This is a genomic window from Myceligenerans indicum (assembly GCF_016742955.1).
Lineage (GTDB): Bacteria > Actinomycetota > Actinomycetes > Actinomycetales > Cellulomonadaceae > Myceligenerans > Myceligenerans indicum.
In genome coordinates this window covers 1-57,671 of sequence record NZ_JABBYC010000017.1, presented here as the reverse complement: position 1 = coordinate 57,671, position 57,671 = coordinate 1, and the positions used below count along the sequence as shown (strand labels likewise).

Genomic DNA, 57,671 nt, shown 5'->3' with positions numbered 1-57,671 from the left:
GCCTCCATGGCCGCCTGTGCCAGCGGAAGATGCGTGTGGATCGGTGTGGACAGGATGACGACGTCGGGCAGTGCGCCCTGCGACAGCAGGTCGCCCAGGCTCGCGAACCACCGGGCCCGCGACTCCCCGAGCATCGCCGCCTCGGGCTCGCGCGGGTCGACGACGGCCGTCAGCTCCGCCCTGCCCCGCGCCTCCAGCTCGCTCACGCGCCGCACGTGCGACGCCCCGTGCCCGTGCACGCCGACGACGGCGATCCGCGTGACGCCTGGCGTGCCGTCCGCCTCGGCCGGGCCTACGGTCCGGGTCCCGGCGCCCACGTTCGCCGCGTCGGGCCGCGTCATGCGATCTCCTCCGCCACCGCGGCCGCCTCGGTCGGGCCGAGCTCGCTGTCGAACAGTGCCGCGACCAGGCCGACCTGCACCGATCCGCCGTCGGGCACGAGCAGCGGGGCGTCCCAGGCCAGCGCTGGGCAGGCGCCCGGGTACTCGGCGGAACGCACGAACCAGGGCCGCACCGGCCCGGGCTGAGCCAGCACCAGGGTGGTGGGGCGGTCGCCGTGCCGCTGCACGAACGCCAGCCAGGGCGAGCTGCTGCCGTGTGCGAGGGTTTCCCCCTCGCCGCCGACCGACAGCACACGCGTCTCGTCCGCGATCGGCAGCCGCCAGAACAGCCCGCCGTATCCGGCGCCGGGGCGGCCGTTGGTGGCGGGCGACCGGATCTCCAGCGGGCCGTCCGTGGCGTGCAGGACGGAACGCCAGTCGAGCACCCAGCCGGGATGCGCCGGGCTGCCCGAGACGGCGTCTCCACCGCCCGCAGGGGTGCCTCCGCTCGCGGGGCCGCCCGCGTCCAGCAGCCGTGCCGTGACGCGACGGTCCTCGACGAGCTGCTGTCCGCCGTGCTCGTCGAGCCAGGCCACCGTCTCGGTGAGGGTGGCGCCGTCCGGCCGCACGTCCCGCGCGACCTGGCGCCCGTGGTTCTGCAGCAGGGTCGGACCCACGTGCTCGATGAAGGTCCGGCCGCCCCAGTGGCTCGTACCGTTGACGTCCGCGACGGCCATCCCCACGCCGTAGTGGTGGCGGTGGTCCACCGGGCCGGAGTCGGTCAGTGGTGTCCCCCCGAGCGTGTGCACGGGGTGCAGGTAGGGCCGTGGAGCGTGGACGGGCGGAATCCGCTCGCCCGTCTCGCGGCGCGCCAGCGGCGTACCGGCGGGCCCGTGCAGGACCACCGCATCCTGTTCGTCCTCCCAGGTCAGGGAGCTCTCCGCAGGCGGCGGGGCGCCGCCCGGAGCCGCCGCGGCGGCGTCCGGGGAGCCCTCACCGGGGGCGGGGACGGCGCGATCGGTCGCGTGCACGCGCTCGGGCCCGACCGGCGCGGGGCCGGTGCTGGCGCGTACCTCGAGGTGGGTCGTGAAGCGGGCGGACCGGGCAGGCTGGGCATCGTCGTCCATCACTGCGGCGAGCTCCTTCCAGGCGTGACGGCCGAGCTCCGACTGCGGTACGGCGACAGTCGTGAGCGCGGGCGTCGCGTAGCGGGCGAGGTCGATGTCGTCGAAACCCGCCACCGAGACGTCGGCGGGCACGGCGACCCCTGCCTCGTTCAGCCCGGCGAGCAGGCCGAACGCGACCAGGTCGTTGAAGGCGACGGCGGCCGTCGCGCGGCCTGCGAGTACGGCGCCCGTTGCCGCGTGACCCGCTGCGATGTCGGGACCCGCGGGGATCTCCTGCACGTCGAGCCCCGGGTGGTGCTCGCGCGCACGCAGGATCCCGGCGCGGCGCTGGGCGTCCGACGCGGAGGCCCGGGGGCCTGCCAGGTAGGCCAGCCGCTGGTGGCCGAGGCCCACGAGGTGCTCGATCACCTGGGTCGCCGCGTCCTCGTAGTCCACGACGAGGCTCGGCGCGGCGGTGCCGAGCGCGGGATCGCCGCCCTGTGCCGGCAGCCGGGGCACCTGACGGTTCAGCACGACGACGGGTTCGACGTCGGGCACGAGCCGCGCGAGGTCGTCGTCGGACATGCGCGGGGAGACGAGGACGAGGGCGTCGCAGCGCAGCCGTGCCTCGAGTGCGATCGCGGCCTCCTGGCTCTCGTCCTCCGCCGTGTCCGCGACGAGGACGCGGTAGCCGTCCTGGCCGGCGGCGGCCATGACACCGTGCAGGATCTGCTGGAAGACGGGGTTGCCGACGTCTGGCATGACGAGGGCGACGGTTCGCGTGCGGCCGAGGGCGAGGTTGCGGGCGGCGGTGCTGGGCCGGTAGCTCAGCGACTCGGCGGCCGCGCGTACCCGCTCGGCGATGTCCGGGGCGACGGTGCTGCGGCCGTTCATCACCCGCGACACGGTGGCGCGCGAGACACCCGCCGCTGCGGCCACGTCGCCGATCGTCACTGCTGGGCGCCTGATGTTCACGTGGCGAAGGTACACCATGGGAAACCGGTTCCTCATGTGGTACGTTCTGGCACGGCAACCGGTTTCCCGGTGCGTGGTCGCGAATGAGCCCCTCATCGCGCCCGCTGCGGGAGGCAAGAGGTCGACGATGACCGGAGGGCGGAATGTCCAGCGTGATCCAAGAGGTCGCGAGCACGCGGAGGGCCGCGGGTGAGCGACGCAAGGGCGACGGCCGCATGGCCGCGCTCTTCCTCGCCCCGTGGTTCGCGGGGCTGTTCCTCATCACGGCCGGTCCCATGGCCGCGTCGCTGTACCTGTCCTTCACGGACTACGACCTGCTGTCGTCGCCCACCTGGGTGGGCCTCGACAACTACGTGCGGATGTTCGAGGACCCGCGGCTGATCCAGTCGCTCAAGGTCACGTTCACCTACGTCTTCGTGTCGGTACCGCTCCAGCTCGCCGCGGCGCTCGCGCTGGCGCTCGTGCTCGACAAGGGCATGCGCGGCCTGGCGGTCTACCGCTCCGTCTACTACCTGCCCTCGCTGCTCGGCGGCAGTGTCGCGATCGCCATCCTGTGGCGCCAGATCTTCGGCGCCGACGGCCTGGTCAACCAGGTGCTGGCGTTCTTCGGGATCGAGGGCACGGGCTGGGTGTCGCACCCCGACTACGCACTGAACACCCTGATCATCCTCAACGTCTGGACGTTCGGCGCGCCGATGGTGATCTTCCTGGCCGGGCTGCGCCAGATACCCCGGATGTACTACGAGGCCGCCTCCATCGACGGGGCGGGACGGCTGCGGCAGTTCTGGTCGATCACCGTCCCGATGCTCACGCCGATCGTGTTCTTCAACCTGGTGCTCCAGCTGATCAACGCCTTCCAGAACTTCACCCAGGCGTTCGTCGTGAGCGGCGGGAACGGCGGTCCCGCCGACTCGACCCTGCTCTACACGCTCTACCTGTACCGGAAAGGCTTCGCGGACCTCGACATGGGGTACGCGTCGGCCATGGCCTGGTTCCTGCTCCTGATCATCGGCGGGATGACGCTCGTCAACTTCCTCGCCTCGAAGTATTGGGTTCACTACGATGACTGATCTCGCCACGCCCTCGAAGGTCACCTTCGCCGAGCCGGCGTCGTCCCCGGAAGGTCGCGCCTCGCGCGCCGGCCGCACCGTCCGTCGTGTCCGGTCCACCGTGGCGAGCGGCCTGAAGCACGCCGGTCTCGTCGCCTTCGGTTTCGTGATGCTGTACCCGCTGCTGTGGATGCTGGCGAGCTCGGTCAAGCCGAACGCGCTCATCTTCCGTGAGCCCGGGCTGATCCCCACCGACGTGGACCTGTCCAACTACACCGACGGGTGGAGCGCCCTGCTGCATCCGTTCAGCCGGTACCTGCTCAACTCGGCGATCGTGGTGCTCGGCTGCGTGCTGGGCAACCTCGTGTCGTGCTCGCTGGCCGCCTACGCGTTCGCCCGCCTGAAGTTCCGGGGCCGCAACTTCTGGTTCGCCATCATGCTCATGACGATCATGCTGCCCATCCACGTGATCATCGTGCCGCAGTACGTGATGTTCTCCACGCTGGAATGGATCAACACGTTCCTGCCGCTGATCGTGCCGAAACTGCTGGCCACCGACGCGTTCTTCATCTTCCTCATGGTCCAGTTCTTCCGGGGGATCCCGCGCGAGCTGGACGAGGCCGCGCGGATCGACGGCGCCGGGCACCTGCGCATCTACTGGCAGATCATGATGCCGCTCGCGGTCCCGGCCCTGGCCACCACGGCGATCTTCACCTTCATCTGGGCCTGGAACGACTTCTTCAGCCAGCTGATCTTCCTCACCAAGCCCGACATGTACACGGTGCCGATCGCACTGCGGACCTTCGTCGACTCGACGGGTGAGAGCTCGTGGGGCGCGCTGTTCGCGATGTCGATCGTCTCCCTGATCCCGGTGTTCCTCGTGTTCCTCTTCGGCCAGAAGTATCTGGTCAAGGGAATCGCCACGACGGGCATCAAATAGGCCCTCCGCGCCCCCGGGCGCATGGGCCTGACCCTGTGTACCTCCTACCCCCCCCGAACCTCCGAACGACCGAAACGACGACGTCTCGTCATCGAGAAGGAGAGAAATGCGCACCTCAATCAACCAGCGTGGCCGGCGTGGAGCCGCGGTGGCGGCGGGTGCCGCCGCCACCGCCCTGATCCTGTCCGCGTGCGGCGGTGATTCCGGCGCCGGCGGTGGCGGCGACGTCGAGGCCCAGGACTGCCCGTGCGAGATCCGTTTCGCATGGTGGGGGTCCGACGAGCGGCACGCGGCGACCCAGGAGATCATCGACGCGTTCGAGGCGGAGAACCCGGACATCACCGTGGTCCCGGACTTCACCGACTGGGACGGGTACTGGAACAAGCTCTCGACCGCCGTGGCCGCCGGTGACACGCCGGACGTGATGACGCAGGAGGAGCGCTACGTCTCCGACTACGCGACCCGTGGCGTCCTCGCAGACCTGGGCGGGCTCGACATCGACACCTCGAAGATCGACGGGAGCATCCTCGCCGGGGGCCAGATCGACGGCACCCAGTACGCCCTCCCGACCGGCATCAACGCCTACGCGATGGTCGCCAACCCGGCCGTCTTCGAGGAGGCCGGCGTCGACCTGCCCGACGACACGACGTGGACCTGGGAGGACTACGTCGAGATCGCCGACGAGGTGTCCAAGGGCGCCGGCGACGGTGTCTGGGGCACTCAGGACTACGGCTTCAACGAGGCCGGGCTGAACATCCTCGCCCGCCAGAAGGGCGAGAGCCTCTGGACCCCGGACGGTGAGCTCGGGGTGTCGGAGGAGACGGTCGCCGAGTTCTTCCAGACCTCGCTCGACCTGATGCACGGTGGCGGCCAGCCGGATGCCACGCGCACCATCGAGTACCAGCACGCCGGCCCCGAGGGCTCGCTGGTGGGCACCAACGTGGGCGGCATGTCGTCCTTCTGGTCGAACCAGCTCGGGGCGCTGTCCGAGGCGTCGGGCGAGGACATCCAGCTGCTCCGGTACCCGGGCGAGAGCGAGTTCGAGCGCACCGGCATGTACTACAAGCCGGCCATGTTCTACTCCGTGTCCGCGTCCACCGAGTACCCGGACGCCGCGGCGAAGTTCGTGGACTTCCTGCTCAACTCCGAGGAGGCCGCGAAGATCAATCTCACCGACCGGGGCCTGCCCGCGAACACGGACATGCGTGACGTGATCGCCGACGAACTGACCGACGCCGACCAGCAGGTCGCCGAGTTCATGGCGGATCTCAGCGACGAGATCGTCGACGCGTCCACGGTGCCGCCGAACGGTTCCGCCGAGATGCAGGACATCATGGAGCGTGTGAACACCGAGGTGATCTTCGAACGCATGACTCCGCAGGAAGCGGCGGAGATGTTCGTCAAGGAGGTCGGCGCGGCGATCGCCGGCTGACGTCGCCCGACGGCGGGCTCCCCGCAGGTGCGGCGGCGCCGACCGGACGCCGGGGGCCCCGGAGGATGCCGGGCGCCCTGGGGGACGCCGGGTTGCCGATCGGATGCCGCGTGGCCGGTCGGACGCCGTGTGGCCGGTCCCTCAGGGGCCGGCCACCCGGCATGCGGTCGCACACCCCCGCGCTCGCGTGGTCGACTCACGGGTGCCCGGCCGCCGAGGGGAAGGGGACGCGCTCCCGACGCCGGCGGGCGGGTCCCGCGCCACTGATCAACCGGCACCGCACAACGGGTGCCGGGTACGACCGACCGCTACGCGGTCTCGCGAAAGGGATGGGTAGTGGAGGCAGAGCTCCTGGTTCTGAACGAGGGCGACGACGTCGCGATCGCGCTGCGGGACCTCGCCCCGGGCGAGACGGTCGGCGGTGGTGGTGCCGTCATGACGGTCGGGGAGCGGGCCGTGCCGCGCGGCCACAAGATCGCCGTGTCCGACGTCGGCCCGGGGGCGCCCGTGCGCAAGTACGGGCAGGCGATCGGTCTCGCGACGTCTGCCATCGCACCGGGCGACCACGTCCACGGCCACAACCTCGCGTTCGACGACGAGGCCGCCCTGGCGCTCCGCCACGCGGAGACCGCGCGGCCCGCGCGGCCCGCGGAGACCGTGCGGCACGTCGACACCGGGCGGCCCGCCGAGGCCACCCGGCCTGCCGAGGCCACCCGGCTCGCCGTCGGCGCCGCCCGGCCTGCCGAGGCCACCCGGCCTGCCATCGGCGCCGCCCGGCCCGCCGACGCGCCGAGACCCACGTTCCGCGGGTACCGGCGCGCGGACGGACGGGTCGGCACCCGCAACTACCTCGCGATCCTGACCAGCGTGAACTGCTCGGCGACGACCGCGAGGATGATCGCCGACCAGTTCCGCGGAGCCGCCCTGGAGGAGTTTCCGAACGTCGACGGGGTCATCGCCCTCACCCACACCAGCGGCTGCGGGATGGTGCCCGACTCCGAGGGCGGCCGGATGCTGCTGCGGACCCTGCGCGGACACGCCGCGCACCCGAACGTCTCGGGCCTGCTGGTGCTCGGCCTGGGCTGCGAGATGGTCCCCGGCTCGGCGCTGTCGGCCCGCTCGGGCCGGAGCGTGGACCTCGGCATGCCGGCGGTGGGCGCACCCGGCACGGCGTCCGAGCCGGGTGCGGACCCCGTGACCGGAGTCGATGCCGGACTGCTCGCCTCCATCCCGGCCGACACCGTGGTGCGGTCCCTGACCATCCAGGAGTCGGGCGGCGTGCGGGCGACCGTCCGCGCGGGCGTGGCCGCCGTGCGCGAGATGCTGCCGCGGGTCAACGCGCGGGAGCGCACGGAGTGCGACGTCTCGGACCTGGTGCTGGGGCTGGAGTGCGGAGGGTCGGACGGCTACTCCGGGGTGACGGCGAACCCGGCACTGGGCTGGGCGTCGGACCGGTTGGTGGCCCTCGGCGGCGCCTCCGTGCTCGCGGAGACCCCGGAGGTCTACGGGGCGGAGCACCTGCTGACCGCACGTGCCACGGACCCGGCGGTCGCGCGGCGTCTGCTGGACCGCATCGACTGGTGGCGGGACTATGTCGCGGCAGGAGGCGGGACGCTGGACAACAACCCGTCGCCGGGGAACAAGGCCGGGGGCCTGACGACCATCCTGGAGAAGTCGCTCGGCGCGGTGGCCAAGGGCGGCACCGCACCCCTGTCCGCGGTGTACGAGTACGCGGAGCCGATCGCGCCGAAGGCAGGGTTCACGTTCATGGACACCCCGGGCTACGACCCGGTGTCGGTGACCGGCATGGTCGCGGGCGGCGCGAACGTCGTCGTGTTCACGACGGGCCGCGGGTCGGTGTTCGGCTGCCGCCCGACGCCCTCGGTCAAGGTCGCCACGAACACGCCGATGTACTCGGTGATGGCCGAGGACATGGACGTCAACGCGGGCGTCATCGTGGACGGTACGGCGTCGGTGGAGGACGTCGGGCGGCAGATCTTCGACCGGATCCGCGCGGTCGCGTCGGGTCAACGCACGGTGAGCGAGGACCTGGGGATCGGCGCCGAGGAGTTCATCCCCTGGCACGTCGGCGCGGTGACCTGAGCGGGTCCCCGCACCCGCGTCGCGGGACTAACCTCGCGTCACCGGCTGCTGGAGCTCCGTGACCCAGTCCGACTGGTCCTCGCGCTCCGCCCGGATGTACAGCTCCCGGCAGGGGGCCGACGGCGACCAGCCGCGCTCCGCCATCTCCGCGTGCAGGGCCAGCCACGTGTCCTTGACTCCTCGCATCGGCCCCAGGTGCACCGTGCAGGCGGCGTCGGGCACGGCGGGCAGCTCGACGATGTCGAAGCCGTCGAGCGGGTCGCCGTCGTAGGCGTAGCCGACGACGGCCTTGGTCCCGTCCTCGACCTCCTCGTACATGGCGATCGGCCGCTCGAGGCTCCCCCGGCCGTGCTCCGCGGTCAGGATCTTGCCGATCTCCTCGAAGGCCGGCCCCACGACACCGGGGAGCTCCGTCTGCTGCACGGGCACCGTGATGGTGCGCGCCGCGAGGCGGACCGCCGGCAGGTCCTTGGTGATGATCTCGATGCTGGACATGGTCTTCTCCTTCTCGATGAAGCGGAGCCGCCGTTCCACGTCGGAGAGCCGGATGGTCGCCAGCGCGTGTTCCCGGTCCAGTTCCGTCCGGCGTCGCCGGAGCAGCGTGGCGAGCTGGTCGGTCTCGATGCCGTCGGCGAGGATCGCCGAGATGTCCTCGAGACCGAACCCGAGCTGGCGCAGGGCCACGATCCGGTGGAGGCGGGGGAGCTGGGACGGGTCGTACGACCGGGTTCCGTTGAACTCGTCGATGTGTGCGGGCGTGAGCAGACCGGACTGGTCCCAGTGCCGCAGCATGCGATGGGTCACCTGACCGATCTGCGCGAACGCTCCGATGGACAACACAGTTCAGTTCTCCCGCCTGACATTGTGTGAGGGCCAAGCCATGGTGCCGTCGTTGTGCCGGGCACGCATCACAAGGCAAGTCAGGAGGGTGCGGAACTCAGCGGCGCATCGTCCCGCGCACCGCGGCCCGCAGGACGTGGCCCAGGCCGACCGACCCCTCGTCGAACATCATCGACGTCACCGTCGCCATCGCCGACTGGTCCTGGCCGACCGAGTCGATCGTGAAGCGCGCCCACCTGCTTGACCGCATCAGGCGCTGCCCGAGACCGCACGTGCGGTGGTGGCGGGCGAACCGCCGGGTGAACGCCCGCTCGAAGCCGCGCAGCGTCTCCAGCCCGCCGCGCCCCCGCAGCGCGGCATCGCCTCCGGCCGACCGGGCCGCCGCGAGGTGCTCCGCGAGTTCGATCCCCGCGGCCATCGCGTAGAAGATCCCCTCGCCCGAGAGCGTGTTGATGGTCGCGGCGGCATCACCGATCAGGACGGCCGGGTACGGGCGGGCCGTCATCGCCTGCCGGGCGCCGGCATGCGGCAGCTGATGTGTGGCCGGCGCGCCGACGTCGGAGATGTCGAAGCCGCGACGCCGCAGGTCGGCGACGTAGACGTCGAACAGGTCGCCCAGCTTCCGGTCCCGTTCGGCCAGGAGGTCCACCGGGATGCCGATGCCGACGTTCGCCCGATGGTCCGGCAGCGGGAAGACCCACCCGTAGGCGGGCAGCAGCTCGTCGATGAAGTCGAAGCGCAGCGTGTCGTGCAGCACGAGATCGGGGTGCCTGACGGTGGCGTAGGCGCGCGTGGCGATGATCGTGTGCTTCTTCGCCGGCCGGTCGACGCCGAGCGCTCGCCGCACCGCGGAATAGGCGCCGTCGGCCCCGACCACCAGGTCGTACGGCTCGGCGCTCACGCGGCCGGACTCCTCGAGGCGGACGACGGCGCCGCCGGACATCTCGATGCCCTTGAACGAGACGCCCTCGCGGAACCTCGCGCCCGCCGCGACGGCCGCGTTCTTGAGAGCTTCGTCCAGATCGACGCGCGGAACCACGTAGCCGCGGAAGTCGCCGTGGGCGATCGTGGAGTCCTCGATGGCGGCGCTCGCACCGCCGGGACCCGTGATCGCGACGCCGGTCGGCGTGTTGAAGCGCTCGAACACGTCGCTGAGGCCCAGGCTCTCCAGGATGCGCCGGGCACCCGGCCCCATGCCGTCGCCGCACGTCTTGTCCCGCGGGAACGCCGCCTTGTCGATCAGGGTCACCTCGGCGCCGGGCAGTTCGCGGCGCAGTGCGATCGCCGTGACCGACCCGGCCGGACCGGCGCCGACCACGAGGATCCGGAGGGGCGGAGGCTGCTCGACCATGCTGCTGCTCATCGCCAGTGACCTTAGTTGTTCCCCGTGGCCTCTGGCGATACTCCGGCCCCCCTCGGACCTCCACGGGGACTTCACACGCGTGGCGCGCGATCTGGGAAACCGGCACCGAGCATGGGAACATCGAGGCACTCGACGACCAGGGGGCCCGACGTCGCCGAATCGTTCCGAGGAGTTGCACGTGTACGTTTCCGCCCCGCCCGAGTCCGCGATCGTCGTCGGTGCCGGGATGGTCGGCCTGGCCACCGCGTGGCACCTGCAAGAACGCGGCGTGGACGTGACCGTCGTGGACCGCACCGGCGTCGCCGCCGGATCGTCGTGGGGGAACGCCGGCTGGCTCACCCCCGGAATGGCGATGCCGCTCGCCGACCCGTCCCTCTGGTCGTACGGCCCCCGCGCGTTGCTCGACCCGGACGCCGCGCTCTCCGTGCCGTTCCGCTGGGACGCCGGCCTGTGGGCCTTCCTCGCCCGGTTCATGCGGCACGCCACGCCCGGTGCCTGGCGGCGCGCCATGGAAGCGCTCACGCCGATCGACGAGCTCGCGCTGGACGCCTACGACGAACTCGTCGCCGAGGGCGTGCACGCCGACACCCACCCGGCGCGCTGGGTGGTCGGGTTCGAGGACGAGAAGCAGGTGGCACCGTTCGCGCATGAGCTGGCCGGTGTCGCGGCCGCCGGCCAGGAGGTACCGCTGCGGCAGGTGGCCGACGGCGGCCCCCACCTCTCCCCGGCCGTGACCTCGGTCTGGGAACTCGGCGGGCAGCGGTTCATCGAGCCGGGACCGTTCGTACAGGCGCTCGCCGGCGCGGTGATCGCGCGAGGCGCGAAGATCGTGGCGGACGCGACGGTGACCGGCGTCCGCCCGGCGCAGGCCGGCCGGCGCGACGGGGCCCGCGTGATCGTCGCGGACCACGACGAGATGGCCGCGGACGTCGTCGTCCTCGCGACCGGAGCGTGGCTGCCGGAGCTGGCCCGGCGGTTCGGCGTGCGGACCCGGGTGCAGGCCGGACGCGGGTACTCGTTCACCGTCCCGGTCGAGGGCGAACCGGTCGACCACCCGATCTACTTCCCGGCGCGGCGCGTGGCCTGCACCCCCTACCAGGGGCGGCTGCGGGTGGCAGGCACGATGGAGTTCCGCCGCCCGCAGGAGCCGCCACGCCCCCGGCGGGTCGAGGCGATCGCCAACTCCGTGCGCGGCCTGCTGCGCGGGGTGGACCTGGACGACCGGAAGGACGTCTGGGTCGGTTCCCGCCCCGTCACGCCGGATGGCCTGCCACTGGTCGGAGCGACGGCGGCGTCAGGGGTCTTCGTGGCGGGCGGGCACGGCATGTGGGGGATGGTGCTGGGCCCGGCGACCGGCCGCGCGCTGGCGGCGCAGATCATGACGGGCAGGATCCCGGAGGAGATCAGGGCGTTCGACCCGCTGCGGTGAGCCGCGGCGGCCGCCCGCCCGACAACGACAGGCCGGCACCGGGTCACGGCCGGCGCCGTTCGGCGAGGAGGACGACATGGCGAAGTACGACGTCAAGACGGCGTACAAGACGCTCTACGCACCATCCGCACGGAACTTCACGGAGGTGGACGTTCCCCGCTTCCGCTACGTCGCGGTCGACGGGAAAGGTGATCCGAACACCTCGGAGTCCTACGCCCGCGCGGTCGAGGCGCTGTACGGAGTGTCGTACACGCTGAAGTTCGCCGGCAAGGCGGACGGCCGGGACCACGTGGTCGGACCGTTGGAGGCGTTGTGGCGCGCCGACGACCCGAGCGTGTTCCTCAGCCGGGACAAGGACGCCTGGGAGTGGACCGTGATGATCTGGCAGCCCGACTGGGTCGACGACGCGGCGCTCGGCCGCGCCGCGGGGGACACCGCCCGGAAGAAGCCCAACCCGGCGCTCGCCGCGGTCCGCCTGATCAGGCCGCACGAGGGCCGCTCCGTGCAGATCCTGCACATCGGCTCGTACGACGACGAGACACCGACCCTGGCGCGCCTCCACGACGAGTACATGCCCGCGCACGGCCTCACCTTCAACGGCGACCACCACGAGATCTATCTCGGTGATCCGCGGCGTGTGGCACCCGAGAAGCTCCGCACGGTGCTGCGTCAGCCCGTCAGGCCGCGCTGAACCGGCCCGCCCCGGGCGTGGTCTCGATCGGCGCCGCCTCGGCGAGCGCGGCCTGATGTCCGCGTCGTCGCCTGAGCGCTCCCCGCGTGCTCCTGGCGTGCCGTGAAAGGATCGGCGTCGTGACGACGCGCATTCTTGTCCTGGCCGGTCGAGGGCGATACGAGGACCCATGGCACGACCATGCTGCCACTTCGCACGAGGTCGCGAGGATCCTCGGCGAACCGGAGGCGGTCGGGCGCGACGACGTCGTCGTCCGTGTTCGTTCGACGTGGCGGGACGCCTTGGACGACCTGGACGACGTCGACCTCCTCGTGCTGAACTCCGGCCGCGGCCGCATCGACCCGGACTTCGACGGGGCGGACGGCGACTGGGTGGCGTTCCACGAGCGGCTTGCCGGCTGGGCACGCTCCGGGGGGTCGGTCCTCGCGCTGCACCAGGCGGCGAACACCTTCGCGGACGCGCCCGGCTTCGAGGAGGTCCTCGGTGGGCGCTGGATCCCCGGCGTATCGATGCATCCGCCGATCGGCGATGCGGTGTTCGACGTCGTGGCCGGGCACCCCGTCACCGTGGGTCTCGGCGGCGGTGTGATCGACGCGTACGACGAGCGCTACTGCCATCTCGTGGTGGCCGAGTCGTCGCGAGTCCTCCTGACGACGCGTGGTCCCGCCGAGTCCGGCTTCAGCGCCGAGGCCGACGACGGCGCCCGCGTGCACTCCGTGGCCTGGGCGAACGATGCCCATGGGGGTCGCACGGTCTACTCCGGCCTGGGCCACGACGTCCGCTCCTTCACGTCGGAGCCCCATCGTGCGTTCCTCCGCTCCGCGGCGGCCTGGCTGGTCTCGTAGCGCCCGTGCTCGTCGACGTCACCCCCGGGCGTATGCGCTCACCGTGGGCGGGTCCGGCGCGACTCCGCGGCGGCCGTCAGGCCTGGGCGGCGTCGGCCTCGTGGGCGGCGTCGGCGTCGTCCATGTGCTTCCTGCGGCTCGGCAGCAGGTGCGTGATCCCGACGACGATCCCACCCACCACCAGGCCCAGCACCGCCGAGCAGAGCGTGTTGAACAGCCATGCCAGGATCGCGCCCACGGCCGGGACGGCGTGGTGGATGGCCTCCTCGACGCCGTGCACCCAGCCGTAGAGGGTGTGCCAGCCCAGTTCGTCGATCCCCACGAGCAGGATGTGGCCACCCACCCAGAGCATCGCGACCGTGCCGACCACGGAGAGGGCTCCGAGCAGCTTGGGCATCCCGCCGACCAGGGCGCGGCCGACCCTCCGGCTCACCGCGGGTTCCCGTTGCGCCAGCGCGAGCCCGACGTCGTCCATCTTCACGATGAGCGCGACCACGCCGTAGACGGCGATCGTGATCACGATCGCGACCACGATCAGGGCTCCGAGGCGGAACCAGAACCCGGAGTCCGCGACCTCGTTGAGGGCGATCACCATGATCTCGGCCGAGAGGATCAGGTCGGTGCGGATGGCGCCGGAGACCACGGCCTTCTCGGACTCCACGCCCTTGACCGCCGCGGGGGCGTCGTGAGCCTCGTGTCTGCCGAACCAGCCGAGGATCTTCTCCGTGCCCTCGAACGCGAGATAGGTGCCGCCCACCATGAGGATCGGGGTGAGCGCCCACGGCGCCCACTCGGAGAGGACCAGCGCGATCGGCAGGATGATCAGCAGCTTGTTGCGGATCGAGCCGACGGCGATCTTCTTGACGATCGGGACCTCGCGGTCGGCCGTCACCCCGTGCACGTACTGCGGCGTCACCGCGGTGTCGTCGATGACGACCCCTGCGGCCTTGGCCGTGGCCTTGCCGGCCGCCGCGCTGACGTCGTCCAGGGACGCGGCCGCGAGACGGGCGAGCGCGGCGACGTCGTCCAGCAGGCCGAGCAGTCCGGCGCTCATCGGCCCGTCTCCTGCGGTCGGGGGGCGGTCTGCGCAACGAGCATGGCCAGCAGCCTACGTGAAGCCGCCCGGTGAGCCGCCAAGATCCGAGCCTTCAAGAGGATCATTGCTTGTTGACGCATGGCGCCTAGCCTTCAACAACATCAGCTCTTGTTGAAGGCTAGAGTGCTATTCTTCAACAAAGGGGGTTGGTGTTGAACGTCATGGAGCGGAAGGGCTCGTCGGCCTGGCCGGCGATCGAGTACGAGGAACGCGAGTGGACGGCCGCTCGGAACGACGCACTTCTCGATGTCTGGCAGCGGCATCGGCTGTCGCGCCCCTACCACGCCGCGCTCCTGCCTCCTGTCGCGAACAGCCGGGCCGACATCTCGCGTGACCTGCTCGCCCTGGTCGACGAGGCGACATCGGAAGTTGCGCGGTTCGACACACGGATCGCGGAACTGCCCGTGACCATGCCGGCCGTCCTGCTGCGGACGGAGTCCGCCTCGAGTTCACAGATCGAGCACCTCACAGCGAACGCCCGCAATCTCGCGATGGCGAGCCTTGGCGTCGGAGCCAAGCAGAATGCCGAGCTCGTCGCCGCGAACGTGCGGGCCATGAGCGAGGCGCTGCGCCTGGGGGACGAGGTGACCGTGCCGCAGATCCTGGCCGTGCACCGCACGCTGCTCACAGGATCCGAGCCTGACGTCGCGGGGAGGCTTCGGGATGAACAGGTGTGGATCGGTAGTTCGCCGATCAGTCCACACGACGCCGACTTCGTTCCCCCACACCACGAGCGCGTCGAAGCTGCGCTCGACGACCTCGTGCGGTTTGCCGCACGACGCCGCGACCTGGTGCCACTGGTGCATGCCGCGCTCGTGCATGCACAGTTCGAGACCATCCACCCCTTCACGGACGGCAACGGCCGGACCGGTCGCGTCGTGCTGCAGACGGTCCTGCGAAGTCGGGGGCTGACACGCCACGCCACGGTCCCGGTCTCCGCAGGTCTGCTCCGCGACCCGGATCGGTACTTCCGTGCACTCACCGCCTATCGGACGGGCGATCTCGATCCCATCGTGCGGCAGGTCGCGGACGCGGCCCTCGCGGCAACGGCGAACGGGAGAGAGCTGTCCCAGGATGTCCTCGACATCCGTGAGGCATGGCGGTCGCAGCTTGCCGTCCGGTCCGATTCCGCCGCGTGGCGGCTCGTCGACGAACTCTTCGCACAACCCGTGGTGAACGCGGGCTATGTGGCCTCGGTGCTCGACGTTTCCGACCGCAGCGCGCGCAACGCGATCGATGCCCTCGAGAAGGTGGGCATCCTGACTCCCGCCCGGAGTGTGAGAAGACATCAGGTGTGGCAGGCGTCGTCCGTCCTGACAGCGATGGACGCCTTCGCCCAGCGGGCAGGGCGTCGGGGGTGACGTCCCTCAGCCGGTGGGTGATCCGGCGAAGCCGTGCTGCCGCCAGGCCTCGTAGACCACGATCGAGGCCGCGTTCGTCAGGTTCAGGGAGCGGCGGCCCGGGAGCATCGGGATCGTGACCCGGTCCGTGACGCGGGGGTGGGCGAGGACGTCCTCGGGCAGGCCGCTGGGCTCGGGGCCGAACAGCAGGATGTCGTCCGGGCGGTAGTCGACGTCCGTGTAGCGGGTGCTGGCGCGCGTGGTGAAGGCGAACACGCGCGAGGTGGGGAGCGCGTCGAGCGCGGCGTCGAACGACGGGTGCACGTCCGTCGTCGCGAGGTCGTGGTAGTCGAGGCCGGCACGCTTCAGCTTGGCCTCGGACAGGTCGAAGCCGAGCGGCTCGACCAGGTGCAGGCGCGCGCCCGTGACGGCCGCGAGGCGGATCGCCGAGCCGGTGTTCCCCGGGATGCGAGGCTCGAAGTACATCAGGTGAGCGAGCGGGGTGGCGGGCAGGTCGGCGTCGGGCACGTGCCGATTCTCGCAAACGCGCGCGCCGCTCCGCGACGCGGAAATGCCGAGGCGGCAGACCCTTGTGGGATCTGCCGCCTCGAAGCCCCGTGGCGGGGTGAACCCCGGCCGGTCTGCCTCATTATCCCGGCCGGGGGGTCTGTGGGGTCGCTCAGCCGTCCAGGCGGTCGCGCAGGTTGGCGAGCTGCTTGCGCAGCGCGGTGGGCACGTGGTCGCCGAACCGGTCGAAGAACTCCTCCGTGAGGTCGGTCTCGGTGAGCCAGGGCCCGGCCGGCACGTCGAACAGTGCCGCGAGGTCCGCGGCTCGAAGATCGAGACCGTCGATGTTCAGTGCCCCGTCCGAGGGCACCCGGCCGACGGCCGATGCGACCGACCGGTCCTCTCCCTCGCCGCGGGCCGCGGAGACCTGGCCCGCGATCCACTCGACGACGCGCGAGTTCTCGCCGAACCCCGGCCAGAGGAACGAGCCGTCCGCCCCCTTGCGGAACCAGTTGACCTGGAAGATCAGCGGACGCCTGGTGGCGTCCACCGAGTCGCCCACGGACAGCCAGTGCGCCCAGTGGTCGGCCATGTTGTAGCCGCAGAACGGCATCATGGCGAACGGGTCGCGCCGCAGCTCACCGACGGTGCCCTCCGCGGCCGCGGTGCGCTCCGAGGAGATCGTGGCCCCCATGAACACGCCGTGCTCCCAGCCGAGCGACTGCGTGACCAGCGGCACGTTCGTCGCGCGGCGGCCGCCGAAGATGATCGCGTCCACCGGGACGCCGGCCGGGTCCTCCCAGGTGTCGGCGATCGTCGGGCACTGCGCCGCCGCGACGGTGAACCGCGAGTTCGGGTGCGCGGCCGGCTCGTCGGAGTCCGGCGTCCAGTCGCGGCCCTGCCAGTCGGTCAGGTGGTCCGGCGGGGTGTCGGTGAGACCCTCCCACCAGACGTCGCCGTCGTCGGTCAGGGCCACGTTGGTGAAGATCGTGTCGTGGTCGAACGTGCGGACCGCCACGGGGTTGGTGCCCTCGCCGGTGCCCGGGGCGACGCCGAAGAAGCCGGCCTCCGGGTTGATGGCCCGCAGCGAGCCGTCGGGTCCGGGACGCATCCACACGATGTCGTCGCCGAGCGTCTCGACCTTCCAGCCGGGGACCGTGGGCTGGAGCATCGCGAGGTTCGTCTTGCCGCAGGCACTCGGGAACGCGGCGGCCAGGTGGAACTGCTTCCCGGCGGGCGACGTGGCGCGGATCAGCAGCATGTGCTCGGCGAGCCAGCCCTCGTCGCGCGCCATGGCGGAGGCGATCCGCAGTGCGAAGCACTTCTTGCCGAGCAGGGCGTTGCCGCCGTAGCCGGAACCGTAGGACCAGATCTCGCGGGTCTCCGGGAAGTGCACGATGTACTTCGTGTCGTTGCAGGGCCAAGGAACATCATCGGCTCGCCGACCGTCGGCATCGATCAGCGGGGCGCCGACCGAGTGCACTGCCGGGACCCACTGCTGCCCGCCGTCGATCAGGTCGAGGATCCTCGCCGAGACGCGTGTCATGACGTGCATGGAGACGACGACGTACGGGGAGTCGGTGATCTCGATCCCCACCTGCGAGATCGGGCCGCCGACCGGCCCCATCGAGAACGGCACCACGTACATGGTGCGCCCCTTCATCGAGCCGGCGAACACGCCGTTCAGCTCCGAGCGCATGGCGTCGGGGGCCACCCAGTTGTTGGTGGGGCCGGCGTCCTCCTCCTGCTCGGAGCAGATGAACGTGCGCGACTCGACGCGTGCCACGTCGGCCGGGTTCGACCGCGCCAGGTAGGAGCCGGGACGCTTCTCCTCGTTCAGCTTGGTCAGCGTCCCGGCCTCGACCATCTGGTCGATGAGCCGCTGCTTCTCCTCGGCGGAGCCGTCGCACCAGACGATCTCGTCGGGCTGGGTGAGTTCGGCGACGTCGTTCACCCACGCCCGGACGTCGAGCCGGCTTCCGGTGGCGTCGCGGGTCACGTCCCGGGGAAGGGTTGCCTGGGGAGAGACGCCGGCGCCGAAGGACGCGCCGGCTTCGGAGGTCTCCGAGACGAGCTCGGCGACGAGTCGGGTCCGTCGGGGGTTGGCGAGGAACGACATCTTGGCTCCCATCTGCAACAAGTGGCTGGGTTTCCACTCTCGCCCGGACCGGGTCAGGTTTTCCATGCCACGGGCTGTGAAGATCGGCCGATCTTTACATATGCTGAAGGCGCGAGTTCCTGTGCTCGTGATCTGGCACACACTCGGTGCCGCGACGTGAAACGGAGGCGAGGGCGTGGAAGACCCCGCGACGAGGAGATCGGCGCCGGCCGCGTCGTCGGACACGAACCCCACCGGTGGAGCGGCCGACGACGGAACCGACCTCATCACGCTCGGACGACGCGTCCGGCACGCACGCGCCACGGCCGGGCTCACGCTCGACCGGCTGGGCGAACAGGTGGACGCCGCGCCGAGTCTGCTCAGCCTGATCGAGAACGGGCGCCGGGAGCCGAAACTCTCCCTGCTGCGCTCGATCGCCGCCGCGCTGGGGCTGTCCCTGAACGAGCTGCTCGACCCCGAACCGCCGTCGCGCCGCGCCGCGCTGGAGATCGCGCTGGACCGCGCCCAGCGCGGACCGCTCTTCGCCGGGCTCGGCCTGCCGGCGGTGAAGCCGTCGCAGAAGCTGGCCACTCCGGTGCTGGAACAGCTCGTCGGGCTGCACGACGAGCTCGCGCGGCGCGCGGAGGAAGCGATCGCCACCCCGGAGGAGGCGCGCCGCGCCAACACCGAGCTGCGGCTGGAGCGCCAGGCGCGGGACAACTACTTCCCGCAGTTCGAACAGCTCGCGGAGGAGCTGGTGCGAGGCGCCGGGTACGCGGGCGGGGCGCTCACGCACCGTACCGTCGCGGTCCTGGCCGAGCGCCTCGGCTTCACGATCCTGCACGTGAACGACCTGCCCCGCTCGGCCCGCACCGTGACCGACCTGCGCAACGGCCGCATCTACCTGCCGCCGGCGTCGGTTCCCGGCGGGCACGGGCTGCGGTCGCTCGCACTGCAGGCGATCGCCCACCGGGTGCTGGAGCACGAGCGCCCGCGCTCCTACGCCGAGTTCCTTCGCCAGCGGGTCGAGATCACCTACTTCGCCGCGGCCTGCCTCGTGCCGCAGTCCGAGGCCGTGCCCTTCCTGGAGGAGCGCAAGCGCGAGAAGGACCTGGCGGTCGAGGACTTCCGGGACGCGTTCGGCGTCACGCACGAGGCGGCGGCCATGCGGCTGACCAACCTCGCCACCGTGAAGCTCGGCATCCCGCTCCACTTCCTGCGCGTGGGGGACGACGGTGCCCTGTTCCGGGGCTATGAGAACGACGGCCTGCGCCTGCCCCAGGACCCCACGGGCGCGATCGAGGGGCAGCTCGTCTGCCGCCGCTGGGCCGCCCGCGAGGCGTTCGACCGGCGGGACGTGGCGACCGAGTACTACCAGTACACCGACACCCCCACCGGCACGTACTGGTGCTCCACGCAGACCGGGTCTGGCGGGACGGGATCGTTCTCCATCACGGTCGGGGTGCCGTACGCGCACGCCAAGTGGTTCCGCGGCCGCGACACCCGGGTGCGCCGGACGTCGACCTGCCCGGACCCGGCGTGCTGTTCGCGCCCGGCACCCGAGCTCGCCGAGCGGTGGTCCGGGGCGGCCTGGCCGTCGGCACGGATGCACCAGCAGGTGCTCGCGGCACTCCCGCGCGGGGCGTTCCCCGGGGTGGACGACGCCGAGGTGTACGCGTTCCTGGAGCGGCACGCGCCGTGATCCGGGGCGGTCACACGGCCGGTGCTCCGGCCGTACCGTCCGCCGGTGCCGCGCGGAACCCTGGTCCACGGTCGGCGGCGACCGGCCGTCGGTGGACCAGGGCCCTGGGTCATCTCCCTGCCCTCGGGGCCCCGGACCTCGATGACGTCCAGGCGCTTCGTGCGTTCGAGCTACCCGTCCCCGTCGTCGTTCCGGTGCTCATCCTTCTCCGCGAGCCCCTGGTCGTAGACCGCCCTGATCTCGGACGGCATCGCATCGTACGAACCCGACTCGTCAGGAAGATGCGTGGTCGTCGACTCCACCGTGCCGACGCCTCCAGCTCCTTCGTAGTTGCCCACGACCTCGAGGAGCACACGGGACGCCGGGTCGTACACGTAGGTCACCGTGCCGGGACCGGGCGCGTCGTAGCCTTCGTCGACGTCGAACCTGACAGCCGTTCCGGAACGCCCCTTCGAGTCCTGACCCGCACCATCGACGTGGGCGCCGGGAAGTCCTGTCAGGACCTCCCAGGCGGAGTCCCGCAGCTCCGTCGTGGTCGGCAGGTCGAGCAGGTGCGCCAGCGTCCGGCTGACGGAGGCAACGGCCGCCGGGCTGTTCCGTCCCTCGGCCACGACGCCCGCGGCCCCACCACCTCGACACTCCCGGGGAAGCTCGGCGTGGTCGACGTCACCGAGCTCGTCCAGTTCGACCCCGCCGGCTTCGCCGGGTGAGTGGTCCTCGGCCTCCAGCTCGGCCTGGCGCTCCCGCTCCGCGGTCTCTCCTGCGAAGAGGCATGCCTCGAGTGCCTCGGGGTCGGTCGGGAGTGCGTACAGATCCTCCCATCGGACGGGTCCGCCGAGTCCGATCCTGAGACCCGGTTCGCCGATCGTGTCGGTGGGGTCCTCCTCCATGTGCGCCACGTCGGAGATCGACATGCCGGGCGCGTCACGGACGGTCCAGACCTCCTGCCGCCTCGTTCGGGGTGCCCCGGAGTCGAACCGCACCCTCACCTCGGACACCGACCGCCAGTACCCGGCGTCCAGGTACGCCCGCGCCTCCTCCGACAGCTCCGGCGCCGCCGCGTCCGGCTCCTCCGGCGTGGCCCCGCCCGGCAGGACCGCGGGATCCGCCGACGCCCACGGGTGCTCCGTGATCGCCCAGCCGCCGCCCCCCAGGACGAGCGCCGTGGCCAGGGTGAGTACGGCCGCCTGGCCTGCCCTTCGCCGTCGGGCGGCGCGGAGGACACCTGAGGTATCCACGGTGATCTCCGGTACGACCCACTCCGCGTAGGCACGCAGCTCGTTCGTCTCGTGCGGGCCCGGTCGGCCTCCGTGCGACGCCGGCCGCTGATCGTCGGTGCTCATCGTGCGCTCCCTCGCCGTTCGTCCCGGCCGGGTTCGATCCGCCCGGGTCTGTCGTGGTCCGGTGTGTCGCGGCCGGACGCGCTGCGACCGTGGTCGTCCAGCAGCCCACGCAGCCTGGCGAGCCCGCGCGAGGACTGTGACTTCACGGTCCCGACGGATACGCCGAGCGCGGCCGCCGTCTCCTTCTCGCTCAGTCCTTCGAGGTGCCGTAGCACCACGACACGTCGCTGCCTGCGGCCCAGCAGGGCGAGTGCCCGGACCAGACGGTCCCGTTCGGCATGGAGGTCGGCCGACGGCGCCACCACGCGCTCCGGCAGCGCAACCGGGTCTGCGAGCACTTCCCGCCGGTGCTTGCGCCAGGAGTCGATCCGCAGGTTGGCCAGCACTCTCCGGGCGTAGGCCAGGGGCTCGCCCCGACGGGCCTTGCCCCAGTGGATCCACACCCGCACGAACGCCTGCTGCACGAGCTCTTCGGCTTGGTGCTCGTCACCGCACAGCAACCATGCCGTGCGGGCCAGCGCCGTCGACGACCCGGCCATGAAGGCCGCGAACTCGGCCTCGCGTCCGGTGGGGCCGCCTGCCGTGCCGTCGCGTGCGCCTGAGCCCGAGTGCGGGACGACCACGACTCGTACGTCCGCCGTCGCCGGTCCCGGTCGTGGGGGCTCGGCGGGGCCGTCACGCCCCTCTGCGATCACTGTCATACCCGGTTCACGGATTCGCGTCCCGAAAGGTTGAGCACCACGCACGTATCCGGTCCGAGTGTCGTTGCCGGGGTGGGACGGTTCGACGTCGCGTGGTCCCCCGGACCGGTGCGCGTCGTACCGCCGGGGCCCCGATGACACCGGGGCATGACCGGCCCATATACGAGATCACAGCCTGTGCGGGTATTTTCTGGGCGCGTGGCTACGAATCTCGCGTGCGTCGGACTGAACGTGACTACCCGGAGCGGTTTCCGGGACCTTGTCCATGGGGTGCTCCCTGAGGCGAAGGTGATCGCGGAGGAAGGTGGCGCGACCCTGTACGTCTGGACGGACACCACGGGCGCGCGGCTGATCATCACCACCGAGGGCGATCTCGTGCGCGCGGTGACGACGTCGTATGCGGGCCCGCTCGCCGCGCGGCTCGCGGATGTGCGTGCGGCCGACGGCGGCCTCGCGATCGCCGAGATCGTGGACGCCGACGACGACGTCCTCGCCGGCGTGGCGTGCGAGCTCGAGGAGCTCCAGCTCCTGGGCGACACCGAGGACCTGCCCGCGGGGGACGCCTGTCTCGTGGGGCTCGGCCGCTCGGTGGAGGTGTTCGACGGGCCGGAGGAGTTCCTGGCGTCCGACGCCAGCCGCATGACGTTCGCGGGTGAGGACGCCGCGGACGAGACCGGCGAGCCGATGCGCTTCGAACCCGAGTCGTTCAGCCCCGACGGGGCGTTCACGATGCAGGTCGACGCCGTGGCCCGGGTGAACGGTACGGTGCTCGACGTCGCGCGGCACGAGGTGGAGCGCACGGGCCAGGGGTTCACGGCCGCCCAGGTGCGTACCGGTGGTTTCGAGATGACCCTCTGCGTCCCGACGGGTGAGCCGGACCTCGTGGCAGGCCAGGTCGTCGCGGCGAACACCTACCTGGTGGCGTCGATGCCGAGCCTGCTGGCGGCGTAGCCGGCCCGCAGGCCGGGCCGGGTTCGGGGTCAGCGCAGCGGGCCTCCGCGGGCGTCCAGCCGGTCCAGGAGGGTGGCGAACGTGTTGCCGACCCGGAGCCCGTCGTGCTCGAACTCGTTCGTCACCCAGGCCTCCGTGTTGCCGACATGGGCGGCCGTCGCCAGCGAGTACCCCGCGTCCACGAACATGTCGTCGTGGTAGACGGCGGCCTCGACGGGGATCTCGTTCGAGGCCAGCCGGTCCAGGTCGTAGAGGTCGTCCCAGTCCTCCCGGGCGGCCAGGGCCTCGGCCGCGGCGGCGAACGGACGCAGCGCCGCGATCTCGGAGAACATCCAGGGGTAGATCATCTCGCCGGTGAGCAGCAGGGGACGTGCGTCCTCGGCGAACGCCGGGTCCGCGTCGCGCACCGACTGCGCCGCCCACGCCGTCGGGCCCGTGTGCGACTGCGCGTAGATCGACTCGTGCAGCACCGCGTACAGAGGACGCCCCACGAAGTCGGTGGCCGCCCCGGCAGACGCCAGGAACGTGTCCGTCAGCGTCGCGTCGTCGGGGCCGCCGCCGTCGAACGCCTCGTCGAGGATCCAGTGGACGCGCTCGAAGCCCGGGCCCATGCCGAAGTCCATGCCCAGGCTCTGCAGGCGCCGGACACTGAGGGGAAGCCCGTCGGGCAGCACGGCGCCGGTGGCGTCGAGCCGGTCGGCGACCCGCGCGAGCAGCCCCGCGGCGTGCGGGTATCGCGCACGGAACCGCGCGTTCTTTCCCGCGACCCTCGGCTGCGTGCGTTCGTACACCTCACGGGCCGACGCCGTCAGGCTGGGCAGGCCGCCCGTCACCAGGCTCGCGTTGACACCCTCGGGCGCCAGCGACAGATAGGTCATCGTGATGAACCCGCCGTACGACTGGCCGAGGGTGGTCCACCGCTTCCCGCCGTAGACCGAGTCGCGGATGTACTCGGCGTCACGCACGATGCTGTCCGCGCGGAAGTGGGTGAGGTACTCGGCCTGGGTGGCGGCGTCGCCCAGCGCGTTGAGGGCGCCGGCACGGACCGCGGTCGAGCGGCCCGTGCCGCGCTGGTCGAGCAGCACGACGCGGAAACGCTCCAGGGCCGAGCCCACCCAGCCGTCCGGCCCCGTGGGGCGCGGGCCCTTCCCGCCCGGGCCTCCCTGGAGGAAGACGAGCAACGGGAGGTCGTCGTCCCGCTTGACGGGGTCGACGAGCTCTCGGACGAAGACTGTCAGGGTGCGGCCGTCGTCGGGGTCCGACCAGTCGAGCGGAACCTCGACGCTCCGGTCGGTGACATGGACGCCGGGCAGGGTGTAGCGCAGGGACACGACCCCAAGCCTAGGTGGCTCCGCGCCGTTCTCCCGTAGGTACCTCGGTCACAGCTCCAGGAGCATGCGGGAGTTGCCCAGGGTGTTCGGCTTGACCCGCGCCAGGTCCAGGAACTCGGCGACGCCGTCGTCGTGCGAGCGCAGCAGTTCCGCGTACACCTCGGGGTCGACGGGCGTGCTGTCGATCTCCTCGAACCCGTGCTTGCGGAAGAAACCGACCTCGAACGTCAGGCAGAAGACGCGCTTCAGGCCCAGCGTCCGGGCCCGGTCGAGCAGCGACTCGACGAGCAGGTGCCCCACCCGGTGGCCGCGGTAGTCGCGGGAGACCGCGAGGGTGCGGATCTCCGCCAGGTCCTCCCACATGACGTGGAGGGCACCGCAGCCGACGACGCCGGGCCCGGCCGGGGCGACGCCGGCGGGCATGTCGGCGTCGTCCCTGGTGGCGGCCGTGCTCGCGTCTGCCACCAGGAACTCCTGAACGGCCTCGTAGTAGCCCACCCACTCCTTGGCCAGGAGGATCCGTTCGGCGGCGTACGGCTCCACCAGGGCGCGGATGGCCCGCACGTCGGCCGGCCTCGCGGGCCTGATGTTCACGGTCACGCGGCCCACAGTACGCGTGCCCCCCTTGCTTCCGTCCACGTCACGTGGTGGGTTGTCGGCATGGCATCCACCCGGCTGACCGCAGAGTCCCGAGCCCAGGCCCTGGCCACCCTCGAGGCGAGCACGGACATCGCCACCGAGCTCGACGTGCTGGTCGTCGGCGGTGGCGTCACCGGCGCAGGTATCGCGCTCGACGCCGTGACGCGCGGGCTGTCGACGGCGCTCGTCGAGTCGCAGGACTGGGCCCAGGGGACGTCGAGCCGCAGCAGCAAACTGGTCCACGGCGGCCTGCGCTACCTGCAGATGCTCGACTTCGAACTGGTCCACGAGGCACTCACCGAGCGTGACCTGCTGCTACGCGACCTCGCCCCCCACCTCGTCCGGCCCGTGCCGTTCCTCTACCCGCTGGAGCACCGCGTCTGGGAGCGGGCGTACGTCGGCACCGGTATCGCGATGTACGACATCCTGGCGACCCTGACTCCCGGCCGTCGCCCGATGCCGTTCCACCGGCACCTGACCAAGGCGCAGATGGAGGCGAAGTTCCCGGACCTCGCGCACGATGCCGCCGTCGGAGCCGTGCAGTACTGGGACGCGTCCGTCGACGACGCCCGCCTGGTGACCACGCTCGTGCGGACCGCCGCGTCCTACGGGGCCCACGTCGCGAGCCGCACGCAGGTGGTCGGGCTGACACAGGGCAGCACGGGCACGGTGAACGGCGCCGTCGTCGTCGACCTGGAGACGGGCCGGGAGATCACGGTTCGTGCCCGGGCGGTGATCAACGCGACCGGGGTGTGGACCGAGGAGACGCAGGACCTCGCCGGCCACCCCGACAGCCCGGCGGGCGGCCTGCGCGTGCTCGCCTCCAAGGGCATCCACCTGGTGGTGCCGCGTGACCGGATCCAGGGGCACGCCGGCCTGATCCTGCAGACGGAGAAGTCGGTGCTGTTCGTCATTCCCTGGTCGCGCTACTGGATCATCGGCACCACGGACACACCCTGGCACCTTGACCCGGTCAGTCCCGTCGTCACCAGCGCCGACGTCGACTACGTGCTGGACCACGCCAACGCCGTCCTCGCGCACCCGCTCACCCGGGACGACATCATCGGCACCTATGCGGGCCTGCGCCCGCTGCTCCAGCCGGGCACCAAGGCGGGCACTCCGAGCGCCAAGGTGTCGCGCGAACACACGGTCGCGAGCCCGACGGCCGGACTGACCGTGATCGCGGGCGGCAAGCTCACGACCTACCGGATCATGGCGAAGGACGCCGTCGACTTCGCCATCGGGCAGCGGTCCGCCGCACTGCCGAGCATCACCCATCAGATCCCGCTCACCGGTGCCATCGGGCTCAAGGCGGTTCAGCGCCAGGCCCGTGCCTGGGCGAAGCGGTTCGGCTGGAACCCCCCGATGGTCGACCATCTGCTGCACCGGTACGGCTCGAACCTGACCGACCTCGTGGAGCTGTGCGAGGCCGATCCGAGCCTGGCCCTGCCGCTGGAGCACGCCACCGCCTACCTGCGTGCCGAGGTGCATCACGCGGTCACGCACGAAGGGGCGCTGCACCTGGAGGACGTGCTCGCGCACCGCACGCGCCTCGTCTACGAGGTTCCGGACCGGGGCGTGGACGCGGCGGCGGAGGTGGCGGACATCGTCGCACCGCTCCTGGGCTGGGACGACGTCGCGAAGCAGCGCGAGCTCGACGCCTGGCGGACCCGGGTCGACGCCGAGCTGGCGGCGCTGCGGGCCCCGGACGACGAGAGCGCGGAGGAGGCGATGCGGGGTGCCGACCGGATCGCGCCCTGGCAGCCGCTCCGGACGTCGTAGGCGAGGCCGACGAGACGAGGCCGGTGGCTGAGGCCGGCGGGACGAGGCCCGCGGGCGGAGATCGGCGGGCTGAGACCGACGGGACGAGACCGACGAGCTGAGACCGACGGGCTGAGACCGACGGGCCGGATTGCTCGCCGGCCGCTCACGTCGCTTCCGGCAGGCGGAGACGGCCCGCGGGGTCCTGTTCCGCCAGGCCGTCCTCGATGAGGCCGGCGATCGCACGGTCGAGCTGGGCCAGGCGGGCGGTCCGCCCCTCCGACTCGTTCCGTGTGCCGGAGCCGGAGCCGGAGCCGGAGCCGGAGCCGGTGCCGGAGGCCGTGCCGGTTTCCGGGGCCCAGGCGTCGACCAGGACGGAGCGGTCCACGGGACGCTCCGCCTCGCGCAGCGCTGCCATGACGCGGCCGCGGCACTGCCGGTCGGTCCCGTGCCACGCCTGTGTACGACGGCGGGGAGCGTGCGCGTCCGGCGGTGAGCCCGCCGCCCTCCAGGCGCAGAGCCCGGCGACCGGACAGGCGTCGCATCTCGGGGAACGGGCGGTGCAGACGAGCGCGCCGAGCTCCATGGACGCGGCGGCCCACCGGGCGGCACTGGCGTCCTCGCGCGGTGCGACCGCCGTGGCCAGGGCCCGTTCGGCCGCCGTGTACGACGGCGCGGGCAGTGCGGTCCCGTCGATCGCGCGGGCCAGCACCCGGCGCACGTTCGTGTCGACGACCACGGCACGGAGCCCGTACGCGAACGCGACCACGGCCGCGGCCGTGTACTCGCCGATCCCCGGGAGCGCGCGCAACTCCTCCTCGGTGCGGGGGACCGCGCCGTCGTGCCGTTCGACGAGGACGGCGGCGCACTCCTGCAGCCGGAGCGCGCGCCGGGGATAGCCGAGCCGGCCCCAGGCGCGCAGCACGTCGGCGGTGTCGGCGCGGGCGAGGTCCACGGGTTCCGGCCAACGCTCCATCCAGGAGCGCCAGGCCGGTTCCACCCGGACCACCGGCGTCTGCTGCAGCATCACCTCACTGACCAGCACCCCCCACGGGCTGCGGTCCGGGGCACGCCACGGCAGGTCGCGAGCGGCGCCGGCGAACCAGTCGGTGACGGCAGTGCGCAGGACGGCGTGAGCAGCGGTGTCGGTGGGAAGAGACGTCACAGCGGCCCATTCTCTCCCTCCTTCGCCACGGTGCTCGCCGTGGCAGTTCCCTCGCCGCGGTACGTCCCGTGCGGTGTTCGTCAGGGCGGCGTGTCCGGCCCGGCGGCGCGGCCTCCGCGGAGGCGGGGAGGGCGTTGCCTACTGTGGGATCGTTCATTCCGGACAGGAGCGTGGGGGAGTCGGTGCAGGCAAGGGAGTCAGGAGCTTTCGGGCGGCGCCGGGTGGTGGTCGTGCTGCTCGTCGCGGTCCTGGTGCTGATCGGTGTGGCCGTGGTGCCCACGATGTGGCCGGAGCCGCCCGCGCCGATCGAGAGCGATGCCAAGGTCCACCCGCCGGCGCCCGCGGACCCGGGCAGCGCCACGCGTACGTGCGGTGCCGACGTGCTGGACGTGCGACTCGCCGCGGACCGCAGCACCGCGGCCGAGGGCCAGCCGGTGGTCTTCACCGTCACGCTGGAGAACAGCGGCGCCACGCCCTGCCTTGTCGACGGCGCCGACGCGAACCGGCCGGTCACGGTCTGGGCGGGCGAGCCCGGGGACGATGCGGAACGGGTGTGGTCGTCCGGGGACTGCGACGACGAGGAGCGGATGCTCCTGCTGGGGCCGGGGTCGGTCGACACCAAGAAGGTCCGGTGGTCGGACGTGCGCTCCGCGCCGGGATGCGAGCGGGTGGACAAGGAGATCGCGCCCGGCCTCTACAGCGCGCAGGTGACGGTGGCCGACGTCGCGGGCGCGGCCAGTCAGGTGGTCCAGGTCACCCGGCCGGAGCCGCCGGAACCGAGCCCGTCGCCGTCGCGCGGCAAGGGCGGCAAGGGCGGAGCGACGGACAAGCCGGCGAAGCCGGAGAAGAAGCCGGACAAGCCCTCGGAGACGCCGGCCGCGACGTCGAGCCCGCCCCCCTCGAGCGCCGCCGGGGCAGCCGGGGATCAGACGTAGCGTTCCAGGATGCTCGACTCGGCCATGCGGGAGAGGCCCTCGCGGATGGTGCGAGCCCGCTGGTCGCCGACGCCGTCCACCGACAGCAGGTCGTCCACGCTGGCAGCGAGCAGCTTCTGCAGGCTGCCGAAGTGTGCCACCAGTCGCTCGATCGTGGCGTTCGGCAGCCGCGGCACCTTGGACAGCAGCCGGTAGCCGTGCGGTGCGACGGCCGCGTCGAGCGCATCGCCTCCGCCGGGCATGTCGAGGACACGGCCGATCTGGGAAAGATCGAGCAGCTGCTGGAACGACAGGGTGGCGAGCGCCAGCCGCACCTCTTCCAGCGTGCGGCCCTTGCGGCCCAGGACGTAGTCCCGGATGACGAACTCGCGGTCCGCGCCCACATCACCGATCAGCTCGTCGAGCTGGAGCGCGAGCAGCCGGCCGTCGACGCCGAGCTCGATGACGTACCCCTTGATCTCGTCCGAGATGCGCCCGACCATCTCGAGCCGCTGCACCACGGAGCAGACGTCACGTACGGTGACCAGGTCTTCGATCTCCAGGGCGGACAAGGTCCCCGACACCTCGTCGAGGCGGGCACGGTAACGCTCCAGCGTGGCCAGGGCCTGGTTGGCGCGGCCGAGAATGGTGTCCGAGTCCTCGAGCACGTGCCGCTTGCCGCCCACGTAGAGGGCGACGATGCGCATCGACTGGCTCACCGAGATGACGGGGAAGCCGGTCTGCTTGGACACGCGCTGGGCGGTGCGGTGCCGGGTACCGGACTCGGAGGTCTCGATGGTGGGGTCCGGCAGGAGCTGGACCGCGGCACGGCGGATCCGGCCCGCGGACCGGTCCAGGACGACCGCTCCGTCCATCTTGGACAGCTCACGCAGGCGGGTCGCCGAGAACTCGACGTCGAGCTCGAAGCCGCCGGAACACATCTCCTCGACGGACTGGTCGAGCCCGAACACGATGAGTGCACCGGTCCGGCCGCGCAGGATGCGTTCGAGCCCGTCCCGCAGCTCGGTTCCGGGCGCGACGGCGGCCAGGGTCTCGCGGAGGAGTTCTTCTGCTTCCGTCGGTGTCATGGCCACGGAGAAATCCTACGTCGTGTGTTTCCTCGACAGTCGTTTGTTTCAAAGCCGTGACATGAACGGCCTGATAATCACCCCTGACGAGGTGGTGTAATTGATTTTTCACCCTACCTGTCAGGCGTGACCCAGGCCAGGGCCATGGCCTCGCGGATGTGCTGCGCCTCCAGCAGTTCCATCCCGTCGGGTGCGGCGATCCCCGTTCCGGCGGGAACGACGGCCCGCCGGTAGCCCAGCCGTGCGATCTCGCCGAGCCGCCTTTCGAGGCCCGTGACCGGCCGGATGTCACCGGCGAGCCCGACCTCGCCGACGGCGATCGTGGCGGGCGGCAGCGACTCCTCGGTCCGGGCCGACACCAGCGCCAGCGCGGCCGCCAGGTCCGCCGCGGGCTCCGTGACCCGTGCACCACCCACCGTCGAGACGTAGACGTCCTGGTCCGCCACCCGCATTCCTCCGTGCCGATGCAGCACGGCGAGGATCATCGCGAGACGGCTGGAGTCGACGCCGCTGGTCGCGCGGCGCGGGTTGGCCAGGGGGCTGGGGGCAACGAGCGACTGGAGCTCGACGGCGAGCGGGCGGCGCCCCTCGAGCGTCACGGTGACGCAGCTTCCGGGTGCGGCCGCGCCCGCGTGCGAGAGGAAGAGTCCGGAGGGGTCCGGGAGGCCTACGATCCCCTGCTCCGACAGGTCGAAGCAGCCCACCTCGTCGGTAGGGCCATACCGGTTCTTGACCGCTCGCACCATCCTGAGCCGGGAGTGCCGGTCTCCCTCGAACTGGCACACCACGTCGACGAGGTGCTCCAGGGTCCGCGGGCCCGCGATGGTGCCGTCCTTGGTCACGTGACCGACCAGGACCACCGGCACGCCACGTTCCTTGGCCGCGGCGATGAGGGCCGCCGCCACCTCCCGGACCTGGGTGGTCCCGCCCGGTGCGCCGTCGACCTCGGCCGACGCGACCGTCTGCACGCTGTCGACGATGAGCAGGTCGGGTTCCGCGGCGGCGACATGTCCGAGGACGGTGGCCAGGTCCGTCTCCGACGCGAGCAGGAGGCTGGGTGCGAGCGCCCCGATCCGCTCCGCACGTAGCCGGACCTGCCCTGCCGACTCCTCGCCGGTGACGTACAGGACCGTGCGCGGCCCGCCGTCCCCGCGAGGAGGCCCGGAGCGTGTGCCCGCGTCATCCGTGGCGCCCGTGGCGAAGTTGCTCGCGACGGCCAGCAGCAGGGTCGACTTGCCGACGCCCGGCTCTCCGGCAAGCAGCACCACCGCCCCCGGGACCAGGCCACCGCCCAGCACCCGGTCGAGCTCGCTCACTCCTGTCGGCGTGGCGCGTGCCGCCTCGACGTCGATCTCGGCGATCGGGCGGGCGGCCGACCGCGTCGGCGTGACCGCGGTGGTCCGCGGCCCCGCCTGGGCCGGGGCGGAGTCCGTGACCGTGCCCCAGGCCTGGCACTCCCCGCAGCGACCCACCCACTTCACGGTGGTCCAGCCGCATTCGGTGCATGCGTAGGCGGGCTTGGCCCGCTTGGTCGTCGTCGTTGCCACGCAGGGGACGGTACCGGGGGTGACCGACATCGACGACGGGACGCGGCGAGCGGGTGACATCGTCGCCGCGCGGATTCCCGACCGCGCGCCTCCGGGTGAGTGTCGGCGACCCGTCATAGGGTTCCTACTGCCGCCGGACGTCGGCGGGAGTCTCACTCAGGGGAGAGGACCATGAGCCAGGAGCGCGCGGGATCGGGCGGGCGGGTGCAGCGGCCGAGGGCCCGGGTCCCCCACTCCCCGGCGGTGTATCGCCGTCGGCGTCTCGTGGTCGGGGTCCTCGCGGTGCTCGTGCTGGTCCTCCTCCTGGGATTCTCCGGGCTCGTCTGGCCCGGCTTCCTGCATGCCCAGGAGCCCGAGCCGGTACCGACCGTCACGGTCACGGCGCCGGTCCCCACCCCGGCGGTCAAGTCGATGCAGCGGCCGGACGGCGAGACGGCCTTCCAGGAGGCGCTCCCGTCCGCGGTCCTGCAATTCGCCCTGACGGACATGGTCAAGACCGATGCCGCCGAGGAGTCCGATGCCACGGAGGGCTGGAAGGCGACCTACACCGATGGCGGCGACCTGCGGGTCCGGGTCACCGCCACGCAGTGGTCGAGCGCCGAGGAGGCGACGACGTCGGCCGAGGCGCTGACCAAGGCGGCCGGCAAGGCCGCCAAGTCGGGTGACGTGAAGGTCGGCGACGACGTCGTGGGCCGGTACGCCCTGACGCGGGAGGACGCCGGAGAGCGGACCATGATCTGGCGCAACGGGACCGCAGTGCTCCAGGCGGACGGCCCCGCCGAGGTGATCGAGGAGTTCTACCGCGCGTTCCCGCTCTGAACGAGCGCCGGGCCGGCCCGTTCCCGTCCCGGCCCCGTGCCGGGCGGGCCGCGTCACGGGACCGCGAGCGTGACGTAGTCCGGGCTGCCGAAGGAGAACCAGACCTCCTCGGGCGTGTCGCCGGCGCGGGTGAGCAGAACCGTCGACGTCTGCCACGTCCCCGCGTCGGGTGCGAGCGCGTCCGGTGCGTCCTCCGGCACGCACGGATTGCCCTGGCCCAGCGGGTCGTTCGTGGCGCCACCCTCGCCGTACCGTGTCCCGTCGGACGACACCAGCATGACCTGGCACGACCCCAGGGCGGTGCCCGGTGCGGCGGCCAGTTCGAGGTCGATGCGCCATGCCGCGGAACCGTCGGGTACCGAGTCGATCTCGGCCGTCACCGACCGGGGCAGCCCCTCGACGGGCCGCACGGCGAGCACCTGCACGTCCACCTCGCGGGTCACCCAGGTGTTCGCGAGGCTCGGGTCGTCGAACCCCAGGTCGTAGTACTCGCCCGCGTAGTGGGCTGTTCCGCCCGCGCCGGCGCTGTCGGCCTCGTGGACCAGTTCGGTGGGCCACCACAGGTTCACGAGACGGAAGGACCACGACACGGCGGCCGCCGCGATCGCGAGCGGCAGGACGGCGAGCCAGACGCCGTTGCGCCGCCACCACCCTCGTTCGTGCCCGCCGGTGACGGCACTCATGCATCCTCCTGACCATCGGTACCCGTCCGGACGACGGGAGCGGGGCCGTGCACCTCGATCGGGGCGGCGTCGGCGCCCGCCTCCTCGCCGGGCACCCGGTCCAGGCCGAGGCCGAGGCCGACGACGGCGACCGCGTCGCGGCGCTGGAAGGCGCCCTCCTCACCGTCCCCGCCACGCCCGAGCCGGAGCTGCGCGCCGTCGAGCGCGTCCGGGGGGACATCGAAGCAGTAGCTGATGCGTTGCCGGTACGCGGGGACGGCGGTCGTGGCGGTCGCGCAGCCGGAGCGGTCCGTCGCGGCGTGGACGCGTTCCCGCGAGTCCACGAGCTCGGCGCCGCCGACGGCGATCGTCCGGTCCGAGGCCTGCCAGACGGCGTCGACCACGACGAACACTCCGCCGGCCTGCGCGACGCCGTCCCCGGCGATCTGCTCGGCGACCCGGACATCGGTCACGACGAGGTCGGCGTAGCCGAGATGCACGGTCTCACCCACTGCGCCGCCGATCTCGAACGGCGCGTCGACGGCGGTGTCCTGCGGCACCTGCGTCACGAACCAGGTCGCCGCCCCGATCGCGGCCGGCGCCAGGAGCATCGCGCGCCAGGAGAAACGTCGGCGGCTCACGCGTCAGGTCCCGTGGCTGCCTCGGACCTCGGTGGTTCGACGTCGAACATCCCGCTGTGGGTGACCTCGTCCGCCGGGAGCCAGTACTCGTCGTCGAGACCGGCGAACCCCTCCTCGATCCAGGTCAGCCCAGCCAGGTCGACGCGCACCTCGGCGGGCCGGGCGTCTCCTGCCTGGTTCCACACGAGCGCGACCCGGTAGGTGACGCCGGGATTGATCACGTCGAGCTCGCCGGCATCGGCGATGTTGTAGCGGTCCGGTGCCGGTCGCTCACCGGGGCCGGCCGAGTCGGGGACCGGCATGCCACCGGTGTCCACGACGCCGCCGCCTACCGGGGCGGGAACGATGTCGGTGAGCTGCTGCGCGTTGGCGGGCCTGTCGGAGGTGTTCGTGACCTGGGCGACCACGATGAGCAGCCGGTCCTCCGGGTCGAGGGCGCGGACGTCGCCGAGGGCCTTTGCCGAGACGACCTTCTCGATCGTCACCGTGTACGGACCCACGTCGACGGGGGTATCGGCGGTAAGGGCCATCGCGTCGTTCGCCACGGCGTTCCAGGCGCCGAACGGCGTGGCCGCGAGCACGGCCGCGGCGAGGCCGGCGATCACCCTGCCGGTGGTGCCGAGTGCCGCGAACACGTTCCGTGCCACTCCGATCAGGCCGGGTGCCGCACTGCTGGCGTGCTTCATGGTCCAGAGGGTACCTAGACACAACGGACTAATTGACCGGTGCCCATCGTCGGGCCGGACGCGCCCGCCGCGCACGCGTGGCGAGGGGCTGGTGCGCCACGCCTCGGCAGTGACCGGTGGCCTACCGCGACGTGAGGCGTGGCCGGGTCAGCCGCCGAGCTCCACCGCGCGGGAGCGGGCGGCCTCCACGGCGGCCAGGAAGGCGGCACGGACGGCGCGGTCCTCGAGAACGCGCAGACCGGCGGCTGTCGTTCCGGCCGGCGAGGTCACGCGTTCGCGCAGGACCGCCGGGTGCTCGCCGGACTCGGCGGCGAGCCGGGCGGCGCCCAGCACGGTCTGCTCGGCCAGCCGCGACGCGATGTCGCGCTTGAGGCCGACGTGGACGCCGGCCTCGGCCAGCGCGTCGATCACGGTGAACACGTAGGCGGGTCCGGCGCCGGACAGCGCGGTCACCGCGTCCAGGTCCTTCTCGGCGACGCGGACGACATCGCCCGTCCCCGCGAGGAACCGTTCGACGAGCGAGAGATGCGGGGCGTCCGCCGTGGCACCGGGCGCGACGGCTGTGATCCCCGCGCCGATCTGTGCAGGGGTGTTGGGCATCGCGCGGACGACCGGGGTCCCGGCCGGCAGGTGTGTCTCGATCGCCGACGTCGTGATTCCGGCCGCGATGCTCATGACCACGGCACCGGCGGCGAGGGCGGGCGCGATCTCGTCGAGCACACCCGGCAGGTCCTTCGGCTTGACCGCGACGACCACCAGGTCCGCGTCCCGCACGGCCGCGACGTTCTCCGTGGTGGTGGCGACACCGTGCCGCTCACGGATCGCGGCCGCGTGAGCCCTGCCCTGCTCCGAGGCCCGCACCGTGGCAGTGATCTCGCCGGGTGACCAGCCCGCGCCGATCGCCCCCGCGAGGACCGCCTCGCCCATGTTGCCGGTACCCAGGATCGCCACGCGTTCGGTCATGGTGACATCTTCGCAGGCGTGCGGAGCGCTCGTGGTGTGCGCGCCCGGTCGCCCGTGCGCGCCCGGTCGCCCGTGCGCGCTCGGTCGCCCGTGCGCGCTCGGTCGCCCGTGCGCGCGCGGCCGGGCGTGTGCGTCCGGCGGCCGTGCGTACCCACCGAGCCGCCCGTGCGCGCCCGGCCGCGCGTACTCACCGCGCCGTCCGGGTCGCGGGGATCACGTCGTCCTGGCCGTGGCTCTCGTCCAGGCCGCCCGCGACCGTCATGCCACGCCCGGCCATCGTGTCCACGGCGGCCGCGATGAGCGCGCCGCTCAGGGCGAGCGCGATAGCGGTACCGGCAGCGCGCTCCCACGGCGAGACGACGAGCAGCCAGGTGCTGGTCTCCATCGGTCCGGTAAGCGCGCGGACCGTCCACCCCACCGCCACCGGTGCGCGCATCACCACGAGGTAGGCCAGGCAGAAGACCAGCATCGCGCCGATGCCGCCCCCCTTGATCATCCGCAGGCCCTGCCAGAGCTCGGAGAAGCGGTCCCGCACCTCCTGCGTCACGGCCGCGAGCACCTTCCGCAGCCGGTCCGGCATGACCGTCTGGTCCAGCCAGCGGTGTTCCGTGGACGGCGGCGCCATCAGGCGCCGCCCGAGCACGACCGTCCCGATCGCGAGCCAGGCGAGCGGGGCCACGACGACCACGTCGAGCGACTCGACCACCGTAACGACCCCGTGTGCGGCGGTCGCGCCCGCGGCGGCGACGGCTCCTCCCTGCTCCGTCTCGGTCGCGGCCGTGTACGTTCCCACGGACCAGTGCACGAGCGCCCGGTCCTGCACCGCCGCCAGCAGGCCCCTGCCGAGCGACTCCAGGTCGTAGGAGGCCTGGATGCTCCAGAACGCCTCCACCGCCGCGCCGAGCAGCGCCAGTCCGAGAAGATGCACCCGGGCCGCGAGCCGCCCCAGCAGCCAGCGCAGCACGATCGCGCCCGCCACGACTCCCAGGAGGGTCCAGCCGGTCCAGATGCCGAGGCGGGAGGTGAGGTCGATCCCTCCGGAGGTGAACAGGCCGGTGCCGAACAGCTCGTCCGCGGCGACGTCGTTCAGGTACCGGGCGTGGTCGGCGTCCATCGTGCCCTCGATCGCGTACACGGCGAGGAACGGGATCATCACGGCCAGTGCGACGTCGGCCAGGGGCCGTTCGGGACGCCCCGCACCCGTCGGTGCCCCCGCACCCGTCGGGACCCCCGCACCTGTCGGCGCCCCCGCACCTGTCGGCGCCCCCGCACCCGTCGGCACCCCAACGCCCGACGGCACCTCCACACCCGTGGGCGCGGCGCTCGTCTCCGCAGCCGTGTCCGGCGACGTCCTCCGGTCCGGGGAACGCCGTGCCGGCGGGACGGCGTTGTGTCGCGGGAGGGACAGGTTCCCCAGTGACGGGCGGCAGACCCGCAGCATCCCGATGACCGGCAGGAGCAGGCCCAGCGGCAGCGCCAGCAGGATGAGCTGTGCGGCGAAGGCGTTCCACCTGCTGGCCTCGAGAGCGCCCCAGAACGCCGCACCGCGCAGCGCGACACCGGCGAACCCGAGGGCCAGGAGCGCCGGCCAGTGCGCGCCGAGCAGTCTGCCGGTGGTGAGCAGGATCCTCATGGGGCTACATAATGGCGCAAACCGGACTCGATGCGCGCACTGCTCCGTTAATCGGTCATGATCAGGTACGTGACTGCCGAACCACCCGCACCGGGCGGACCCGTGACCGAGAACTCCGCAGGTTCCGTGACCAGACGAGCCGAGCGCCGTCCCGCCATGTCCGACGTCGCCGCACGAGCGGGTGTGTCGCACCAGACCGTCTCCCGTGTGCTCAACGGCAGCCCCCGGGTCGCGCCCGAGACCCGCGAGCGGGTGCTCCAGGCGATCCACGAGCTCGGCTACCGGCGCAACGTCGCGGCACGGGCCCTGGTCACGTCGCGTTCGACGACGCTCGGCGTGATCACGACGTCGTCGGTGCTCTACGGGCCCACCAGCACGCTGATCGCCGTGGAGGAGGCCGCCCGGGAGCAGGGCTGGTTCACCTCGGTGGCCACCATCGGCTCGTACGACGCCGAGTCCGTGGACCGTGTCCTGGAGCACTTCATGAGCCAGGCCGTCGAGGGGGTCGTGGTCATCGCGCCGCAGGAGGACGTGGGCCGTGCCGTCGACGCCTTCGACGCGCCGATCCCGGTGGTGCTCATCGCCGCGCGGGAGTCCGCGGTGGAGCGCACCATCCCGCTCGCCGTGGACCAGGGAGTCGGCGCCGGGCTCGCCGTCGGGCACCTCCTCGACCTGGGGCACGAGACCGTGCTGCACGTCGCGGGTCCCCCGGACTGGTTCGACGCGCGGCAGCGCGTCGCGGGCTGGCGCGCCGCGTTGGAGAGGCGCGGAGCTCCGGTGCCGGAGCCGGTCGTGGCCGACTGGTCCGCAGGCCGGGGGTACGACGTCGGCCGCGGCCTCGCCGAGCGCATCGTGGCCGGGGACGGTCCGACGGCCGTGTTCGCCGCCAACGATCAGCTCGCCCTCGGGCTGGCTCGAGCCTTCTGGGAGGCGGGTCTGCGCGTGCCGGAGGACGTCTCGCTCGTCGGGTTCGACGACATCCAGGGCGCGGACCAGTTCATCCCGCCGCTCACCACGGTGCGCCAGCCGTTCGCCGAACTCGGCAGGCGCAGCGTCGAGCTGCTCTTCGACGCGGTGGCGGGCAGGTCGCCGTCGGGCGCCCTGATCGCCCCGGAACTGGTGGTTCGCGCTTCCACGGCTCCCCCGAGGTAGGCGACGGAGAGGGGCGCCGTCCCGAGCGGGTTTCACGGCCGCCTTGTGTGAGCGTTAACATGACTTCATGGCGCAGGAGCACGATGTGGTGACAGGGCGCCCGGACGCAGTCCGGGAAGCCATCGAACAGGGTCGGACCAGCCTCGGGATCGAGCTGGGTTCCACCCGTATCAAGGCGGTGCTGATCGGCCCCGATCACGCCCCGATCGCGAGCGGCGGTCACGACTGGGAGAACCAGCTCGCCGACGGCCACTGGACCTACTCGCTGGACGCGGTGTGGGCGGGCCTGCAGGACTGCTTCGCGGCCCTGGCGGCCGACGTCGAGCGGCAGTACGGCGTGCGCCCGGCCACGTTCGGCGCGATCGGCGTCTCGGCGATGATGCACGGCTACCTCGTCTTCGACGGCGAGGAGCTCCTGGTCCCATTCCGAACCTGGCGGGACACCACCACCGCGGCCGCCGCCACGGAGCTCACGGAACTGTTCGGGTACAACATCCCGCTGCGCTGGTCGGTCGCCCACCACTACCAGGCGATGCTCGACGACGAACCGCACGTTTCCCGCACCACCTTCCTCACCACGCTCGCCGGCTACGTGCACTGGCGCCTGACGGGCCGCCGGGTGCTCGGCGTCGGCGACGCCTCCGGAATGTTCCCCGTCGACCCTGCGACAGGCCGGTACGACGCCGGGATGCTGGCGAAGTTCGACGATCTCGTCGCCCCGCGGATGCCGGGCGGGCGGCTCGCCGAGGTACTCCCCGAGATCCTGCCCGCCGGCGCGGACGCCGGCGCTCTCACTCCCGAGGGAGCCGCGCTCCTCGACCCGAGCGGGACGCTGCGGCCGGGTGTCCCGCTCTGCCCGCCCGAGGGCGATGCCGGGACGGGCATGGTCGCGACCAATGCCGTCGAGCCCCGTACGGGCAACATCAGCGCAGGGACCAGCATCTTCGCGATGGTGGTCCTGGAGGGCGCGCTCACGCGCCACCACCCCGAGCTCGACCTCGTCACCACCCCGTCCGGCGACCTGGTCGCGATGGTGCACTGCAACAACGGCGCGAGCGAGCTCGGTGCGTGGGCCGAGGTGTTCCGTGAGCTGTCGGCCGCCGTCGGCGGCCCGTCCGACGCGGACACGGTCTTCGAGGCGCTGTTCCGTGCCGCCCTCAAGGGTGAGCCCGACGGCGGCGGCCTGCTCGCCTACAACCATCTGGCCGGCGAGCCGATCGCCGGCCTGTCCGAGGGCCGCCCCACGATCGTCCGCACCCCGGACAGCCGCCTGACCCTGGCGAACCTGATGCGGACCCAGATCTACGGCGTGTTCGCCACGCTGAGCCTCGGCATGCGGGTGCTCGCGGACGAGGGCGTCGCCATCGACACGATGTTCGGCCACGGCGGGCTGTTCCGCACCACGGGCGTCGCCCAGCGGATGCTGGCCGCCGCGATCGGTGCCCCCGTCGGCGTGGGACAGGCCGCCGGTGAGGGCGGTGCGTGGGGCATGGCCGTGCTGGGTGCGTACCGCCGGTCCGGTGCCGGGCGCGGCCTCGGCGACTACCTCGCCGCCGAGGTGTTCGCCGAGGCGGCCGTCGACATCGCCCGGCCCGACGCCGACGACGTCGCCGGGTTCGCCGACTACCTCGAGCGCTACACGGCCGGGCTCGCCGCCGAGCGGGCCGCCGTCGACGCCCTCCGTCCCCGCAGCACCAGCCAGGAGAACGCCGGATGACCACCGCCGAAGACTTCAGCAACTACCCGCCCGAGGTGCGCAAGGAGATCGCGCGCACCCGTCAGGTCGTGTCCGACCTGCACGCCGAGCTGCCGCGCAACGGCCTCGTCGTCTGGACGGCCGGAAACGTCTCCCAGCGCGTGCGGATCCCGGCGGAGCTGGGCGGCGCCGCGGACGGCAGCACCGACCTGCTGGTCATCAAGCCGTCCGGGGTCTCCTACGACGATCTCGCCCCGGAGAAGATGGTGGTCTGCGACCTCGACGGGAAGATGGTGCACGACGCGCCGCACAACCCGTCGTCGGACACGGCCGCGCACGCCTACACCTACAAGCACCTGCCGCACGTCGGCGGCGTCGTGCACACGCACTCCACCTACGCGACCGCCTGGGCGGCGCGCGGTGAAGCCGTGCCGTGCGTGCTGACGATGATGGCCGACGAGTTCGGCGGGCCCATTCCCGTGGGACCGTTCGCGATCATCGGTGACGACTCGATCGGCCGCGGCATCGTCGAGACCCTGTCCGGCTCCCGCAGCCCTGCCGTGCTCATGGCGAACCACGGCCCCTTCACGATCGGCAAGGATGCCCGTGCCGCGGTGAAGGCCGCGGTGATGTGCGAGGAGGTCGCGCGCGCCGTGCACGTCTCCCGCCAGCTCGGCGACCCGCTCCCGATCGAGCAGAAGCACGTCGACTCCCTCTACGACCGCTACCAGAACGTCTACGGCCAGAAGTGACCGCTCGTGGCCGGGCGGGGTCGGCCGCGGGGCGGCTGATCACCGGTCCGGCCGGTCCGTGAGCATCCGGCAGGTCCGCCTGCCGGCCGGGGACCGGCCGCGCTCGGCCGTCGTCGGACGATGAAAGGAAATCTCAAGATGTCGAAGCCCTACGCCGACCGCGAGGTCTGGTTCTTCACCGGCAGCCAGGACCTCTACGGCGAGGACACGCTGCGCCAGGTCGCCGAGCAGTCCCAGGAGGTCGCGCGAGCCCTCGACGCGTCCGGTGACGTGCCCGCGCACGTCGTGTGGAAGCCGGTGCTGAAGGACGCCGACGCGATCCGCCGCGCCATGCTCGAGGCGAACTCGGACGACCGTGTCCTCGGCGTGGTCACCTGGATGCACACCTTCAGCCCGGCCAAGATGTGGATCACCGGTCTGTCCGCGCTGACCAAGCCGCTGCTGCACCTGCACACCCAGGCGAACGTCGAGCTGCCCTGGGACACCATCGACTTCGACTTCATGAACCTCAACCAGGCCGCTCACGGCGACCGCGAGTACGCCTACCTGGCCACGCGGATCGGCGCGGCGCGCACCACCGTGGTGGGGCACGTGTCCAACCCGGGCGTCACCGCCCGGGTGGGGACCTGGGTGCGCGGCGCCGCCGGTGCCGCGGCCGTGCGCGGGCTGAAGCTGGCGCGGTTCGGCGACAACATGCGCAACGTCGCCGTCACCGAGGGCGACAAGACCGAGGCGGAGCTGCGGTTCGGCGTCTCGGTCAACACCTGGGGCGTGAACGACCTGGTCGCCGCGGTCGATGCCGTGTCCGACGGCGACGTGGACGCCCTGGTCGCCGAGTACGAGGACCTGTACGACGTCGTCGACGAGCTGCGCAAGGGCGCGGAGCGGCACGATTCGCTCCGCTACGCGGCCCGGCAGGAGATCGCGCTGCGCACCTTCCTGGACGGGCTGGGTGCCAAGGCGTTCACCACGAACTTCGAGGACCTGGGCGGGCTCCGGCAGCTGCCGGGCCTCGCCGTGCAGCGCCTGATGGCCGACGGGTACGGCTTCGGCGCGGAGGGCGACTGGAAGACCGCCGTCCTGGTGCGCGCGGCGAAGGTCATGGGCGAGGGGCTGCCGGGTGGCGCCTCGCTCATGGAGGACTACACCTACGACCTCACGCCGGGGTCCGAGCTGATCCTCGGCGCGCACATGCTGGAGGTCTGCCCGTCGCTGACCATGGCGAAGCCGCGCGTGGAGATCCACCCGCTGGGGATCGGCGGCAAGGAGGACCCCGTGCGGATGGTGTTCAACGCCGACGCCACCGAGGGCGCCGTCGTCGTCTCCCTCGCGGACATGCGCGACCGGTTCCGGCTCACGGCCAACGTGGTGGACACCGTGGTCCCGCCGGCTGACCTGCCGCATCTGCCCGTGGCGCGGGCCGTCTGGCAGCCGCGGCCGTCGTTCGACGTGTCGGCGGAGTCCTGGCTGACCGCCGGCGGGGCGCACCACACCGTCATGTCCACGGCGGCTGGCATCGAGGCGTTCGAGGTGTTCGCCTCCATCACGGACACCGAGCTGCTGGTCATCGACGAGTCGACGACCCGCCGCGGGTTCGCCGACCAGGTGCGCTTCAACCAGGCGTACTACCGCCTGGCCCGCGGCCTGTGACAGCCCCCTGAGGGCACGCCCTTTCTCGTCTCTTCCCGGTCCGGATCTCCCGGCCTGGACCTCGCGGCCGAACAGCCGGTTGGTGTAGCTCGACAGTCGGTCGAAGCGCACCAACCGGCTGTTCGGCTTTCGGGCGACCGTGGGGATGTCGTTACTCGACCGTGACGGACTTGTCTTTCATTTCCGATCATGTGAGCGCTAACATGGGCGCAGGTGGGCGGAATGCCCGCAAGTGCACCATCCCGGTCGACGCAGACCGGTTCTCGAGGAGGAGACATGGCACGACACACCTTCGCCCGCACCACATTCGCCGCTCTGTCCGCGGTGACGCTGCTCGCCCTGGGCGCCTGCAGCTCGGAGCCGCCGAGCTCGGACGCCGGTGACGGCGGCAGTGACGGCGGCAGCGGCAGCGACCTGATCAGCGTCGGCTTCTCGCAGGTCGGCGCGGAGTCCGGCTGGCGCAGTGCCAACACGATGTCCATCAAGGACACGCTGACCGAGGAGAACGGCTTCGAGCTCAGCTTCTCGGACGCCCAGCAGAAGCAGGAGAACCAGATCTCCGCGATCCGGAACTACATCGCCCAGGGGATGGACGTCATCGCGTTCTCGCCCGTGGTCGAGACGGGCTGGGACGCGGTGCTGGAGGAGGCCAAGGGCGCGGGCATCCCCGTGGTCCTGACCGACCGTGCGGTGGAGACCACCGTCGACGACGCCTACGTGTCGTTCATCGGCTCCGACTTCATCGAGGAAGGCGCGCGGGCCGGCGAGTGGGCGGCCGAGCAGTACGACGGCGAGGGCTACAAGGTCGTCGAGCTGCAGGGCACCACTGGTTCGGCACCGGCGATCGACCGGCAGGAGGGCTTCGCGGGCGCGATCGAGGGCACCGACCTGGAGATGATCGACTCCCAGACCGGTGACTTCACGCGCGACGGCGGCAAGAAGGTCATGGAGGGCTTCCTGACCGCGCACGACGACATCGACCTGGTGTTCGCCCACAACGACGACATGGGTCTGGGCGCGATCGAGGCCATCGAGGCCGCCGGCCTGAAGCCGGGCGAGGACATCAAGATCATCACGATCGACGGTGTCAAGGACGGCATGACCGCCCTGGCCGACGGCAAGATCAACTACATCGTCGAGTGCAACCCGCTGCTCGGCCCGGACCTGGCCGAGGTCATCGAGAAGACCGTGGCCGGCGACGCCGTCGACGCGCGCATCGTCACGCAGGACGAGGCCTTCGACCAGGAGGGCGCGAAGGCAGCCCTCCCGGACCGCCAGTACTGATCCAGCGGCCTGTACCGATCCATCGGCGCATCCGCCGGTCCTCGCCGTGCCGGAGCGGCCGCTTCTGAGGGGCGGCCGCCCCGGTCCAGGCGGAGCGTCGGGGCAGCGCTCCGCCCGAGGACCCGCTGCTCCGGCGCCGTCCGGCGACCGTGGGCAGCGGGTCCGGGCCAAGGCGCAGCCCGGCGGGATCTGGCCGGCGCAAGAAAGGGTTCAACGTGACGACGCAACCAGTCGTGGAACTGACCGGGATCACGGTCGAGTTCCCGCCGGTCACGGCACTCGCCGGGGTGGACTTCCGCCTGTATCCCGGTGAGATCCATGCCCTCATGGGCGAGAACGGAGCGGGCAAGTCCACGCTCATCAAGGCGCTCACCGGCGTCTACCAGACGTCCTCCGGCACGATCGCGGTCGACGGCACCGAGCGCAGGTTCACCGGACCGGGCGATGCCCGGGCGCACGGCATCAGCACCGTGTACCAGGAGGTCAACCTCTGCGGGAACCTCACCGTCGCGGAGAACATCATGCTCGGCGCCGCGGAGCCACGGATGCTCGGGGGCCTGCACTGGCCCCGGATGCGCCGGCTGGCCGCGCAGCACCTGGAGCGCATGGGCCTGGACATCGATCCGGGCTCCAGCCTCGACTCGCACTCGCTCGCCGTGCAGCAGCTCGTCGCGATCTGCCGTGCCACGGTGAGCGACTGCAAGGTGCTGATCCTCGACGAACCCACCTCCAGCCTGGACGCGGACGAGGTCGAGAGCCTGTTCGCCGTCATGCGGCGGCTGCGGGACTCTGGGGTGGCGATCCTGTTCGTCTCACACTTCCTGGACCAGATCTACGAGGTCTCCGACCGCATGACCGTGCTGCGCAACGGCGGCCTGGTCGGTGAATGGGCCACCGCGGAGCTGGCGGCGGGCGATCTGGTGAAGCACATGATCGGCAAGTCCGCTCAGGTGCTGGAGTCCGTCGAGCGTGGGCACGACGCCGCCCGCCCCGGTGACGGGGAGCCGCGCCTCCAGGCGATCGGCCTGGGCCGCAAGGGCTCCATCCAGCCCTACGACCTTGAGGTGTATCCCGGCGAGGTGGTGGGCCTGGCCGGTCTCCTGGGCTCGGGCCGCACCGAGCTGGCCCGCCTGCTGACCGGCGCCGACCGCTCGGACTCGGGCACGACCCTCGTGGAGGGCACGGCCCGCAAGCTGCACAACCCGCGCGCCGCGATGGCCCATGGCATCGCCTACACCTCGGAGGACCGCAAGGGTGAGGGCATCGTCGACGGCCTGACGGTGCGCGAGAACATCGTCCTGGCCATGCAGGCCGAGCGCGGATGGGTGCGGCCGCTGCCCCGCCGCCAGGTCGACGAGATCGTGGCGGGCTACATCGACCAGCTCGGGATCCGCCCGGCGGACCCGGAGGCGCTCGTGCGCAACCTCTCCGGCGGGAACCAGCAGAAGGTGCTCCTGGCGCGCTGGCTCGCGACCGCGCCCAAGCTGCTCGTGCTCGACGAGCCGACTCGCGGCATCGACGTCGGCGCCAAGGCGGAGATCCAGAAGCTCGTCGCGGAGCTCGCCGCCGAGGGCATGTCCGTCGTCTTCATCTCGGCCGAGCTGGAGGAGGTCCTCCGGCTGAGCCACCGCATCGCGGTGCTGCGTGACCGGAAGGTCGTCGCGACCGTGGGTTCCGAGGGAACCACGACGGACCACATCGTGGACCTGATCGCCAGGGGAGACATCACCGAGGGGGATGCGGCATGAGGCAGGCCCTGAGACACCATCTCTTCTGGCCGGTGGCGGCGCTCGTCGCGCTCGTCGCGGCGAACACGATCGCCAAACCGTCCTTCCTGGCCGTGACGGTCACCGACGGGCACCTGTTCGGTGCGCCGATCGACATCCTGCGTGCGGCGGCCCCGCTGCTGCTCATCGCGCTCGGCATGACGCTGGTCATCGCCACCCGGGGTATCGACCTGTCGGTCGGCGCGGTCGTGGCGGTCTCCGGTGCGGTGGCGCTGGAGTACATCAGCGCCAGTTCCGACCCGGGAAGCCCCCTGACGGTGCTCGTCGCCGTCGGTATCGCGCTGGGCCTGGCCCTCGTGCTCGGGCTGTGGAACGGATTCCTGGTCACGGTGCTCGGCATCCAGCCGATCATCGCGACCCTGATCCTCATGACCGCCGGGCGCGGCGTCGCGATGCTCATCACCGGCGGCTTCATCACCACGGTCACCAGCGAGCCGTACAAGGGGCTCAACTCCGGGTTCCTCCTGGGGATCCCCACCGCCGTGTGGATCGCGGTCGGCCTGTTCGTGGTCGTGTCGGTCGTGGTGCGGCGCACCGCGCTCGGGATGCTGCTGGAGGCCACCGGCATCAATCCGGCGGCGAGCCGTCTGGCCGGTGTCCGCTCGCGGACCCTGACCTGGACCGTCTACGCGGCGTGCGGTCTGTTCGCCGGTCTGGCCGGGATTCTGGTCAGCGCGGACACGATGGCCGCCGACGCGAACAATGCCGGCATCTTCATCGAGCTGGACGCGATCCTGGCGGTCGTGATCGGCGGCACGGCGCTCAGCGGCGGCAAGTTCAACCTGTCCGGCACCTTCGCGGGCGTTCTCGTCATCGCGACGCTGGAACGAACGGTCACGGTGCTCGGCATCTCGCCGCATGTCACCCCGCTGTTCATGGCCCTGGTCGTCGTGACCGTCACGCTGCTGCAGTCGCCGCGGGTCCGCGAACGGTTCGCGGTCGCAGCGATCCGCCGTCGTCCCGTGTCCGACGGCGGTCGTGGCGCGGAGAACGGCTCGGCGGAGGACGCCGCGGGAGCGGCGGGCGGCGCCGGCGAGGAAGCACCGGAGGCCGAGCAGGCTCCCGTGGCGGGTGCCGAGCACGCCTCGGCTCCGGACGACGAGAAGGAGGTCACCCGATGACCGCGACGACCCCGGTGAGGTCAGCCGCAGGCTGGGCCTCGACCGTCCGCCTCGACCCCCGCTACCTGCCCGTGCTGGGCACGTTCGTGGTGCTCGCGCTGATGCTCGCGATCGGCGGCACCCGGTACGACAACTTCCTGACGCCGATCGTCTACTCGAACCTGTTCATCAACAACGCGCACCTCATCGCGCTGGCAGTGGGCATGACGTTCGTCATCCTCACCGGCGGGATCGACCTGTCGGTGGGCTCCGTCCTGGCACTGTCGACGGTGATCATCGCGTCGCTGCTGGAGGCCGGGTGGCCGGTGGCCGTCGTGCTGCCCGTGGCCGTGCTCGCCGGTTCGGTCATCGGGCTGGCTCACGGGGTGATGATCCAGGTGTTCGGCGTGCAGCCGTTCGTGGCGACGCTCGCGGGCATGTTCTTCGCGCGCGGGTTGTGCTTCGTCATCGCGCCGGAGTCCATCCCGATCAGCGACCCGGCGTTCACGGCCCTGGCCGGCTGGGACTCGTGGATGGGGTACTTCCGCACCACGACGGCCGTCGTGATCGCGCTGGTCCTGGTCGCGATCGGGTTCGTCGTGCTGCACTACACGCGCTTCGGGCGCACGGTCTACGCGATCGGCGGCGGGGAGCAGTCGGCCATGCTCATGGGACTGGCCGTGGCCCGGACCAAGGTGGGTGCGTACGTGGTCAGCGGGACGTGCGCCGCGCTGGGCGGCATGCTCTTCGCGATGGGCAACCGGTCCGGCTACGCCCTGAACGGCGTGGCGATGGAGCTGGACGCCATCGCGGCGGTCGTGATCGGCGGGACCCTGCTGACCGGAGGGACCGGGTTCGTCCTCGGCTCCCTGCTCGGCGTGCTCACCCTGGGCACCATCCAGACGGTCATCCAGTTCGAGGGCAACCTCAGCTCGTGGTGGACCAAGATCGTGATCGGCGTCCTGCTGCTGGTCTTCGTGGTGCTCCAGCGGGCCCTGTCCCTCCGCAAGACGTGACACCCGCCGGGATGCCGGGGCGGCGTGTCCTTCGGGGCGGTCCATCGGATGGGGGCGGTCCATCGGTGGGGCGGTCCATCGGTTGGGGCGGCCCGGCGTCCGGGAACCGTGGCCACCGCCCGCCCGGGCGGCGGCCCCCGGCAGCCCACCTGAGCGGCGGTCCGCCGCAGCGCACGTGAGTGGCGGTCCGCCGGTACCGATCGGGGCGGCAGTCAGGGTGGCGGCCGTTCGGGGGACCGAGCAGGCAGTTGGTCGGAGGCTTCGCGTGTGGTCGGTCACTTTCCGTGTGGTCGGTCAAGTGATTGACCGACCACGCGTGGAGTGACCGACCACGCGGAGAGTGACCGACCACAGAGAGAGACCGACCACGCGGAGAGTGACCGACCACAGAGAGAGACCGACCACGCGGAGAGTGACCGACCACAGAGAGAGAGACCGACCACGCGGAGAGTGACCGACCACAGAGAGTGACCGACCACGCGGAGGGCGACCGAGATAGGGCGCCGGGAAGCGGCGGACGGGAATGAGCAGCCAGGACAGGGAGCAGCCAGGACAGAGAGCGGCCAGGACAGAGAGCAGCCAGGAACAGAAGGCCGGCCGGGAGTGGCGGCAGGCCGGGAACAACAGGAGCAGAACCGTGATCCCTTACAACGATGTGAAGGACAAGACATGACGACGCACAGGAGATTCGCACCGCCTCGGACCCGGGTCGGACTCTCGCTCGCCGCACTGCTCACGATCGCCGCGATGGTGGCGGTCGCCCTGGTGGTGGTGCCGAGAACCCCGGCGCGGGCCGCCGTCGACACGGGACAGTGGTACCTCATCCAGTCACCCGTCTCTGGCATGGTGCTGGACATCACCGACATCTCGACCGATGCCGGCGCCGGCCTGCAGCAGTGGGACCGCCTCGACGGGCAGAACCAGCAGTTCCGCTTCCTGGACTCGGGCAACGGCTACTACCGGATCCAGGCGCGGCACTCGTCCCTGGTGCTCGACGTCTACGGCTGGAACGCCGACAACGGCGCCGACATCGTCCAGTGGACCGACCTCGGCGGCACCAACCAGCAGTGGCAGATCCGCGAGAACTCCGACGGGACCGTCACCTTCCTCAACCGCTTCTCCGGCAAGGCCCTCGACCTGTGGGGGTGGTCCACCGACCGCGGCGCGCGCATCTCGCAGTACGACGACAACGGCCTCGACGCCCAGCGCTGGCGCCTGGTCCCCGTCGGAGCGCTGAGCAACCCGCTGCGCAGCAACGGCGCCGACCCGTGGATCCAGTACTGGGACGGCTACTACTACATGTCCACCACGACCTGGGACTCGACGGTGACCATGCGCCGCTCGTCCACCCTCGCCGGCCTGACCACCGCACAGGACCAGGTGGTGTGGGACGACGCCGGAGTCGCCGACCGCTGCTGCAGCCACTGGGCTCCCGAGTTCCACCGCATCGGCGGCACCTGGTACCTCACGTACACCTCCGGCAACTCGCAGACCAACTTCGACGGCCAGAAGATCCGCGTCCTGCGCTCCACGAGCGACACCCCGATGGGCCCCTACGAGTACATGGGCACGCCGATGCCCAACCGCTGGAACATCGACAGCTCGTACCTGGAGCACGGCGGCAACCTGTACCTGCTGTTCTCCGAGTGGATCGGCGCGGACCAGACCGTACGCATCGTGCGCATGAGCAACCCCTGGACCACCACCGGTGCGCCGGCCACCATCTCCACCCCCACGTACAGCTGGGAGACCCAGGGCGGGCGCACCAACGAGGGAGCCGCCGTCCTGAAGCACAACGGGCGCACGTTCGTGTCGTTCTCGGCGTCGTCGTGCAACACCCCGGACTACAAGCTGGGCCTGCTCGAGCTCACGGGCTCCGACCCGATGGACCCGAACGCCTGGACCAAGCAGTCCACCCCGGCGCTGCAACGCGGGAACGGCGTGTACGGGCCCGGGCACAACGGGTTCTTCAAGAGCCCGGACGGCACGGAGGACTGGCTCGTCTACCACGGCAACCCGTCCGCCGAGGACGGCTGCGGCGACACCCGGCAGACGCGCGTCCAGAAGATCAGCTGGAACGGCGACGGCACCCCGGACTTCGGCACGCCGACGCCGTCGGGCCGGGTCCTCACACCGCCCTCCGGCGAGTAGCCACCCGCCGCACGACATCCTCGCCCAGCAGCCGATCCCACCCACCGACCGACCCCCACTCAACCGGAGGCCGAGCAGACACCTGGTTCCTTCCAGGCACCACGAAGCGGGCACAGGTGCCTGCTCGGCCGTGAGAAACGGAACCCGGCCGTGACAACGGAGCGGCCGTCCGGCAGCGGGCCGGACCGAACGACCACTCGCCGGACGGCTGCCACCGCCCCCCAGGTGTGCGGCAGCCGCCGGCGCCTCACCTCGAAACTCCTGAACGGATGGAGCAACGATGCACATCTCCTTGAGACGAACCCTCGCCGGCGTCGTGGCGGCAGCCACGGCCGGCGTGCTCGGCCTCGCGGCTGCCACCACGTCCGCCGTCGTCACAGCACCACCCGCGGCCGCGTCGCCCGGCGACGGCGACGCGTTCTTCTTCCCCTACTTCACCGGCGAGTCCACCGCCGACGGCGAGACCATCAGCTTCGCCGTCTCCACCGGCAACGACCCGACCTCCTGGCAGACCCTCAACGGCGGCGAACCCGTCCTCACCTCCACGCTCGGCACCCAGGGCCTGCGGGACCCGTTCGTCATCCGCAAGGCCGACGGCTCCGGCTTCGTGATGCTGGCCACCGACCTGAAGATCTACGGCGGCGGGAACTTCGGTGACGCCCAGGAGACCGGCTCCCGCTCGATGATGGTCTGGGAATCGGCCGACCTGGTGAACTGGTCCGCGCAGCGCGAGGTCGAGCTGGCCCCCGCGAACGCCGGCAACCTGTGGGCGCCCGAGGCGTTCTACGACGCCGGTGCCGGGGAGTACGTCGTCTACTGGGCCTCCGCCCTCTACCCCGACACCCTGCCGCCCGCGCAGCGGAACATCAGTGACTCCTACCAGCGCATGATGTACGCCACCACCACGGACTTCGTGACGTTCTCCGAACCGCAGCCGTGGATCGACGAACGCCAGGGCGCCGGACTCGGCATGATCGACTCCACCGTGGTCCAGCTCGACGGCGTCTACCACCGGTTCACCAAGGACGAGTCCGACATGACCGTGCGGCAGGAGTCGTCCACGGACCTGCGGCGCACCCAGGGCGTCACCGCCGGGGACGGCTGGAACCTCGTCGCCGAGCACGTCGGCGTCGGCGAACCCAACCCCTGGGGCGGGACGTTCACCGCGGGCGAAGGGCCCTCGGTGTTCCCCTCCCTCACCGACGACCGCTGGTACATGATCCAGGACCAGCCCAGCTACCACGGCGGCCAGGGCTACATGCTGTTCGAGACCGCGGACCTCACCTCCGGGCAGTGGACGTCCGTGCCCGACGCCGTCCTGCCCCCCAGCCCGCGGCACGGCACCGTGCTGCCCATCACCGCCTCCGAACAGGCCGCCCTCCTGGACGCCTACGGCAACTCCGGCGGCCCCGGAACCGGGTGGCAGGTGATCGAGTCGGCCCACTCCGGGCTCGTCCTGGACATCGCGAACCAGTCCACGGACCCCGGCGCGCTGCTGACCCAGTACACCCGCTGGGACGGCACCAACCAGCAGTTCCGTTTCCTCGACTCGGGCAACGGCTACTACCGCATCCAGGCCCGGCACTCGGGACTCGTGCTCGACGTCTACGGGTGGAACGCCGACAACGGCGCCGACATCGCCCAGTGGGACGACCTGAACGGCACCAACCAGCAGTGGCGCGTCCGGCAGAACGGCGACGGCACCGTCACGTTCCTCAACCGGTTCTCCGGAAAGGCGCTCGACGTCTGGGAGTGGTCCACCACCCCCGGCAGCCGCATCTCGCAGTACACCGACAACGGCCTGGCAACCCAGAGGTGGTACCTGCACCCCGTCGGCTGACGACGGACCAGCACCTGGCCGGACGGCGACGCAAAGCGTCCCGTCCGCCTCCCCGAAGGAAAGACCCCGCCGGCCGGCGGATCGAGCCCGCCGGCCGGCCCACGAACCGAACAACTGGCACGACGACGTGACGGAGGAAAGACCATGAGAAGAACACGTTCACGCTGGTGGGCGGCGATCGCGACCGGGCTGGCGCTCGCGGCGGCCGCGATGACGGGGGCCGCGACGGCCCCGGCGGCCACCGCGGCCTCCGAGCCGTACACCGGCTACCTGTTCTCGTACTTCACCGGCGAGGGCACGGCCGACGGCGAGCAGATCTACTTCGGCCTGAGCCGCGGCGACGACCCGCTGCACTACGACGACCTGAACGCCAACCAGCCGGTGCTCACCTCCGACGTGGGCACGGGCGGCGTGCGGGACCCGTTCATCATCCGCAACCCGCAGACCGGACGCTTCTACCAGATCGCCACCGACCTCAAGATCTACGGCAACGGTGACTGGGACGGCGCCCAGCGGCACGGCTCCCGGAACATCGTCGTGTGGGAGTCGGACGACCTGATCACCTGGTCGGCGCCCCGCCTGGAGCTCGTGTCGCCGCCCACGGCCGGCAACACCTGGGCGCCCGAGGCGTACTGGGACGAGGCGCGTGGCGAGTTCGTCGTGTTCTGGGCCTCGAAGCTGTACGCGGAGAGCGACCCGAACCACACGGGTTCGTCCTACAACCGCATGATGTACGCGACCACCACCGACTTCAGCACCTTCAGCGCCGCCCAGGTCTGGGTGGACCCGGGCTACTCGGTGATCGACTCGACGGTGACGCAGTTCAACGGCACGTACTACCGGTTCACCAAGGACGAGCGCTCCAACTCGGGCAGCTCCCCGTGCGGCAAGTTCATCACCGCCGAGAGCGCCACGGACCTGCGGGACACGAGCTGGAACTTCGTCGCCGACTGCATCGGCCAGGGTGACATCGGCGCGGGTGAGGGTCCCACGATCTTCAAGTCCAACACGGAGGACCGCTGGTACCTGTTCATCGACGAGTTCGGCGGCCGAGGCTACGTCCCGTTCGAGACGACGGACCTGGCCTCCGGGTCCTGGAGCGCCGTGCCGGACTACGACATGCCCACCAGCCCGCGCCACGGGACCGTACTGCCCGTCACGCAGGCCGAGTACGACCAGCTTCTCGCGGCGTTCGGCACCGCGGACCCGGTCCAGCCGGGCACCTGGTACTCGGTGGAGTCCGCGCACTCGGGCCTCGTGTGGGACATCGCCGGACAGTCCACCGAGCCGGGCGCGCTCCTGACCCAGTGGAGCTCGTGGGGCGGAGCGAACCAGCAGTTCCGGTTCGCCGACGCGGGCAGCGGCTACTACACCATCGAGGCGCGCCACTCGGGGCTCGTCCTGGACGTGTCGGGCGCGAGCACGGCGAACGGGGCCGACGTCGTGCAATGGACTCCCACCGGTGGGACGAACCAGCAGTTCCAGGTGCGAGACAACGGCGACGGGACGGTGACGTTCCTGAACCGCAACTCGGGCAAGGCGCTGGACCTGTACGACTTCGCGACCGACCCCGGCGCACGCATCTCCCAGTACACGGACAACGGCAACGCGGTCCAGAAGTGGATCCTGCACGCGGCGTCGTGACCGTCCGGCACGACGGCGGCCCGCCGGCCGGCATCACCCGCCGGCGGGCCGTGCACAGGCCGACCGCTGCCGGGTGACCCACGCGGGCGGCCTTCGGGCCGAGCAGCGCCGGTCGGGCTGCGCGGCCCTCACGGGGTGACCGCCCGGGCGATCGTCCTGGGCGGTTCACCAGATCCCTGCCGGCCGGCCCCCGACGGGCCGGCCGGCCAACCGGAACCTCACAGAACTCGGCGCAGGCCGCCGACCTCTCCCGACGACAAGGAGTACATCGATGTATCACCATCCACCAGGGCGATCACGGCGAGCCTGGCTCGCCGGAGCCCTGACACTGGGGCTCGTCGTCCCCACGGCTGCCGCGGCGGTCGCGGCATCGGGCGGCACGGGTACGGCGGCCGACGTCGCCGGCACGGCGGCCGACGGCGCGGGCACGGCGGCTGACGGCGAGTACGCCGGCTACTTCTTCCCGTACTTCACGGGGGAGTCCACGGCCGACGGCGAGACCGTCTCCTTCGCGGTGAGCGATGGCCCGGACCCGCTCGCCTGGACGACGCTGAACGACGACGCCCCGGTGCTGACCAGCGACCAGGGCACCGAGGGCCTGCGGGACCCGTTCGTGATGCGCAAGGCGGACGGCTCCGGGTTCGTGGTGCTCGCCACCGACCTGCAGATCTACGGCGGCGGGAACTTCGGCGACGCGCAGGAGACGGGCAGCCGCTCGCTCATGATCTGGGAGTCGCCGGACCTGGTGAACTGGTCCGAGCAGCGCGAGGTCGTGCTCGCGCCCGAGAACGCGGGCAACCTGTGGGCGCCCGAGGCGTTCTACGACGCCGACGCGGGAGAGTACGTCGTCTACTGGGCCTCCGCGCTCTACCCGGACGACGTCGCCCCCGAGAACCGCGACATCACAGACAGCTACCAGCGCATGCTGTACGCGACCACCACGGACTTCGTCACCTTCTCCGAGCCGCGCGCGTGGATCGACGAGAAGCGCGGCGACGGCCGCGGCATGATCGACTCGACGGTCGCGCGGGAGGACGGCGTCTACTACCGGCTCACCAAGGACGAGTCGTACATGGGGACGCGGCAGGAGTCCTCCACGGACCTGCGGCGCACCCAGGGCGTGTCCGACGGCGACGGCTGGGACCTCATCGCCGAACGCATCGGGTTCGGCGAGCCCAACCCCTGGGGCGGCACCTTCACGGGAGGTGAGGGCCCCACGATGTTCCCCTCGCTCACGGACGACCGCTGGTTCCTCCTCCAGGACCAGCCCTCGTATCACGGCGGCCAGGGCTACATGCTGTTCGAGACGGACAGCCTGAGCAGCGGCGAGTGGACCGCGAACCTGGACGCCGAGCTCCCCGCGAGCCCGCGGCACGGCAGCGTCATCCCGATCACGGCCCAGGAGCGCGAGGCGCTGCTCGCCGCGTACCCGCCGGCCACGCCCCCGATCACGGAGCACGCGCTCACCATCGACGCCGACGCCGCACGTACCGAGATGAGCGACGAGCTGTACGGCGTCTTCTACGAGGACATCAACTACGCGGCCGACGGCGGGCTGTACGCCGAACTGGTCCGCAACCGGTCCTTCGAGTTCGCTCCGACGGACAACGCGAGCTTCACGGGCATGACGGCCTGGGACGTCGTCGAGGGCGCCGGCGGAACCGTCGGGGTGGCCTCGGACCGGGACGAGTGGCTCAACGACTCCAACCGCGCCTATCTGCAGATCGAGGCCGACGGCCCCGGCGTTGGCGTGCGTAACGAGGGGTACAACTCCGGGTTCGCGATCGAGGAGGGCGGCAAGTACGACTTCTCGGTGTTCGCCCGGTCCGACACGCGCCAGCGCCTCACGGTGAGCCTGGAGTCCGCCGACGGTTCGACGACGTACGCCCGGGAGACCGTCCACGTGAACGGCGCCGACCGGTGGCGCAAGGTCAAGGCCAAGCTCACCGCGAACGCGACCGTCGACGACGCCCGCCTGGTCGTGACCGGGGGCGCCGCGGGCACGCTGCGCCTCGACATGGTGTCCCTGTTCCCGCGCGACACCTGGGTGGGCCCGGTGAACGGCCGGTCCGTGCTGCGCGCCGACCTCGCGCAGAAGGTGGCCGACCTGGAGCCGTCGTTCCTGCGCTTCCCGGGCGGCTGCGTCACCAACGTGGGCACGTTCGACACCTACCTGGAGTCCGACGGGGCCGACCGTCGTCGTACGTACCAGTGGAAGGAGACGATCGGGCCGGTCGAGGAACGGCCGACCAACTGGAACTTCTGGGGCTACAACCAGTCCTACGGCATCGGCTACCTCGAGTACTTCGAGTTCGCCGAGGATCTCGGCGCCACGCCCCTGCCCGTGCTGTCCGTGGGCGCCAACGGCTGCGGCTCGCGGATCCCGGAGATGACCGACGACGCGCGCATCGACCGCTGGGTGCAGGACACGGCGGACCTCGTGGAGTTCGCCAACGGTGACACGGACACCGAGTGGGGCGCCGTGCGCGCCGGGCTCGGGCACCCGGAGCCGTTCGGGCTGAAGTACATCGGCCTGGGCAACGAGGAGAACACCCACACGTTCGAGGCGAACTTCCCGCGCTTCCGGGACGCCGTCGAGGCGGCCTACCCGGACGTCACGGTCATCTCGAACTCCGGTCCGGACGACACGGGCGCCCGCTTCGACGAGCTCTGGGACTTCAACCGCGAGCAGGGCGTCGAGATGATCGACGAGCACTACTACAACGACCCGGGCTGGTTCCTCGCCAACGACGAGCGCTACGACTCCTACGACCGCACCGGCCCGCACGTGTTCCTCGGCGAGTACGCCTCCCGCGGGAACCAGTGGCGCAACGCGCTGTCCGAGGCGGCGTACATGACGGGGCTGGAGCGCAACTCCGACGTCGTGGAGCTGGCCTCGTACGCGCCGATGTTCGCCAACGAGGACTACGTGCAGTGGTCGCCGGACATGATGTGGTTCGACAACGACGAGTCGTGGGGCTCGACGTCGTACTGGACGCAGCGGATGTTCATGACGAACACCGGTGACGAGGTCGTGCCGTCCGAGCACACCGGCCCCGAGTCGTCGCCGCCGGACCTCGCGGGCGGGGTCTTCCTGTCCACCTGGCGCACGCAGGCCGCCTACGACGACGTCGTGGTGACCGACAACGAGACCGGTGACGTGCTCTACTCGGACGACTTCTCCGGCGGTGAGACCTGGGACGCCCAGGCCGGTGCGTGGGACGTGGTCGACGGCGAGTACGTGCAGTCCGACGGCGGCGTCGAGGACGCCCGCTCGATCATCCCCGACGCCTACGGGCAGGACTGGAGCAACTACACGCTGGAGCTGAACGCCCGCAAGCTCGGCGGCGGCGAGGGCTTCCTCGTGGGCTTCGCGGCCGGGGCGCCCGACCGGTTCTACTGGTGGAACCTCGGCGGGTGGGGCAACACGCGCCAGGCGCTCGAACGGGCCGACGGCGGACGCCAGGGCGAGGTCGCGGCGGTGGAGGGCCACTCGCTGGTCACCGGCCAGGACTACGACGTGAAGATCGTGGTGGACGGCCGGACCATCGAGCTGTACCTCGACGGCGAGCTCCAGATGACCTACACCGAGCCGGTCACCAAGTCGCTGTACCAGGTGGTCACCAGCGACGACGAGACCGGTGACCTGCTGGTCAAGGTCGTCAACCCGGGCGGCGACATCGCGCGGACCGACGTGACCGTGGCCGGCTTCGAGGTGTCCGGCCGGGCTCAGGTCACCGAGATGACCGGTGACCCGACGGCCGTCAACACGAAGACCCGGCCGGAACGCGTGGTCCCGGCGGAGGCGACCTGGGACGGGGCGTCGAACGAGTTCACGTACGACTTCCCGCCGTACTCGATCACGTTCCTCCGCCTGACGGAGAACTGACCGAACGACCGCCGGGGCTGCGGGTCACCCACGTGACGCACCGCTGCCCCGGCGGTCCTCCGGTCAGACAGGGATGGTGCGGACCTGATGGTCCGACAGCCGGTCGATATCCCCCGGATCGGAGGTGAGGACGACCACGGGATGGGTCTGGCGGAGCGCGGCCTCGACCACCGTGGCATCGAGAGCATGCTGGTGACCGTGCATGCCCGCTCGGATCAACAGCGCCGATGCCTTGTGGGCGCCGTCCTGGCTGACCGGCTCGACCTTGACCTGGGACAGCAGCCATCGCAGGCGCGGTCGATCAACCTTGGGATGGGCGACCTCCAGCACCGTGTTCGCGCTGATCACCAGTCGTGCCCCGGCGCGCCGGGCCGCCTCGATCAGTGCCGCGGTCCTCCGGTCTCGTTCGATCCAGCGTGACAGCCCCTCCGAGTCCAGGACCAGCGTGGCGACGCCAGGTGCCGTGAACCGCGTCATGCGGCGCCCTGTGCTTCCGCTCCGTCCCCGAAAAGCCGGCTGCGGGCCTCGGCCAGTTCCTCGTCCGTGAACTCACCGTGGGCCTCCTGGAAGTGCCGCATCTCCTCGGCGAGAAGCTCACGTCTGATCTGCTCGGCGAACGCCTCGGCGGCGAAACCCGAGACGTTGTCCGTCAGCCCGCGGGCTGCCTCGAGCAGTTCCTCGGGGATCGTGATCGTCACCTTCTTGGTCGCCATGCGGCTCACCATACTCCAGTATGGCCGTTGGTTGATGGTCTCGCCGGGCGTAGGGGCAGTCATGAGTGCCTTCCGTCGGGGATGTCGCTTGCGGGAGGCGCCCAGTGTTTCCCAGGGCGGCTCCTCCGCGCCTGTCGGGCGCTGATCGACGGGCGATCGGCTTGACAATTCGCTCGCAGCCCATCGCTCAGCGTTGTCCCGGCGGGCTGGCCGCGCCGAGAACGACACGAACGTTGTTACGGAGTCTCGTAACAACGTTCGTGTCGTTCTCGGCGAAGGTGGCCCGGCCGGGGAGGGGCTGTCTCTTATACACATCT

At 71.4% G+C, this 57,671-nt stretch carries 46 protein-coding genes (1 of these 46 running past the window's edge); 25 read left to right on the top strand and 21 right to left on the bottom strand.

Annotated elements, in window-relative coordinates:
• Window positions 1–341, bottom strand: partial view of a Gfo/Idh/MocA family protein gene (locus HGK34_RS11385; RefSeq protein ID WP_201847273.1) — the start only. The gene continues 901 nt to the left of window position 1, outside the view; only the first 341 of its 1,242 coding nucleotides appear in the window; it begins with the start codon at window positions 339–341; its stop codon lies off the left edge, out of view.
• Entirely contained in the window at window positions 338–2,401 is a 2,064-nt protein-coding gene (locus HGK34_RS11380; protein ID WP_307815917.1) for a DUF6807 family protein, read from the bottom strand. Before HGK34_RS11380 ends, HGK34_RS11385 begins: the two co-directional genes overlap by 4 nt.
• Window positions 2,402–2,544: 143 nt before the next feature.
• On the opposite strand from HGK34_RS11380, the gene HGK34_RS11375 reads away from it, so the two are divergent.
• The 4 genes from HGK34_RS11375 to HGK34_RS11360 all read left to right on the top strand — a co-directional run bounded on the left by HGK34_RS11375 (window position 2,545) and on the right by HGK34_RS11360 (window position 7,925).
• Complete coding sequence (locus HGK34_RS11375) at window positions 2,545–3,471, top strand: carbohydrate ABC transporter permease (protein ID WP_201847269.1); 927 nt, start codon at window positions 2,545–2,547, stop codon at window positions 3,469–3,471.
• Window positions 3,464–4,390 (top strand): carbohydrate ABC transporter permease, encoded by a 927-nt coding sequence (locus HGK34_RS11370; protein ID WP_201847267.1) that lies wholly within the window; start codon window positions 3,464–3,466, stop codon window positions 4,388–4,390. Before HGK34_RS11375 ends, HGK34_RS11370 begins: the two co-directional genes overlap by 8 nt.
• Window positions 4,391–4,496: 106 nt before the next feature.
• Complete coding sequence (locus HGK34_RS11365) at window positions 4,497–5,822, top strand: ABC transporter substrate-binding protein (protein WP_201847265.1); 1,326 nt, start codon at window positions 4,497–4,499, stop codon at window positions 5,820–5,822.
• Between the two features lie 336 nt (window positions 5,823–6,158).
• Window positions 6,159–7,925: a UxaA family hydrolase gene (locus HGK34_RS11360; RefSeq protein ID WP_201847263.1), complete on the top strand. Its 1,767-nt coding sequence runs from the start codon at window positions 6,159–6,161 to the stop codon at window positions 7,923–7,925.
• Window positions 7,926–7,952: 27 nt separating this feature from the next.
• Here HGK34_RS11360 and HGK34_RS11355 read toward each other — a convergent pair whose 3' ends face one another.
• Both HGK34_RS11355 and HGK34_RS11350 read right to left on the bottom strand, forming a co-directional pair.
• Window positions 7,953–8,765, bottom strand: coding sequence for a MerR family transcriptional regulator (locus tag HGK34_RS11355; RefSeq protein ID WP_201847261.1), 813 nt, complete (start codon window positions 8,763–8,765; stop codon window positions 7,953–7,955).
• Between the two features lie 97 nt (window positions 8,766–8,862).
• Window positions 8,863–10,128: an NAD(P)/FAD-dependent oxidoreductase gene (locus HGK34_RS11350; RefSeq protein ID WP_201847260.1), complete on the bottom strand. Its 1,266-nt coding sequence runs from the start codon at window positions 10,126–10,128 to the stop codon at window positions 8,863–8,865.
• Window positions 10,129–10,306: 178 nt separating this feature from the next.
• Here HGK34_RS11350 and HGK34_RS11345 point away from each other — a divergent pair, with 178 nt between their 5' ends.
• The 3 genes from HGK34_RS11345 to HGK34_RS11335 all read left to right on the top strand — a co-directional run bounded on the left by HGK34_RS11345 (window position 10,307) and on the right by HGK34_RS11335 (window position 13,093).
• The gene (locus HGK34_RS11345; protein WP_307815914.1) at window positions 10,307–11,557 is read left to right on the top strand and encodes an NAD(P)/FAD-dependent oxidoreductase; all 1,251 of its coding nucleotides are present in this window, start codon (window positions 10,307–10,309) and stop codon (window positions 11,555–11,557) included.
• A gap of 76 nt (window positions 11,558–11,633) precedes the next feature.
• Window positions 11,634–12,248 carry a GyrI-like domain-containing protein gene (locus HGK34_RS11340; protein WP_201847255.1) on the top strand — a complete coding sequence of 205 codons (615 nt, stop codon included), beginning with the start codon at window positions 11,634–11,636 and terminating at the stop codon, window positions 12,246–12,248.
• Window positions 12,249–12,367: 119 nt separating this feature from the next.
• The gene (locus HGK34_RS11335; protein ID WP_201847253.1) at window positions 12,368–13,093 is read left to right on the top strand and encodes a ThuA domain-containing protein; all 726 of its coding nucleotides are present in this window, start codon (window positions 12,368–12,370) and stop codon (window positions 13,091–13,093) included.
• A gap of 76 nt (window positions 13,094–13,169) precedes the next feature.
• Here the strand turns inward: HGK34_RS11335 and HGK34_RS11330 are convergent, their stop codons facing one another.
• Window positions 13,170–14,147, bottom strand: a complete 978-nt coding sequence (locus HGK34_RS11330; RefSeq protein ID WP_201847251.1) for a DUF808 domain-containing protein — start codon at window positions 14,145–14,147, stop codon at window positions 13,170–13,172.
• Window positions 14,148–14,338: 191 nt separating this feature from the next.
• Here HGK34_RS11330 and HGK34_RS11325 point away from each other — a divergent pair, with 191 nt between their 5' ends.
• Window positions 14,339–15,550 (top strand): Fic family protein, encoded by a 1,212-nt coding sequence (locus tag HGK34_RS11325; protein ID WP_307815911.1) that lies wholly within the window; start codon window positions 14,339–14,341, stop codon window positions 15,548–15,550.
• A 6-nt stretch (window positions 15,551–15,556) separates the two neighbouring features.
• Here the strand turns inward: HGK34_RS11325 and HGK34_RS11320 are convergent, their stop codons facing one another.
• Both HGK34_RS11320 and HGK34_RS11315 read right to left on the bottom strand, forming a co-directional pair.
• Complete coding sequence (locus tag HGK34_RS11320) at window positions 15,557–16,015, bottom strand: tRNA (cytidine(34)-2'-O)-methyltransferase (protein WP_201847300.1); 459 nt, start codon at window positions 16,013–16,015, stop codon at window positions 15,557–15,559.
• Window positions 16,016–16,208: 193 nt separating this feature from the next.
• Window positions 16,209–18,155, bottom strand: a complete 1,947-nt coding sequence (locus HGK34_RS11315) for a phosphoenolpyruvate carboxykinase (GTP) (RefSeq protein ID WP_201847248.1) — start codon at window positions 18,153–18,155, stop codon at window positions 16,209–16,211.
• Between the two features lie 265 nt (window positions 18,156–18,420).
• On the opposite strand from HGK34_RS11315, the gene HGK34_RS11310 reads away from it, so the two are divergent.
• Complete coding sequence (locus tag HGK34_RS11310) at window positions 18,421–19,836, top strand: helix-turn-helix domain-containing protein (RefSeq protein WP_307815918.1); 1,416 nt, start codon at window positions 18,421–18,423, stop codon at window positions 19,834–19,836.
• A 170-nt stretch (window positions 19,837–20,006) separates the two neighbouring features.
• Here HGK34_RS11310 and HGK34_RS11305 read toward each other — a convergent pair whose 3' ends face one another.
• On the bottom strand, window positions 20,007–21,179 hold the full coding sequence (locus HGK34_RS11305; protein WP_201847245.1) for a hypothetical protein: 1,173 nt from the start codon (window positions 21,177–21,179) through the stop codon (window positions 20,007–20,009).
• A complete protein-coding gene (locus HGK34_RS11300; RefSeq protein ID WP_201847243.1) occupies window positions 21,176–21,880 on the bottom strand; it encodes a SigE family RNA polymerase sigma factor in 705 nt (234 codons plus the stop codon). Before HGK34_RS11300 ends, HGK34_RS11305 begins: the two co-directional genes overlap by 4 nt.
• Window positions 21,881–22,111: 231 nt before the next feature.
• Here HGK34_RS11300 and HGK34_RS11295 point away from each other — a divergent pair, with 231 nt between their 5' ends.
• Window positions 22,112–22,831: a hypothetical protein gene (locus tag HGK34_RS11295; RefSeq protein ID WP_201847241.1), complete on the top strand. Its 720-nt coding sequence runs from the start codon at window positions 22,112–22,114 to the stop codon at window positions 22,829–22,831.
• Between the two features lie 29 nt (window positions 22,832–22,860).
• On the opposite strand, the gene HGK34_RS11290 is transcribed toward HGK34_RS11295, so the two are convergent.
• Both HGK34_RS11290 and HGK34_RS11285 read right to left on the bottom strand, forming a co-directional pair.
• On the bottom strand, window positions 22,861–24,162 hold the full coding sequence (locus HGK34_RS11290; protein WP_201847239.1) for an alpha/beta fold hydrolase: 1,302 nt from the start codon (window positions 24,160–24,162) through the stop codon (window positions 22,861–22,863).
• Window positions 24,163–24,210: 48 nt separating this feature from the next.
• Window positions 24,211–24,762 carry an amino-acid N-acetyltransferase gene (locus HGK34_RS11285; protein ID WP_201847237.1) on the bottom strand — a complete coding sequence of 184 codons (552 nt, stop codon included), beginning with the start codon at window positions 24,760–24,762 and terminating at the stop codon, window positions 24,211–24,213.
• A gap of 60 nt (window positions 24,763–24,822) precedes the next feature.
• Here HGK34_RS11285 and HGK34_RS11280 point away from each other — a divergent pair, with 60 nt between their 5' ends.
• Window positions 24,823–26,583, top strand: coding sequence for a glycerol-3-phosphate dehydrogenase/oxidase (locus tag HGK34_RS11280; RefSeq protein ID WP_201847235.1), 1,761 nt, complete (start codon window positions 24,823–24,825; stop codon window positions 26,581–26,583).
• 145 nt (window positions 26,584–26,728) lie between these two features.
• Here the strand turns inward: HGK34_RS11280 and HGK34_RS11275 are convergent, their stop codons facing one another.
• The gene (locus tag HGK34_RS11275) at window positions 26,729–27,727 is read right to left on the bottom strand and encodes an iron-sulfur binding domain-containing protein (RefSeq protein WP_372433116.1); all 999 of its coding nucleotides are present in this window, start codon (window positions 27,725–27,727) and stop codon (window positions 26,729–26,731) included.
• A 182-nt stretch (window positions 27,728–27,909) separates the two neighbouring features.
• Here HGK34_RS11275 and HGK34_RS11270 point away from each other — a divergent pair, with 182 nt between their 5' ends.
• Entirely contained in the window at window positions 27,910–28,662 is a 753-nt protein-coding gene (locus HGK34_RS11270; protein ID WP_201847233.1) for a hypothetical protein, read from the top strand.
• Here the strand turns inward: HGK34_RS11270 and disA are convergent.
• Window positions 28,653–29,729, bottom strand: a complete 1,077-nt coding sequence (disA, locus tag HGK34_RS11265) for a DNA integrity scanning diadenylate cyclase DisA (RefSeq protein ID WP_201847295.1) — start codon at window positions 29,727–29,729, stop codon at window positions 28,653–28,655. The genes HGK34_RS11270 and disA overlap by 10 nt on opposite strands.
• Window positions 29,730–29,842: 113 nt before the next feature.
• Complete coding sequence (radA, locus tag HGK34_RS11260) at window positions 29,843–31,306, bottom strand: DNA repair protein RadA (RefSeq protein ID WP_201847293.1); 1,464 nt, start codon at window positions 31,304–31,306, stop codon at window positions 29,843–29,845.
• A 141-nt stretch (window positions 31,307–31,447) separates the two neighbouring features.
• Here radA and HGK34_RS11255 point away from each other — a divergent pair, with 141 nt between their 5' ends.
• Window positions 31,448–32,095, top strand: coding sequence for a hypothetical protein (locus tag HGK34_RS11255; protein WP_201847231.1), 648 nt, complete (start codon window positions 31,448–31,450; stop codon window positions 32,093–32,095).
• Between the two features lie 53 nt (window positions 32,096–32,148).
• On the opposite strand, the gene HGK34_RS11250 is transcribed toward HGK34_RS11255, so the two are convergent.
• From HGK34_RS11250 to HGK34_RS11230, 5 genes are all read right to left on the bottom strand, one after another.
• On the bottom strand, window positions 32,149–32,778 hold the full coding sequence (locus HGK34_RS11250) for a hypothetical protein (RefSeq protein WP_201847229.1): 630 nt from the start codon (window positions 32,776–32,778) through the stop codon (window positions 32,149–32,151).
• The gene (locus HGK34_RS11245; RefSeq protein ID WP_201847227.1) at window positions 32,775–33,398 is read right to left on the bottom strand and encodes a hypothetical protein; all 624 of its coding nucleotides are present in this window, start codon (window positions 33,396–33,398) and stop codon (window positions 32,775–32,777) included. The genes HGK34_RS11250 and HGK34_RS11245 overlap by 4 nt, the downstream gene beginning before the upstream one ends.
• Entirely contained in the window at window positions 33,395–34,084 is a 690-nt protein-coding gene (locus HGK34_RS11240; RefSeq protein WP_201847225.1) for a hypothetical protein, read from the bottom strand. The genes HGK34_RS11245 and HGK34_RS11240 overlap by 4 nt, the downstream gene beginning before the upstream one ends.
• Before the next feature lie 147 nt (window positions 34,085–34,231).
• A complete protein-coding gene (gene proC / locus HGK34_RS11235) occupies window positions 34,232–35,047 on the bottom strand; it encodes a pyrroline-5-carboxylate reductase (protein ID WP_201847223.1) in 816 nt (271 codons plus the stop codon).
• A 187-nt stretch (window positions 35,048–35,234) separates the two neighbouring features.
• On the bottom strand, window positions 35,235–36,680 hold the full coding sequence (locus HGK34_RS11230; protein ID WP_201847221.1) for a hypothetical protein: 1,446 nt from the start codon (window positions 36,678–36,680) through the stop codon (window positions 35,235–35,237).
• A 69-nt stretch (window positions 36,681–36,749) separates the two neighbouring features.
• Here HGK34_RS11230 and HGK34_RS11225 point away from each other — a divergent pair, with 69 nt between their 5' ends.
• The 12 genes from HGK34_RS11225 (at window position 36,750) to HGK34_RS11170 (ending at window position 56,641) form a co-directional block, all read left to right on the top strand.
• Window positions 36,750–37,832 carry a LacI family DNA-binding transcriptional regulator gene (locus tag HGK34_RS11225; protein ID WP_307815910.1) on the top strand — a complete coding sequence of 361 codons (1,083 nt, stop codon included), beginning with the start codon at window positions 36,750–36,752 and terminating at the stop codon, window positions 37,830–37,832.
• 67 nt (window positions 37,833–37,899) lie between these two features.
• Window positions 37,900–39,549 carry a xylulokinase gene (locus HGK34_RS11220; protein WP_201847219.1) on the top strand — a complete coding sequence of 550 codons (1,650 nt, stop codon included), beginning with the start codon at window positions 37,900–37,902 and terminating at the stop codon, window positions 39,547–39,549.
• Window positions 39,546–40,280: an L-ribulose-5-phosphate 4-epimerase gene (locus tag HGK34_RS11215; protein WP_201847217.1), complete on the top strand. Its 735-nt coding sequence runs from the start codon at window positions 39,546–39,548 to the stop codon at window positions 40,278–40,280. The genes HGK34_RS11220 and HGK34_RS11215 overlap by 4 nt, the downstream gene beginning before the upstream one ends.
• Before the next feature lie 138 nt (window positions 40,281–40,418).
• Window positions 40,419–41,930 (top strand): L-arabinose isomerase, encoded by a 1,512-nt coding sequence (gene araA, locus HGK34_RS11210; RefSeq protein WP_201847215.1) that lies wholly within the window; start codon window positions 40,419–40,421, stop codon window positions 41,928–41,930.
• A 276-nt stretch (window positions 41,931–42,206) separates the two neighbouring features.
• A complete protein-coding gene (locus tag HGK34_RS11205) occupies window positions 42,207–43,214 on the top strand; it encodes an ABC transporter substrate-binding protein (protein WP_201847213.1) in 1,008 nt (335 codons plus the stop codon).
• A 215-nt stretch (window positions 43,215–43,429) separates the two neighbouring features.
• Complete coding sequence (locus HGK34_RS11200) at window positions 43,430–44,962, top strand: sugar ABC transporter ATP-binding protein (protein ID WP_201847211.1); 1,533 nt, start codon at window positions 43,430–43,432, stop codon at window positions 44,960–44,962.
• Complete coding sequence (locus tag HGK34_RS11195; RefSeq protein WP_201847209.1) at window positions 44,959–46,122, top strand: ABC transporter permease; 1,164 nt, start codon at window positions 44,959–44,961, stop codon at window positions 46,120–46,122. Before HGK34_RS11200 ends, HGK34_RS11195 begins: the two co-directional genes overlap by 4 nt.
• Window positions 46,119–47,117 carry a galactofuranose ABC transporter, permease protein YjfF gene (gene yjfF, locus HGK34_RS11190; protein ID WP_201847207.1) on the top strand — a complete coding sequence of 333 codons (999 nt, stop codon included), beginning with the start codon at window positions 46,119–46,121 and terminating at the stop codon, window positions 47,115–47,117. Before HGK34_RS11195 ends, yjfF begins: the two co-directional genes overlap by 4 nt.
• A 669-nt stretch (window positions 47,118–47,786) precedes the next feature.
• Window positions 47,787–49,268 (top strand): family 43 glycosylhydrolase, encoded by a 1,482-nt coding sequence (locus tag HGK34_RS11185; RefSeq protein WP_201847205.1) that lies wholly within the window; start codon window positions 47,787–47,789, stop codon window positions 49,266–49,268.
• A gap of 280 nt (window positions 49,269–49,548) precedes the next feature.
• Complete coding sequence (locus HGK34_RS11180; protein WP_201847202.1) at window positions 49,549–51,108, top strand: RICIN domain-containing protein; 1,560 nt, start codon at window positions 49,549–49,551, stop codon at window positions 51,106–51,108.
• A gap of 144 nt (window positions 51,109–51,252) precedes the next feature.
• Complete coding sequence (locus HGK34_RS11175) at window positions 51,253–52,752, top strand: RICIN domain-containing protein (protein ID WP_201847200.1); 1,500 nt, start codon at window positions 51,253–51,255, stop codon at window positions 52,750–52,752.
• Window positions 52,753–53,023: 271 nt separating this feature from the next.
• The gene (locus tag HGK34_RS11170) at window positions 53,024–56,641 is read left to right on the top strand and encodes an alpha-L-arabinofuranosidase family protein (protein WP_201847199.1); all 3,618 of its coding nucleotides are present in this window, start codon (window positions 53,024–53,026) and stop codon (window positions 56,639–56,641) included.
• Window positions 56,642–56,704: 63 nt separating this feature from the next.
• Here HGK34_RS11170 and HGK34_RS11165 read toward each other — a convergent pair whose 3' ends face one another.
• The gene (locus HGK34_RS11165; RefSeq protein ID WP_201847197.1) at window positions 56,705–57,118 is read right to left on the bottom strand and encodes a DNA-binding protein; all 414 of its coding nucleotides are present in this window, start codon (window positions 57,116–57,118) and stop codon (window positions 56,705–56,707) included.
• A complete protein-coding gene (locus tag HGK34_RS11160) occupies window positions 57,115–57,354 on the bottom strand; it encodes a type II toxin-antitoxin system CcdA family antitoxin (RefSeq protein WP_201847195.1) in 240 nt (79 codons plus the stop codon). Before HGK34_RS11160 ends, HGK34_RS11165 begins: the two co-directional genes overlap by 4 nt.
• Window positions 57,355–57,671: the final 317 nt, after the last annotated feature.

Coding starts and splice junctions, on each gene's coding strand:
- HGK34_RS11375 (WP_201847269.1), top strand. CDS start 2,545: ATGTCCAGCGTGATCCAAGAGGTCGCGAGCACGCGGAGGGCCGCGGGT.
- HGK34_RS11370 (WP_201847267.1), top strand. CDS start 3,464: ATGACTGATCTCGCCACGCCCTCGAAGGTCACCTTCGCCGAGCCGGCG.
- HGK34_RS11365 (WP_201847265.1), top strand. CDS start 4,497: ATGCGCACCTCAATCAACCAGCGTGGCCGGCGTGGAGCCGCGGTGGCG.
- HGK34_RS11350 (WP_201847260.1), bottom strand. CDS start 10,128: ATGAGCAGCAGCATGGTCGAGCAGCCTCCGCCCCTCCGGATCCTCGTG.
- HGK34_RS11340 (WP_201847255.1), top strand. CDS start 11,634: ATGGCGAAGTACGACGTCAAGACGGCGTACAAGACGCTCTACGCACCA.
- HGK34_RS11330 (WP_201847251.1), bottom strand. CDS start 14,147: ATGAGCGCCGGACTGCTCGGCCTGCTGGACGACGTCGCCGCGCTCGCC.
- HGK34_RS11320 (WP_201847300.1), bottom strand. CDS start 16,015: ATGTACTTCGAGCCTCGCATCCCGGGGAACACCGGCTCGGCGATCCGC.
- HGK34_RS11315 (WP_201847248.1), bottom strand. CDS start 18,155: ATGTCGTTCCTCGCCAACCCCCGACGGACCCGACTCGTCGCCGAGCTC.
- HGK34_RS11305 (WP_201847245.1), bottom strand. CDS start 21,179: ATGAGCACCGACGATCAGCGGCCGGCGTCGCACGGAGGCCGACCGGGC.
- HGK34_RS11300 (WP_201847243.1), bottom strand. CDS start 21,880: ATGACAGTGATCGCAGAGGGGCGTGACGGCCCCGCCGAGCCCCCACGA.
- HGK34_RS11280 (WP_201847235.1), top strand. CDS start 24,823: ATGGCATCCACCCGGCTGACCGCAGAGTCCCGAGCCCAGGCCCTGGCC.
- disA (WP_201847295.1), bottom strand. CDS start 29,729: ATGACACCGACGGAAGCAGAAGAACTCCTCCGCGAGACCCTGGCCGCC.
- radA (WP_201847293.1), bottom strand. CDS start 31,306: ATGTCGGTCACCCCCGGTACCGTCCCCTGCGTGGCAACGACGACGACC.
- HGK34_RS11255 (WP_201847231.1), top strand. CDS start 31,448: ATGAGCCAGGAGCGCGCGGGATCGGGCGGGCGGGTGCAGCGGCCGAGG.
- HGK34_RS11250 (WP_201847229.1), bottom strand. CDS start 32,778: ATGAGTGCCGTCACCGGCGGGCACGAACGAGGGTGGTGGCGGCGCAAC.
- HGK34_RS11240 (WP_201847225.1), bottom strand. CDS start 34,084: ATGAAGCACGCCAGCAGTGCGGCACCCGGCCTGATCGGAGTGGCACGG.
- proC (WP_201847223.1), bottom strand. CDS start 35,047: ATGACCGAACGCGTGGCGATCCTGGGTACCGGCAACATGGGCGAGGCG.
- HGK34_RS11230 (WP_201847221.1), bottom strand. CDS start 36,680: ATGAGGATCCTGCTCACCACCGGCAGACTGCTCGGCGCGCACTGGCCG.
- HGK34_RS11220 (WP_201847219.1), top strand. CDS start 37,900: ATGGCGCAGGAGCACGATGTGGTGACAGGGCGCCCGGACGCAGTCCGG.
- HGK34_RS11215 (WP_201847217.1), top strand. CDS start 39,546: ATGACCACCGCCGAAGACTTCAGCAACTACCCGCCCGAGGTGCGCAAG.
- araA (WP_201847215.1), top strand. CDS start 40,419: ATGTCGAAGCCCTACGCCGACCGCGAGGTCTGGTTCTTCACCGGCAGC.
- HGK34_RS11205 (WP_201847213.1), top strand. CDS start 42,207: ATGGCACGACACACCTTCGCCCGCACCACATTCGCCGCTCTGTCCGCG.
- HGK34_RS11195 (WP_201847209.1), top strand. CDS start 44,959: ATGAGGCAGGCCCTGAGACACCATCTCTTCTGGCCGGTGGCGGCGCTC.
- yjfF (WP_201847207.1), top strand. CDS start 46,119: ATGACCGCGACGACCCCGGTGAGGTCAGCCGCAGGCTGGGCCTCGACC.
- HGK34_RS11185 (WP_201847205.1), top strand. CDS start 47,787: ATGACGACGCACAGGAGATTCGCACCGCCTCGGACCCGGGTCGGACTC.
- HGK34_RS11180 (WP_201847202.1), top strand. CDS start 49,549: ATGCACATCTCCTTGAGACGAACCCTCGCCGGCGTCGTGGCGGCAGCC.
- HGK34_RS11175 (WP_201847200.1), top strand. CDS start 51,253: ATGAGAAGAACACGTTCACGCTGGTGGGCGGCGATCGCGACCGGGCTG.
- HGK34_RS11170 (WP_201847199.1), top strand. CDS start 53,024: ATGTATCACCATCCACCAGGGCGATCACGGCGAGCCTGGCTCGCCGGA.
- HGK34_RS11165 (WP_201847197.1), bottom strand. CDS start 57,118: ATGACGCGGTTCACGGCACCTGGCGTCGCCACGCTGGTCCTGGACTCG.
- HGK34_RS11160 (WP_201847195.1), bottom strand. CDS start 57,354: ATGGCGACCAAGAAGGTGACGATCACGATCCCCGAGGAACTGCTCGAG.